This window comes from Brevundimonas sp. UBA2416 (assembly GCF_002343105.1).
In the GTDB taxonomy this organism is placed as follows: Bacteria; Pseudomonadota; Alphaproteobacteria; order Caulobacterales; family Caulobacteraceae; genus Brevundimonas.
The window spans coordinates 98,617-150,414 of the sequence record NZ_DDRM01000046.1 but is presented as its reverse complement, the minus strand read 5'-3'; the positions used below and the strand labels follow the sequence as shown (position 1 = coordinate 150,414).

45 protein-coding genes are annotated in these 51,798 nt (G+C 69.4%); 18 read left to right on the top strand and 27 right to left on the bottom strand.

The window, feature by feature from the left end:
- Positions 1 to 148 precede the first annotated feature (148 nt).
- Positions 149 to 2,431, top strand: a complete 2,283-nt coding sequence (locus B3E43_RS15755) for an NADP-dependent malic enzyme (protein WP_292031200.1) — start codon at positions 149 to 151, stop codon at positions 2,429 to 2,431.
- 4 nt (positions 2,432 to 2,435) lie between these two features.
- Here the strand turns inward: B3E43_RS15755 and B3E43_RS15750 are convergent, their stop codons facing one another.
- The 10 genes from B3E43_RS15750 to B3E43_RS15705 all read right to left on the bottom strand — a co-directional run bounded on the left by B3E43_RS15750 (position 2,436) and on the right by B3E43_RS15705 (position 13,975).
- Positions 2,436 to 3,794 carry an AmpG family muropeptide MFS transporter gene (locus B3E43_RS15750; RefSeq protein ID WP_292031199.1) on the bottom strand — a complete coding sequence of 453 codons (1,359 nt, stop codon included), beginning with the start codon at positions 3,792 to 3,794 and terminating at the stop codon, positions 2,436 to 2,438.
- Positions 3,795 to 3,825: 31 nt separating this feature from the next.
- The gene (locus B3E43_RS15745; protein ID WP_292031197.1) at positions 3,826 to 5,346 is read right to left on the bottom strand and encodes a response regulator; all 1,521 of its coding nucleotides are present in this window, start codon (positions 5,344 to 5,346) and stop codon (positions 3,826 to 3,828) included.
- A gap of 78 nt (positions 5,347 to 5,424) precedes the next feature.
- Positions 5,425 to 7,014, bottom strand: coding sequence for a YifB family Mg chelatase-like AAA ATPase (locus B3E43_RS15740; protein WP_292031195.1), 1,590 nt, complete (start codon positions 7,012 to 7,014; stop codon positions 5,425 to 5,427).
- Positions 7,015 to 7,075: 61 nt separating this feature from the next.
- Positions 7,076 to 8,020 (bottom strand): glutathione synthase, encoded by a 945-nt coding sequence (gene gshB, locus B3E43_RS15735; RefSeq protein ID WP_292031193.1) that lies wholly within the window; start codon positions 8,018 to 8,020, stop codon positions 7,076 to 7,078.
- Between the two features lie 61 nt (positions 8,021 to 8,081).
- The gene (locus B3E43_RS15730; protein WP_292031191.1) at positions 8,082 to 8,900 is read right to left on the bottom strand and encodes a SirB1 family protein; all 819 of its coding nucleotides are present in this window, start codon (positions 8,898 to 8,900) and stop codon (positions 8,082 to 8,084) included.
- Positions 8,897 to 9,328, bottom strand: coding sequence for a YraN family protein (locus B3E43_RS15725; protein WP_292031188.1), 432 nt, complete (start codon positions 9,326 to 9,328; stop codon positions 8,897 to 8,899). Before B3E43_RS15725 ends, B3E43_RS15730 begins: the two co-directional genes overlap by 4 nt.
- A gap of 5 nt (positions 9,329 to 9,333) precedes the next feature.
- Positions 9,334 to 10,206 carry a 16S rRNA (cytidine(1402)-2'-O)-methyltransferase gene (gene rsmI / locus B3E43_RS15720; RefSeq protein ID WP_292031186.1) on the bottom strand — a complete coding sequence of 291 codons (873 nt, stop codon included), beginning with the start codon at positions 10,204 to 10,206 and terminating at the stop codon, positions 9,334 to 9,336.
- 350 nt (positions 10,207 to 10,556) lie between these two features.
- On the bottom strand, positions 10,557 to 11,039 hold the full coding sequence (locus B3E43_RS15715) for a GNAT family N-acetyltransferase (protein WP_292031183.1): 483 nt from the start codon (positions 11,037 to 11,039) through the stop codon (positions 10,557 to 10,559).
- A gap of 132 nt (positions 11,040 to 11,171) precedes the next feature.
- Entirely contained in the window at positions 11,172 to 11,555 is a 384-nt protein-coding gene (locus tag B3E43_RS15710) for a response regulator transcription factor (RefSeq protein ID WP_292031181.1), read from the bottom strand.
- A 20-nt stretch (positions 11,556 to 11,575) separates the two neighbouring features.
- The gene (locus B3E43_RS15705; protein ID WP_292031179.1) at positions 11,576 to 13,975 is read right to left on the bottom strand and encodes a PAS domain-containing protein; all 2,400 of its coding nucleotides are present in this window, start codon (positions 13,973 to 13,975) and stop codon (positions 11,576 to 11,578) included.
- Positions 13,976 to 14,260: 285 nt separating this feature from the next.
- Here B3E43_RS15705 and B3E43_RS15700 point away from each other — a divergent pair, with 285 nt between their 5' ends.
- From B3E43_RS15700 to B3E43_RS15690, 3 genes are all read left to right on the top strand, one after another.
- Complete coding sequence (locus B3E43_RS15700) at positions 14,261 to 15,613, top strand: glycosyltransferase (RefSeq protein ID WP_292031178.1); 1,353 nt, start codon at positions 14,261 to 14,263, stop codon at positions 15,611 to 15,613.
- Positions 15,610 to 16,524 carry a hypothetical protein gene (locus B3E43_RS15695; protein WP_292031177.1) on the top strand — a complete coding sequence of 305 codons (915 nt, stop codon included), beginning with the start codon at positions 15,610 to 15,612 and terminating at the stop codon, positions 16,522 to 16,524. The genes B3E43_RS15700 and B3E43_RS15695 overlap by 4 nt, the downstream gene beginning before the upstream one ends.
- A gap of 116 nt (positions 16,525 to 16,640) precedes the next feature.
- Positions 16,641 to 17,798 carry an alpha-hydroxy acid oxidase gene (locus B3E43_RS15690; RefSeq protein WP_292031175.1) on the top strand — a complete coding sequence of 386 codons (1,158 nt, stop codon included), beginning with the start codon at positions 16,641 to 16,643 and terminating at the stop codon, positions 17,796 to 17,798.
- A 3-nt stretch (positions 17,799 to 17,801) separates the two neighbouring features.
- On the opposite strand, the gene hemW is transcribed toward B3E43_RS15690, so the two are convergent.
- Entirely contained in the window at positions 17,802 to 18,962 is a 1,161-nt protein-coding gene (gene hemW, locus B3E43_RS15685) for a radical SAM family heme chaperone HemW (protein ID WP_292031173.1), read from the bottom strand.
- Positions 18,963 to 19,092: 130 nt separating this feature from the next.
- Entirely contained in the window at positions 19,093 to 19,695 is a 603-nt protein-coding gene (rdgB, locus tag B3E43_RS15680; RefSeq protein WP_292031171.1) for an RdgB/HAM1 family non-canonical purine NTP pyrophosphatase, read from the bottom strand.
- Between the two features lie 623 nt (positions 19,696 to 20,318).
- Between rdgB and B3E43_RS15675 the strand changes: the two genes are divergently transcribed.
- From B3E43_RS15675 to B3E43_RS15665, 3 genes are read left to right on the top strand one after another with little or no spacing between them, the layout of a single operon-like run.
- Positions 20,319 to 20,825, top strand: a complete 507-nt coding sequence (locus B3E43_RS15675; protein ID WP_292031169.1) for a DUF2975 domain-containing protein — start codon at positions 20,319 to 20,321, stop codon at positions 20,823 to 20,825.
- Between the two features lie 24 nt (positions 20,826 to 20,849).
- Positions 20,850 to 21,110: a helix-turn-helix domain-containing protein gene (locus B3E43_RS15670; protein WP_292031167.1), complete on the top strand. Its 261-nt coding sequence runs from the start codon at positions 20,850 to 20,852 to the stop codon at positions 21,108 to 21,110.
- Positions 21,107 to 21,652, top strand: a complete 546-nt coding sequence (locus tag B3E43_RS15665; protein WP_292031165.1) for a Smr/MutS family protein — start codon at positions 21,107 to 21,109, stop codon at positions 21,650 to 21,652. The genes B3E43_RS15670 and B3E43_RS15665 overlap by 4 nt, the downstream gene beginning before the upstream one ends.
- 62 nt (positions 21,653 to 21,714) lie before the next feature.
- On the opposite strand, the gene B3E43_RS15660 is transcribed toward B3E43_RS15665, so the two are convergent.
- The gene (locus B3E43_RS15660; RefSeq protein WP_292031163.1) at positions 21,715 to 22,731 is read right to left on the bottom strand and encodes an adenosine kinase; all 1,017 of its coding nucleotides are present in this window, start codon (positions 22,729 to 22,731) and stop codon (positions 21,715 to 21,717) included.
- A gap of 116 nt (positions 22,732 to 22,847) precedes the next feature.
- Between B3E43_RS15660 and B3E43_RS15655 the strand changes: the two genes are divergently transcribed.
- The gene (locus B3E43_RS15655) at positions 22,848 to 23,723 is read left to right on the top strand and encodes an ATP-grasp domain-containing protein (protein WP_292031162.1); all 876 of its coding nucleotides are present in this window, start codon (positions 22,848 to 22,850) and stop codon (positions 23,721 to 23,723) included.
- On the opposite strand, the gene B3E43_RS15650 is transcribed toward B3E43_RS15655, so the two are convergent.
- The 3 genes from B3E43_RS15650 to B3E43_RS15640 form a co-directional block, all read right to left on the bottom strand.
- Positions 23,720 to 24,112: a hypothetical protein gene (locus B3E43_RS15650; protein ID WP_292031160.1), complete on the bottom strand. Its 393-nt coding sequence runs from the start codon at positions 24,110 to 24,112 to the stop codon at positions 23,720 to 23,722. The two genes, B3E43_RS15655 and B3E43_RS15650, sit on opposite strands and share 4 nt — an antisense overlap.
- Positions 24,113 to 24,209: 97 nt before the next feature.
- Positions 24,210 to 24,947 carry an endonuclease III gene (nth, locus tag B3E43_RS15645; RefSeq protein ID WP_414631367.1) on the bottom strand — a complete coding sequence of 246 codons (738 nt, stop codon included), beginning with the start codon at positions 24,945 to 24,947 and terminating at the stop codon, positions 24,210 to 24,212.
- A gap of 40 nt (positions 24,948 to 24,987) precedes the next feature.
- Positions 24,988 to 25,137 carry a hypothetical protein gene (locus B3E43_RS15640; RefSeq protein WP_292031157.1) on the bottom strand — a complete coding sequence of 50 codons (150 nt, stop codon included), beginning with the start codon at positions 25,135 to 25,137 and terminating at the stop codon, positions 24,988 to 24,990.
- A gap of 136 nt (positions 25,138 to 25,273) precedes the next feature.
- Here B3E43_RS15640 and B3E43_RS15635 point away from each other — a divergent pair, with 136 nt between their 5' ends.
- Together B3E43_RS15635 and B3E43_RS15630 are read left to right on the top strand one after the other, a co-directional pair.
- Positions 25,274 to 26,029 (top strand): creatininase family protein, encoded by a 756-nt coding sequence (locus tag B3E43_RS15635; protein ID WP_292031155.1) that lies wholly within the window; start codon positions 25,274 to 25,276, stop codon positions 26,027 to 26,029.
- 20 nt (positions 26,030 to 26,049) lie between these two features.
- On the top strand, positions 26,050 to 26,559 hold the full coding sequence (locus tag B3E43_RS15630) for a phasin family protein (protein WP_292031153.1): 510 nt from the start codon (positions 26,050 to 26,052) through the stop codon (positions 26,557 to 26,559).
- Here the strand turns inward: B3E43_RS15630 and B3E43_RS15625 are convergent.
- The 6 genes from B3E43_RS15625 to B3E43_RS15600 all read right to left on the bottom strand — a co-directional run bounded on the left by B3E43_RS15625 (position 26,552) and on the right by B3E43_RS15600 (position 36,641).
- Positions 26,552 to 27,997, bottom strand: a complete 1,446-nt coding sequence (locus B3E43_RS15625; RefSeq protein WP_292031151.1) for an AMP nucleosidase — start codon at positions 27,995 to 27,997, stop codon at positions 26,552 to 26,554. The genes B3E43_RS15630 and B3E43_RS15625 overlap by 8 nt on opposite strands.
- Positions 27,998 to 28,042: 45 nt before the next feature.
- A complete protein-coding gene (locus B3E43_RS15620; protein WP_292031149.1) occupies positions 28,043 to 29,152 on the bottom strand; it encodes a hypothetical protein in 1,110 nt (369 codons plus the stop codon).
- Positions 29,153 to 29,218: 66 nt separating this feature from the next.
- The gene (locus tag B3E43_RS15615) at positions 29,219 to 30,076 is read right to left on the bottom strand and encodes an alpha/beta hydrolase (RefSeq protein ID WP_292031147.1); all 858 of its coding nucleotides are present in this window, start codon (positions 30,074 to 30,076) and stop codon (positions 29,219 to 29,221) included.
- Positions 30,077 to 30,152: 76 nt separating this feature from the next.
- Positions 30,153 to 32,195 carry an AsmA family protein gene (locus B3E43_RS15610; protein WP_292031145.1) on the bottom strand — a complete coding sequence of 681 codons (2,043 nt, stop codon included), beginning with the start codon at positions 32,193 to 32,195 and terminating at the stop codon, positions 30,153 to 30,155.
- Positions 32,196 to 32,315: 120 nt separating this feature from the next.
- Positions 32,316 to 34,439 (bottom strand): alpha/beta hydrolase family protein, encoded by a 2,124-nt coding sequence (locus B3E43_RS15605; protein WP_292031143.1) that lies wholly within the window; start codon positions 34,437 to 34,439, stop codon positions 32,316 to 32,318.
- Positions 34,440 to 34,508: 69 nt separating this feature from the next.
- Positions 34,509 to 36,641 carry an alpha/beta hydrolase family protein gene (locus tag B3E43_RS15600; RefSeq protein ID WP_292031140.1) on the bottom strand — a complete coding sequence of 711 codons (2,133 nt, stop codon included), beginning with the start codon at positions 36,639 to 36,641 and terminating at the stop codon, positions 34,509 to 34,511.
- 107 nt (positions 36,642 to 36,748) lie between these two features.
- Between B3E43_RS15600 and B3E43_RS15595 the strand changes: the two genes are divergently transcribed.
- From B3E43_RS15595 to B3E43_RS15560, 8 genes are all read left to right on the top strand, one after another.
- Positions 36,749 to 37,612: a GNAT family N-acetyltransferase gene (locus B3E43_RS15595; RefSeq protein WP_292031138.1), complete on the top strand. Its 864-nt coding sequence runs from the start codon at positions 36,749 to 36,751 to the stop codon at positions 37,610 to 37,612.
- On the top strand, positions 37,609 to 38,079 hold the full coding sequence (gene tsaE / locus B3E43_RS15590; RefSeq protein WP_292031136.1) for a tRNA (adenosine(37)-N6)-threonylcarbamoyltransferase complex ATPase subunit type 1 TsaE: 471 nt from the start codon (positions 37,609 to 37,611) through the stop codon (positions 38,077 to 38,079). The genes B3E43_RS15595 and tsaE overlap by 4 nt, the downstream gene beginning before the upstream one ends.
- Positions 38,072 to 39,172, top strand: coding sequence for an N-acetylmuramate/N-acetylglucosamine kinase AmgK (gene amgK / locus B3E43_RS15585; protein WP_292031134.1), 1,101 nt, complete (start codon positions 38,072 to 38,074; stop codon positions 39,170 to 39,172). Before tsaE ends, amgK begins: the two co-directional genes overlap by 8 nt.
- Before the next feature lie 17 nt (positions 39,173 to 39,189).
- Complete coding sequence (gene murU, locus B3E43_RS15580) at positions 39,190 to 39,894, top strand: N-acetylmuramate alpha-1-phosphate uridylyltransferase MurU (RefSeq protein ID WP_292031204.1); 705 nt, start codon at positions 39,190 to 39,192, stop codon at positions 39,892 to 39,894.
- A 52-nt stretch (positions 39,895 to 39,946) separates the two neighbouring features.
- Positions 39,947 to 43,036: a double-strand break repair protein AddB gene (gene addB, locus B3E43_RS15575; RefSeq protein ID WP_292031132.1), complete on the top strand. Its 3,090-nt coding sequence runs from the start codon at positions 39,947 to 39,949 to the stop codon at positions 43,034 to 43,036.
- The gene (gene addA, locus B3E43_RS15570; RefSeq protein ID WP_292031130.1) at positions 43,033 to 46,539 is read left to right on the top strand and encodes a double-strand break repair helicase AddA; all 3,507 of its coding nucleotides are present in this window, start codon (positions 43,033 to 43,035) and stop codon (positions 46,537 to 46,539) included. Before addB ends, addA begins: the two co-directional genes overlap by 4 nt.
- Before the next feature lie 99 nt (positions 46,540 to 46,638).
- Positions 46,639 to 46,977 (top strand): thioredoxin, encoded by a 339-nt coding sequence (gene trxA, locus B3E43_RS15565; protein ID WP_292031129.1) that lies wholly within the window; start codon positions 46,639 to 46,641, stop codon positions 46,975 to 46,977.
- 89 nt (positions 46,978 to 47,066) lie between these two features.
- Positions 47,067 to 47,372 (top strand): hypothetical protein, encoded by a 306-nt coding sequence (locus B3E43_RS15560; RefSeq protein ID WP_292031127.1) that lies wholly within the window; start codon positions 47,067 to 47,069, stop codon positions 47,370 to 47,372.
- Here the strand turns inward: B3E43_RS15560 and B3E43_RS15555 are convergent.
- The 5 genes from B3E43_RS15555 to trpB all read right to left on the bottom strand — a co-directional run.
- Entirely contained in the window at positions 47,369 to 48,643 is a 1,275-nt protein-coding gene (locus B3E43_RS15555; protein WP_292031125.1) for a bifunctional folylpolyglutamate synthase/dihydrofolate synthase, read from the bottom strand. The genes B3E43_RS15560 and B3E43_RS15555 overlap by 4 nt on opposite strands.
- 10 nt (positions 48,644 to 48,653) lie before the next feature.
- Entirely contained in the window at positions 48,654 to 49,550 is an 897-nt protein-coding gene (locus B3E43_RS15550) for an acetyl-CoA carboxylase carboxyltransferase subunit beta (RefSeq protein ID WP_292031123.1), read from the bottom strand.
- A 9-nt stretch (positions 49,551 to 49,559) separates the two neighbouring features.
- The gene (gene trpA, locus B3E43_RS15545) at positions 49,560 to 50,390 is read right to left on the bottom strand and encodes a tryptophan synthase subunit alpha (RefSeq protein ID WP_292031122.1); all 831 of its coding nucleotides are present in this window, start codon (positions 50,388 to 50,390) and stop codon (positions 49,560 to 49,562) included.
- Positions 50,387 to 50,824 carry a hypothetical protein gene (locus tag B3E43_RS15540; RefSeq protein ID WP_292031120.1) on the bottom strand — a complete coding sequence of 146 codons (438 nt, stop codon included), beginning with the start codon at positions 50,822 to 50,824 and terminating at the stop codon, positions 50,387 to 50,389. The genes trpA and B3E43_RS15540 overlap by 4 nt, the downstream gene beginning before the upstream one ends.
- 2 nt (positions 50,825 to 50,826) lie before the next feature.
- Positions 50,827 to 51,798: tryptophan synthase subunit beta (gene trpB / locus B3E43_RS15535; protein ID WP_292031118.1), on the bottom strand; the 972-nt coding region annotated here is incomplete at its 5' end.

Sequence of the window (51,798 nt, the reverse complement as noted above, 5' to 3'; positions counted from 1 at the left end):
GCTGCCAGCGGAAGGTCGGCGCGGCCCGCACGGCTGCACAGGTGCAGGCCAACCACTCATCACTGATCACCCACCAACCGCCCGCCACCGGGCGCCCCCGCACCGCCTCAACGGTTGTCCCCGCCCCTCCCCCGGCTTAGGAACAGGCATGGCCGATCTCACCGACAAACAGACCTTCTCCGACGAAGACGCGCTGGAGTTTCACCGCAGTCCGACGCCGGGCAAGATCTCCATGGCGCCGACCAAGCCCATGGCGACCCAGCGCGACCTGTCGCTGGCCTATTCGCCCGGCGTCGCCATCCCGGTGCTGGCCATCGCCGCCGACGCGGACAAGGCCTACGACTATACGTCCAAGGGCAATCTGGTCGCCGTGATCTCGAACGGCACGGCCATCCTCGGCCTCGGCAACCTCGGCCATATGGCCTCCAAGCCGGTGATGGAGGGCAAGTCGGTCCTGTTCAAACGGTTCGCCGATGTCGACAGCTTCGACGTCGAGGTGAAGACCACCGATCCGGACGAGTTCATCACCGTCGTCAAGAACATCGGCGACACCTGGGGCGGCATCAATCTGGAGGACATCAAGTCCCCGGAATGTTTCGTCATCGAGAGCGAACTTCAGGACCTGCTCGACATCCCGGTCTTCCATGACGACCAGCACGGCACGGCCATCATCTCGACCGCCGGCCTGATCAACGCCGCCCACATCGCCGGCAAGAAGCTGGAGGACCTCAAGGTCGTCCTCGCCGGCGCCGGAGCCGCCGGCCTGTCCTCGATCGGCCTGATGAAGGCCGTTGGCGTGCGCGCCGAAAACACCGTCATCGTCGACCGCGAAGGCGTCGTCTACAAGGGCCGTCCCAGCGGGATGGACCAGTGGAAGGCCGCCCACGCCACCGACACCCCGCACCGCACCCTGGCCGAAGCCATGGTCGGCGCTGATGTGGTCCTGGGCCTGTCGGCCAAGGGCGCGATCACCAGGGAGATGGTGGCCTCCATGGCCCCCAATCCGATCATCTTCGCCATGGCCAATCCGGATCCGGAAATCACCCCGGAAGACGTACTGTCGGTGCGGTCCGACGCGATCATGGCCACCGGACGGTCGGACTACGTCAACCAGGTCAACAACGTCCTCGCCTTCCCCTATCTGTTCCGGGGCGCCCTCGACGTGCGCGCCCGGCAGATCAATCACGAAATGAAGATCGCCTGCGCCCACGCCCTGGCCGCCCTCGCCCGCGAGGACGTGCCCGACGAGGTCGCCGCCGCCTATCGCGGCCGCAAGCTGAAATTCGGCCGCGACTACATCATCCCGACGCCGTTCGACCCGCGCCTGATCTGGTACATCCCGCCCTTCATCGCCAGGGCGGCGATGGACACCGGCGTGGCGCGCAAGCCGATCGAGGACATGGACGCCTACCGGACCGAGCTGCGCTCGCGCCTCGATCCGTCGGCCGCCCTGATGCAGAACATCTCCGCCGCCGTGCGCGCCGCCCCGAACAAGCGGGTGGTGTTCGCCGAGGGCGAGGAGACCGCGGTCATCCGCGCCGCCTGGGGCTTCAAACAGGCCGAGCTGGGCACGCCCGTGCTGCTGGGCCGTGAGGATCTGATCCGCCAGAACGCCGCCGAGGCCGGGCTGATCTTCGACGACATGGGCATCGAGATCGTCAATGCCCGCGTCAGCGAGCACAACGCCGACTACACCGACTGGCTCTACGCCCGGCTTCAGCGCCGCGGCTATCTGCGCCGCGACGTGCAGCGGATGATCAATCAGGACCGCAACTATTTCGGCGCCGCCATGGTCGCCCGCGGCCAGGCCGATTGCATGGTCACCGGCGTGACCCGCAATTTCAACATGGTGCTGAAGGAGGTCCGGCGCGTCCTCGACGTGAAGAACCGCATGATCGGCATGTCGATCCTGCTGGCCAGGGGGCGCACCCTGTTCGTCGCCGACACCTCGATCCACGAACTGCCCAACGCCGAGGAACTGGCCGAGATCGCCATCCAGGCGGCGGAGACGGTGCGCAAGCTGGGCAAGACCCCGCGCGTCGCCTTCCTGTCCTATTCCACCTTCGGCAACCCTCCGGGCGACCGGGGCGAGAAGGTGCGCGAAGCCATTCGCATCCTCGACGCCCGCGGCGTCGACTTTGAGTACGAGGGCGAGATGCCGCCCGAGCTGGCGCTCGATCCCGAAGCCCGGGCGGCCTATCCCTTCATGCGCCTGTCAAGCCACGCCAATGTGCTGGTGATGCCGGCCATCCACTCCGCCTCCATCTCCACCCGGCTGGTGCAACAGCTCGGCGGCGCCACGGTGATCGGCCCGCTGCTGGTCGGCCTCGAGAAGTCCGTCCAGATCGTCAGCCTCGGCGCCTCCGTGTCAGAGATCATCACCGCCGCGACCTTCGCCGCCTATGATGAGGGGGCGGCGGCGGAGGGTTAGGCGATCAGGTCGCCCCCAACTCCGCCTTCAGCCTGCGGTTCCGGCGGTCCAGCAGCCAGCACAGGAATACGGCGGGTATCCCGACCGCCGCCGTTCCGGCGAAGAAGAGGGCGTAGGCGACCATAAGCTCGTTGCCCTGCTGTAAGCCGTCGACGACCACGCCCGAGAAGCCCTTCAGGAATTTGCCGAGAATGGCGTAGAACGAGCTGAGCAGGGCATACTGGGTGGCGGTGTAGCCGATGCCGGTGAGGCTGGACATGTAGGCGACGAGCGCGGCGCCGGCCAAACCCTCGCTGAAGTTCTCAACGAACAGCACCCCTGCGAACATCGGGGTCGAGAGGCCGACCATCGCCATCAGGGTGTAGCCCAGGTTCGACATCGGACCGATCAGGGCGCCCAGCAACAGAGTCCGGCCAAAGCCGAACCGGAGGGCGAAAATGCCGCCGGCGGCGATTCCGGTGAGCGAACCCGCCAGACCGGCGCTCAGCCGCATGGCGCCGATGGCCTCCTTGGTCAGACCCAGATCGAGATAGAACGGCCCGACCATCGGCCCCATGACGAAGTCCGGCAGCCGGTAAAGGCTGATCGCCGCCAGCATGAGCAGGGCGGCGGTCTTGTGGGTCTTCACGAAGTTGATGAACGGGCCGACGACGGCGTCATACATGCCGCGCGCTGTCCACGGCGCCGCACCGCCTGTGGCTTTCGCGATGTCCGAACGATCCAGCGGCTCCTTCGCGAACAGGGTGGCGATGATCGCGATCGACATGGCCGCGCCCCAGATGCCGTAGGCGCCATTCCAGCCGAACCAGCTCGCGAAGAAGAGGATCAACGCATTGCCGGCGAGCATCGCGAACCGGTAGCCGAGTTGGTAGGCCGAGGTCAGCAAGCTCAGGTCCTCGTCGTCCTCGGCGGTCTCGATCCGCCAGGCGTCGACGACGATGTCCTGGGTCGCGGAAGCGAAGGCCGTGACAAGGGCGGCGGAGCCGAGGGCGGTCAGCCCGCCCTCCGGGCCAATGATCGCCATCGAGATCAGCGCCCCGCCGACCAGCAACTGGGACAACAGCATCCAGCCGCGCCGCCGCCCGAACCGACCGAGTATGGGCACGTCAAACCGGTCGACAACGGGCGCCCAGATGAATTTGAAGGAATAGGCGAGGCCCACCCACGAAATGAAGCCGATGGCCGACAGGGTGACATCGCCCTCCGCCAGCCAGAGGCTGAGCGTCGCGCCCGTCAGCAGGAAGGGCAGGCCCGAGCCGAAGCCCAGCAGCAGTGTGATCAGGACACGGCCCCGGCCCAGCGCCTTGAACACGTCCTTCGTGGTCGCCTTGCGTGGCGCGGCTTCCACAGGCTTGTCGGTCATCGGCGCGTCTCTCCCGGACGCCCCCGCGTCCCTATCCGGCGGCGACCTTGGCGCGGTCCGTGCGGTTCGTCCAGCGGGCGAGCGAGGCGCGCAGGGATTCCAGCTCCAGCGGCTTGACCAGATGGTCGTTCATCCCCGCCTCGAGACAGGCCTTGCGGTCCTCGGCGAAGGCGTTGGCGGTCAGGGCGACGATGGGCGTCCGGTCGCCGCGGGCGCGAATGGCGCGGGCCGCGCTGGGTCCGTCCATGCCCGGCATCCGCATGTCCATGAAGACCAGATCGTAACGGGCCCGCTTCATCGCATCGACCGCCTCATGACCGCTGGCGGCGGTCTCGACGGCGCAGCCCTCGCGGCGCAGCAGGGTGGCGGCCAGCAGGGCCCCGACCGGATTGTCCTCGACCAGCAGGACCCGCGTGCCTGAGAACCGCGTCGGGGCGACGCGGTCGTCCTCGGGCGGTGGCGGGGGCGGCAGTCCGGGCTGGTGGGCATGACCCGAACCAGACGCCGCCAGCACCCGCTCGGCCAGCGAGCCGCGCCGAAGGGGCTTGATCAGATAGCCGTGGAAGCCGGCGCCGCGATAGCGGGCGATCAGGTCGCGCTCCGCAGGCTTGAGCAGAACGATGGCGCGGCCGTCGGCGGGCCGTCGAACAAGACCCTGACCATTCTCGCGCGAGGCGTGATCGATCAACACGATCCCGGCGTCCGCCTGCACCATCCCGCCCGAGGCCTCGATCTGGTCCATGGCGGCGGCGCGGATGAAGGGATCGGGGCTGACCACGGCGACAGCGTGGCCGGCGAGAGGCACGCCCCGCGCCGCATCGGGCGCCGCATCGAAGGTCGTCTCGAAAAGGAACCGCGCCCCTGGGCCATCGGGCCGGTCGGCCACCGACACCGAGCCCTGCATGGCGGCGGCCAGTCTGGAGACAACCGCCAGCCCAAGACCCGCTCCGCCGAAACGGCTGGCGTCCGAGGCGTCGACGTGGCCGAACTCCTCAAAGATCCGCGTACGCGCCTCGGCCGGGACGCCGGGACCCGTGTCATCGATGATGAAGGCGAGCCGGGGCGCCTTGTCGGAGCCGCCGGTGCGCTCGACGGCGATGCGCACGCCGCCGGTCTCGGTGAATTTGACGGCGTTGCCCGCGAGGTTGAACAGCACCTGTCGCAGGCGGCCTTCGTCGCCCATGACGTCCACGGCGCCGGGCGCCACGGACCAGGCGATCTCGAGGCCCTTTTCATGGGCCCGCGGGCTCAGCAGTTCGGCGACGCCGCGGACCAGTGCCTCGAGGTCGACAGGGGCGTGGTCGAATTCCAGCTTTCCGGCTTCCAGCCTCGCGTAGTCCAGCAGGTCGTTGACGAGACCCAGCAGATGCTCCGCCGACGAGCGCGCCGCCTCGGCATAGGCGCGCTGGGCGCCGTCCAGCCGCGTGCGCGACAACAGACCCAGCATGCCGATGACACCGTTGAGCGGCGTGCGCATCTCGTGGCTCATCAGGCGCAGGAACTGCTGTTCCGGAGCCTCCGTCGCCACACCTGCCTTCGCCCGCCGCGCCATGCCGATCTCCTCGACCGGCATCCTGCGGGGTAATCCCTTAAGACCGGCTCAATCGGCCAGGTTAAGCCGGGACAGGACTCAGAAGGCGCGTGTCCCCGCGCGATCTCCGGTCTGACGTTCGAAATCCCCCTGGGCGCCCACAGTCGTCCGGCGATAGACGAGGGCTTCGGCGATGTGGCGGCGCAGGACGCCGTCGCAACCGTCCAGATCGGCGATGGTGCGGGCCAGCCGCAGGGTCCGGGTCCAGCCCCGGGCGGTCAGGCCGCCGGCCTGTCCCGCGCGCATCAGCAGGGCCCGCCCCGCCTCGTCCGGCGTGGCGAACCGATCCAGGGTCTCGCCTGAGGCGCGGGCGTTGACCGCCTGGTCGCGAGCCGTGTCCGGGTCGATGCCCGCGGCGCGCAGCCGGTCCTCCTGCATGGCGCGTGCGGCCAGAACCCGGGCGGAGGCCTCGGCCGTGCCCTCGGCGGGCGGCGGCAGGGCCATGTCGGCGGCCGTGACCGGCGGCGTCTCGACGGTCAGGTCGATGCGGTCGAACATCGGGCCCGAGATGCGGTTCTGGTAGTCGCGCTGGCAGCGCGGAGCCTTGCCGCACGCCCCCTTGCCGCCGCCGCCGAGGCCGCACCGGCACGGGTTCATGGCGGCGATCAGCTGGAACCGGGCCGGATAGCGGACATGGGCGTTGGCCCGCGCCACCACGATCTCCCCCGTCTCCAGCGGCGCCCGCAGGGAATCGAGGGCTTGCGCACTGTATTCGGGGAGTTCGTCCAGAAAGAGCACGCCGTTATGCGCGAGCGAGGCCTCGCCCGGCTTGGCGCGCAGACCCCCGCCGGTCAGGGCGGCCATCGAGGCCGAATGGTGGGGGCTGCGGAACGGCCGGTCACGGGTCAGAGCGCCGCGCTCGATCAGGCCGGCCACCGACCAGACCATTGAGGTCTCCAGCAACTCCTTCGGCGTCAACGGCGGCAGCAGGCCCGGCAGGCGCGCCGCCATCATCGATTTGCCTGAGCCGGGCGGGCCGACGAACAGCAGGTTGTGTCCGCCGGCGGCTGCGATCTCCAGCGCCCGTTTGGCGCTCTCCTGACCCTTGACCTCTCGCAGGTCCGGGATGCGGTCGCCGGATCGCATCGCCCCCGGCTCCGGCCGCCGCAGCACCTGGGTTCCCTTGAAGTGGTTGACCAGCCCGATCAGGGAGCGCGGGGCCAGCACGGCCACGTCGCCGGCCCAGGCGGCCTCGGGCCCGTTGGCCTCGGGGCAGATCAGGCCCAGACCCATGGCGTCGGCCGCCACCGCCGCGGGCAGGGTTCCGCCGACGGGGGCGATCCGGCCGTCCAGCCCCAGCTCACCCACGGCCGCCCAGCCGGACAGCATGTCCGGCGGGATGACGCCCATCGACGCCAGCAGGGCGAGGGCGACAGGGAGATCGAAGTGACTGCCCTCCTTGGGCAGGTCCGCCGGCGCCAAATTGACGATGATCCGCTTGGGCGGGAGCGACAGGCCTATGCCGGCGAACGCGCCGCGGACCCGCTCCCGGCTCTCGGCCACCGCCTTGTCGGCCAGGCCGACGATGGTGAAGGACGACTGGTCCCCCGAAGGCAGTTGGTGGACCTGCACGTCCACCCGCCGGGCGTCCACCCCCTCGAAGGCCACCGTCACCACGCTGGCGAGCATCGTTTCCTCCCGCTATACGAGAAGAACGAACCATGAACCGGTCAGCTTGGCAAGAGGGGCGTCAGCCCGCCCGCTTCCGCTCGATCACGTCCCACATCAGGGCCGAGGCATCGACGCCCGTGAAGCGTTTGAGCTGTTGGGCCCCGGTCGGCGAGGTGACGTTGATCTCAGTGAGGTAGTCGCCGATTACATCGATGCCAACGAAGATCAGGCCGCGCGCCCTCAGCTCCGGGCCGATGGCGGCGCAGATGTCGCGGTCGCGCTCCGTCAGTTCGACCGGGGCGGCGGTGCCGCCGACGCGCAGGTTGGAGCGGACCTGGTCCTTGGCCGGGATGCGGTTGATGGCCCCCACCGGCTCGCCGTCGATCAGGATGATCCGCTTGTCGCCCTTCGAGACCGCCGGGATGAATTTCTGGATCACCAGTGGATCACGACTGCCGGTCATGTGGATCTCGACCAGGGCCTCGAGATTGGGATCGCCGGCCTTCAGCTTGACCACGCCCGAGCCGGCCGCGCCGTGCAGGGGCTTCAGCACCACATCGCCGTGGCGTTCATGGAAATCGACCAGGGCGACCGGGTCGGAACTGATCAGGGTGGGCGGAGTCAGGCCGGGGAATTTCGTCACCAGCAGCTTTTCGGGCGCGGACCGGACCTCGGCGGGATCATTCACCACCAGCGTCTTCGGATGCACGGTCTCGAGCAGATAGGTCGAGGTGACATAGGCCATGTCGAAGGGCGGGTCCTGACGCATCAGGATGACGTCGACATCCTCACCGAGGTCCAGTTTTACCTCGTCGCCGAGGGTGACGTGGTCGCCCTGGGTCTGGCGGAGGGTCACCGGCCGGGCGCGGCAGAAGAGCCGGCCGTCCTCCAGCGCCAGGGTGCGGACGTCATAGACCCATTGGGTGTGCCCCCGTTCCTGGGCCGTGGTCATCATCAGCCAGGTGGTGTCGGACTCGATGTTGACCGCCTCGACGGGGTCCATCTGGATCGCGACTCTGAGCATGCCCTGTCCTTCCAAGCGTTCGGACCTTGGCTAATGGGCAGCGGGGGGCGGCGGCGCAAGTCTAGTTCAGCTGGAGCCGCACCCGGTCCACCGACATCTGGCGGGTGACCTCCATAGGATCGTCGACTGTGCGGGCCCGGGCCAGGGCTTCGAGCGCGCCGGCGAGGGAGCCCTGTTTCTCGCGCGCGGCGGCGACGTCCAGCCAGGGGCGGTGGTCGTCGGGGTCCAGCAGGGCGCGGCGCAGGGCCGAGCGCTCGGCCCCTTCATAGTCCGCCGCGCGGATGGCCCGACTGAACAGGACGTTCTGGAGCCGGATCAGGGCCTGGCGGTCGCTCACCGGGGCCATCAGCACGTCCAGCCGGTCGGCGACGTGGGGCGTCAGCCCGGCCCGCAAGGCCCGCCGCGTCAGTTCCGACGGCAGGACCAGCCGGCCCTGGCTGAAGGGGTCGAGGGCGACCGGGCCTTCGGGGGTCTCGACCCGCAGCAGGAAATGGCCCGGGAAGTCGACGCCCTGGGCCTTCACGCCCGCCTGACGAGCCGCGTCGAGATAGAAGATCGACAGTGCGCCGGACAGGCCCCGGCGGGTTTCGGCCACGTCGATCACATCCGTATTGGCCGGGCTGTCGTGGTTGAGCAGGTCGCCGTTGAGACGCAGGTCCGAGGCCAGGGTCTCGGTCAGGGCCTCGTCGGGGCTTTCCTTGCCTGCAACCCGTTCCGCCAGCCGTTCGGTGGCGTGGGCAGCGAGGGTCCGGACCGGCTGGGGGTCGCGAAACGGCTGGTCGTGGATGGCGCAGGCGATGGCGGCTTCCAGCAGAGGAAACGCCTCGTCCCCGGCCTGTCCGGCTTCCGTCAGAACCTCGATCGCTTCATCGCGGGTCATGCGGCGCCCCTCCCGAAGGCGACAACCCCGCGACGATGGCGCGGAAACCGGCCGGGAGCCAGCGCCACCATATCGATTCGCAACACATGCCCGGCCAGGCTGGGTCTTTGGCGCAACACCGACCGACCGGCGGAGAGGAGGCGATCGTACTGGTCCGGGCCGAGGGCGGTGAGCGCCGCCTCCAGCGTGGCGCGGCGCTTGACCTCGACCACGGCCAGCACCTTGCCGCGGCGGGCGAGGATGTCGATCTCGCCGGCGCGGGTCTTCAGGCGGAAGCCTAGGACCTGATAGCCCGTGGCCATCAGCAGCGCCGCGGCCAGCCATTCCGAGCGGTGGCCGAGCCGGTGCGAGACCGCCCCGAGGGCGACGCGCCAACTGCGCTTGGCCCGCGCGACCTTGGGGGCCCTGACCTTCGTCGGGGGCCGCATCCGGCTCACCGGCCCTGCATCTCCAGCGCCCGCTTGTAGAGCGGCTTGCGCGGCAGGTTCAGGGCCTTCGACACCTCGGCCGCCGCCTCGCCGGGCGGCAGCCGGGTCATGGCTTCGGCGAGGGCCGCGTCGGCGTCGGCCTCCGAGGCGACCTCCATTTCGCCCGGGGCGACGACGATGACGATCTCGCCCTTGGGTCCCTGACAGCGGGGGTCGACGGCCAGGTCGGCGAGCGAACCGCGGACGCACTCCTCGTACATCTTGGTCAGCTCGCGGGCGACGGCGGCGGGGCGGGGTCCCAGCACGGCGGCCATGTCGGCCAGGCTGTCGGCGAGGCGGGGGCCGCTCTCAAAGAAGACCAGGGTCTGGCGGGCGGTGCGGACCTCTTCCAGCGCCGCGCGGCGAGCGCCGGATTTTGCGGGCAGGAAGCCGGCGAACAGCACCCGGTCGGCGGGCAGGCCGGCGATGCAGAGGGCGGCCAGCAGGCTGGACGGGCCGGGGATGGGATGGACCGGCAGGCCCGCCGCGATCACCGCCCGGGCGACGACATAGCCCGGGTCATTGACCATCGGCGTGCCGGCGTCGGAGACGAGGGCGACGACCTCGCCCGCGCGCAGCCGCTCGATCGCGCCCTCGGCGGCCCGCGCCGAGGCATGGTCGTCGCACCGCTCCAGCCTCGCCTTCAGCCCGTAGGCCGAAAGCAGTTTGGCGGTGACGCGGGTGTCCTCGGCCAATACCAGATCGGCGGCGGCGAGCACATCGAGCGCGCGCAGCGTCATGTCCCGCAGGTTCCCGATCGGCGTCGCCACCAGATAAAGGCCGGACGCGACAGGGCGCGGCGGCGGGGCGGTCGGGGGGAAGACGGACGGATCAGGCATCGGCGGGACCGTGCCAGCGGGGGCGGTCCGGCTCAAGGGCGGGCCGCTGGAGCGGGCGACGGGCAACCCCCGAAAAAATGCCGAAAAGCGATACTCTCGACCCTCGGCGGCGGACGCTGCCGGGAGGAAATTGCGCGGGTTGGGGAGCCGTTCGGGCGAGCCGGACCCGTTGGATGGCGATGTCAAAGACCGTAGCGGCGGGTTTTCAGTCCCGAGCCGCCCATTTTATCACGGCGGGGGACGGCGCCGGGAAAACGCGCGTCGCGCTGGCGACGGTTGCGGGGCGGGAAGGCACGGTCGGGGGTGCGAAAGGGATGGAAGATCGGGGGCGGGAGTGGCGGGTTCCGGCGTCAGAGCGGCTTCTTGTAGCCGAGGTGGCTCGCGACGAAGCCGAGCTGGTCGTAGAAACGGTGCGCCTCCGAGCGGCCGCGGTCCGTCGTGAGTTGGACCAGACAGCAGCCGCGCGCGCGGCATTCCGCGATGGCCCAGTCAAAGGCGCGGCGGCCCAGTCCGGCGCCGCGGCGGTCGGCGGCGATGCGGACCGCCTCTATCTGGCCGCGCAGGCCGCCCTTTCGGGAGAGGCCCTGGATGAAGGTGATCTGCAGGGTTCCGATGACCCGCTCATTGTCGGTAACCACCGCGAGGAGCTGGTTGGGGTCTGACTCGATGGCCGCGAACGCCGCGCCATAGGCGAGAAGGAGCGGCGGGCCGAGGTCTTCCCGCTCCGCGCCCAGAGGGTCATCGGCAAGCAGGGCGATGATGGCCGGGAGGTCCGAAGATCGGGCCCGGCGAAAGTCGATCATGTCCATGGGGCCGACATAGGGGATCGCCATCAAGCGGGAAACGCCCTTGGTCCCCCGCGGGCAGGCCGGACTTGCTGGATGGCGATGTCAAAAGCCGTGGCGACGCGACTGAGCCTGAACAGCGCATGTGTCCCGACGGCGAACGGCGCCGGGCTGGCGGGCCTAGATGAAGGCGACATCATCCAGTGGACGCGTCGTCGATCGAAGAAGGCGCTCCACCCTCAGGAACAACTGATTGTCCTTGAAAGGCTTGGCCAGAAAGTCCTTGGCGCCGAGCGCGACCGCTTCCTGCACGTCGCTGGCCTGGTAGCGGGCCGTGAGGATCATCACGGGCAGGGTCATGATCCGGCCCGTGGATTTAAGGTGCCGAAGGACGCCGAACCCGTCCAGGCCCGGCATGTTCACATCGAGGATCATGGCGTGCGGATGGAAGTCTGAAACCCGTTTGAGCGCTTCGTGGCCGTCGCGCGCAGCGACGACCTGATATCCCGCCAGCTCAAGACGCGTGACGAGCAGGTCAATGATCAACGGGTCGTCGTCGACCACCAGGATTCGCGACCTGGCCACTAAGCCGCTCCAGCCGCATCAAGCGAAGCGGGCGGCTGTCCGTGGAGACTGAGAACGATCGCCTGGATCAGTTCCGACAGGACTATGGGCTTGGCGACCAGCCCGTCAAAATCCGTCCGACCTTCGAACTCGCCCGGGGAGTCGGCCGAGAAACCAAGGATGGGAATCGACTGGTTGGGTCCTGGCCGGCTCCGTATTGATCGGGCGGCCTCGTCGCCGCCCATGCCCGGCATGCGCAGATCCATCAGGATGACGTCGAAAGGCTGATGACTTGCCAGGGAGATGGCTTCCTGCCCGCTGGCCGCCTCGGACACCTCCACGCCCAGCCTGCCGGTGAGGGCGGACACGATCTCGCGGTTGGCGGGGTTGTCGTCCACAACCAGGAGCCTGAGGCCATCCAGGTCGAGAGCCTGGACGCAATCCTGGGGGGTCGCCGTCGAGACCCCTTGCGTCGGCGGAGCCAGAACGGTGAACGAAAAGGTCGATCCCAGACCGGGCTGTGACGTGACCGATATCCCGCCGCCCATCGCCTCGGAAAGCCCCTTGCAGATCGCCAGACCGAGGCCGGTGCCGCCGTGTTTGCGGGTCGAGGAGGCATCCACCTGGGAGAAGCGCTGGAACAACCGGGCGCATTGCTGCTCATCCATGCCGGCGCCGGTGTCGCGCACCGAAACGGAGAGGGCGGCCCGGTCGACGTCATGGCGAATCGTCATGGCGACCGAGCCGGCATCCGTAAACTTGATGGCATTGCCGACCAGGTTCAGCAGAATCTGACGCAGTTTGTGCGGATCAAGCTCGACGTGCGCGGGAAGGTCGCCGATCTGGCTGAAGTCAAGCGACAGGCCCTTCTCCGCAGCGAGCGGCGCGAACATGAGCAAGGCTTCGTGACAAACCTCGAGCGGGTCGCAGGCTTCGGCCCTCAACTCGTACTGACCGGCCTCAAGCTTGGAGAAGTCGAGGACGTCATTGACGATGGACAGGAGCGCCTGGCCGGCCCTTCCGATGCGGTCGACATGGACGCGAGCGTCGTCCGGGATGTCGTCGCGGCCAGTCAGCAGGGAGGAGAAGCCGAGGATGGCGGTCAGCGGCGTCCTGATTTCATGGCTCATATTGGCGAGGAAGTCGGACTTCGCCTTTGTGGCGCGCTCGGCTTCTTCGCGCGCCTTCATCAGGGTCTGTTCCAGATCCTTCGCCGCCGTGACGTCGCGAACGAGGTCCTGAATCTCGACGGGGCGTCCCGCCTCATCCCGGATTACGGTGGGATGGGCCTCAAACCAGCGGATCGCGCCATCCTTGCCGATCGCGCGATAGGGGATTCTCGGCGCCGGCGTCCCGGCCGGGGCGGCCAGATATCTGGCGAAAGCCGCCCATGTGCGGGAGACGTCGTCCGGATGGATCAGATCATTGACCGACCGGCCCACAAACTCCTCGGGCCGGTAGCCCAGCGCCGCAAACAATGAGGGCGACAGGTAGGTGAAGACCCCGTCGACGCCGTAGGTCGCGACGATATCGGACACATTGGACGCCATCAGGCGGAAGCGCTCTTCGCTGTCCTTCAGACGCTGGTCGGCGAGATCGCGGTCCGTAATGTCCTGGAAGACACCGAAAAGGGCGACGGGTTTCCCGTCTTCGCCGGCAAGGCATCGTCCGGTGGACTGGGTCAGCCGAAGGCCGCCGTCCGGTCGCAGCAGCCGGAGCCGGCACTCGAATCCCTCGCCCGTGGCGCGGGCCCTCTCGACATGACCCACAATCACAGGCCGGTCGTCAGGGTGATAGGCGGCCAGGGCGTCGTCGAGCCCTGGATCAAAGGTCGCCCGGTCCAGGCCATGAATGCGATAGACTTCGTCGGACCAGGTGAGCTGCCCCGTCAGGAAATCGAGCCGCCAGTGACCAAGCCCGAGCAGGCTCTCGCCGAGCCGAAGCAGTTCGGTCCGTTCCTCCTGGGCCCGCATGAGGTTCAGCTGGGTCACCGCGCTGGCGGCCTGTTCGGCCAACATCCGCAGCAGGCGCATCAGGTCCGCGGAGGGGGCGCTGCGCACCACCGTGTCGAGGACGCAGAGCGAGCCGATGCGGTGGCCTGTCTCATCCATGATGGACGCGCCCGCGTAGAAGCGGCAAGCGGCCGGCCCCCGCACGAACTCATTCCCCGCGGTCCGGGAGTCGGCGGTCAGGTCGGGAATGACGAGCGTGCCGTCGGACCCCATGTCGAGCGAGACTTCGCCGCACTCGGAACCCGCGCGTTCGGTGATCAGTCCATCGCGTAGCGACCGAAGTACGCGCGTTCCACCGATGTCCACCGCCACGGCGGCGATGGGCGCGTCGAGCATCGCCGCTGCCATCACGATGAGCCGGTCAATCGGGTCGTTGTCGAGGATGGCGCGCGGGCTGGCGTTCGGCATACAGCCTAGCTAGGCCCAACTCGAGAATGTTTGGTTACCGTCCGGCCCCGCACATCGCCGGCCCCTGATCGAGCGACAGCGGGCTCAATGCCGGGGTCGATTCAAACTCTCGGACAACCTCAGCCCGGATCGAATCTCGCCGTAAAGCATTGGTAATCACTATAGACGGGGCTGTTTCAGCCGAACCGTGTATTTTGGTTCCGGCGTATCAGTAAGTTACAGCGTTCTTCAAGTCTTGTTTCCGCCAACCCTTGGCATGAGCACGACCTTGCTCGCCACTCAAGCGTGGCTATTACGCCCGCGTTGCATGAACGCCGGTTTCTATACATACCTGTCCATGCCAAATTCACGCTGGCCCTGTGTTTCGCCATCGCATGGGCGGCGCTGAGCATTGTTCTGTCGCTGCGCTGGCTCGCGGACCTCGCCGACATCGTGTCCTGGCCGATGGCCCTGATCATCATCGGCTTCATCGCCTATGTGCCCGGCTTCATGAACGCCTTCATGATTGGCACGATCATTCTGGATCGAAGGCCGCCGCACGCGCCGCCGGCGGTCTATCCGCCGGTGACCATACTGGTGGCCTGCTTCAACGAAGCGCTCAACATCGGGGACACGCTGAACAGTCTGGCCCGTCAGGACTATCCCGGACGGTTCGAGATCATCGTGCTGAATGACGGTTCGGACGACGACACCGCCCTTGTCGCGGCGCGGGCGGTCGGGCGGCACAAGGCCCGTTCGCGTGGCGCGTTCCGGCTGATGAATTTCGAGGTCAACGCCGGCAAGTCGACGGTGCTGAACCGGGGGCTGGCGTTCGCGACGCACGATCTGGTCGCCACCGTGGACGGCGACTGCTGGCTGCGGCCCGACGCGCTGCGCCGGATCGTCGAGCGGCTGCTGGCCGATCCGCCGGGCACCGAGGCGGTCGCCGGCGCCGTGCTGGTCCGCAACTCGCGCCGCAACATCCTGACCCGCGCCCAGGAGTGGGACTATTTCCACGGCATCGCCGCCGTCAAACGCATGCAGAGCATGTACCACGGCACCCTGGTCGCCCAGGGCGCCTTCTCGCTCTACACCCGGCGGGGCCTTGACGCGGTCGGGGGCTGGCCGCCCTGCGTCGGCGAGGACATCGTCGTCACCTGGGCCCTGCTGAAGGCGGGCTATCGCGTCGGCTATGCCGAGGACGCGCTCGTGTTCACCAATGTGCCGCACGAATTCAAACAGTTCGCCCGGCAGCGCCGCCGCTGGTCGCGCGGCCTGATCGAGGCGTTCAAGGCGCATTGGCCGCTGCTGTTCAAATGGCGGCTCTCCACCCTGTTCATCTGGTGGAACCTGTTCTTCCTGCCGCTGGACCTCGTCTACACCTTCGCCTTCATACCGGGGCTCATTCTGGCGCTGTTCGGCCTCTACTGGATCGCCGGGCCGTTGACGCTGCTGGTCCTGCCGCTGGCGGCCGTCTGGAACGGGTTCATCTATCGGGTGCAGCGGAAGATGTTCCGCGCCCAGGGGATGCGGGTCCGGGCCAATGCCGACGGCTTCCTCTTCTATGTCTTCGCCTACAGCCTGCTGATGCAACCGGTCTGCGTCGGCGGCTATTTCGCTGAATTGGCCGGCCTGAGAAAGAACTGGGGTACGAAATGAACCGCATCATCGCGATGATGCTGGCGGCGATCGCGCTTGCTCTCGCCCCTGCCGCCGCCGCCCAGGAAATCCCCTACTGGCAGGCCGTCGGCGCCGACCTGTTGGTCTCCACCGACGCGGACGGGGCGGAAACGGTGAAGGCCGGCGTGAGTGCCGACTGGCTCTATCGGGACCCCACCGACTATCAGGGCGTCCGGCTGGAGGCGGCGCGCTTCTCGCCGGCGACCGGTCCGGCCCTCGAGGAGCAGCGGCTCTACTACCGGTTCGCGCGACCCGGCGAGGACTGGTCGTGGAACGGCATGGTCGGGACCAATGGCGAGACCGTCCTCGGCTCGCTGAGCGTTCACAATGACGACCGCATCCGGCAGGAGTATTTCATCGAGCGGGACCGCCTCGAGACGGCGCAGGGGCTGGATCAGGACCTCTATTCCACCTTCGCCGGGGCGGCCTTCGACCTGCCGGTCGATGAGCGCAACACCCTGACGGCGCTGGTCGGGGTTCAGGATTTCGACGGCGAGAACATCCGCACCCACCTGCGGGCCCGCGCCATCCATGTGGTCAGGCCGGAGTGGGGCCTGAGCGTCCAGCTGCGGACCCGGTATTTCCACAACAGCGTCCCGGCCGAGGCCGACTATTTCTCACCCGAATGGTACGTCGAGGTTCTGCCGGTGGTGCAGATTCAGCGGTTCCACGGCGGCTGGCGCTATCAGGCGGCGGTGGGTCTGGGCGCCCAGCGTGAAGCCGGTTCCGACTGGCGGTCGGCGCGGCATTTCGAGGCCTCGGTCACCAGCCCGCCGATCAGCCGCGACTGGCATGTGAAGGCGACCGTCCTGCACAGCAGCGCCCCGGTCGCCTCGGGCCAGGGCTATGACTACAGCCAGGCGACGCTGTCGCTGACGCGGGCGTTCTAGGCGCACACCGACCCTCGACCCGGCAGAGGCTTTGGCTGTACCTATCGGGGCGTGAGCACCCGCCGACCCCTCGCATCCGACCTCCCCTCTTCGCCTGACGGCGGGAGCCCCGGCGCATGACGGCGGCGCGGCTGGCGAGGGCGCACGAGATTTCGGATCTGCGGACCATGGCCCGCCGCCGCCTTCCGCGGCCGATCTTCGACTATATGGACGGCGGGGCGGGCGCGGAGCTGTCGCTGGGGCGAAACGCCTCGGCCTTCGACGACTATGAGATCGTGCCCGACGTCCTCACCGATGTTTCGGCGATCCGGACCGGGACGACCCTGTTCGGCCAGGCGGCGGCCTGGCCGCTGCTGCTGTCGCCGACAGGGCTGACGCGGATGTTCCATGCGCAGGCCGAGCCGGCCGTGGCGCGGGCGGCGGCGCGGCACGGGCTGCCGTACAGCCTGTCGACCATGGGCACGACGCGGATCGAGGACCTGGCCTCTCCGGCCCCGCTGGTCTTCCAGATCTATATCTTCCGCGACCGGGGGCTGACGCGGGAGTTTGTCGCGCGATGCAAGGCGGCGGGCTGGCACGGCCTGATCCTGACCGTGGACACGCCGGTTGCGGGCAACCGGTTGAGGGACCGACGCAGCGGCCTTTCCCTGCCGCCGAAACTCACCCTGCGTTCGATGATGGAATTCGCCCTGCATCCGGGCTGGTCGCTGCCGGCGCTGACCGGATCGAAATTCGACTTCGCCAACGTCAGCCATCGCGTGGACGCCCTGGCGTCGGGATCCATGTCCCTGTTCGACTATATCGGCGGGCAGTTCGACCGGTCCCTGACCTGGCGGGACGTTGAATGGCTGGCCGCCGAATGGGGCGGGCCGCTGTCGATCAAGGGGCTGATGACGCCGGAGGACGCCAGGCGCGCCGTCGGTTCGGGCGCCAGCGGGGTGATGATCTCCAACCACGGCGGGCGGCAGCTGGACGGAGCCCCGGCGCCGGTCGACCAGATCGCCGCGGTGCGCGAGGCGCTCGGCGACGGGCCGGAGATCATCTGCGACGGCGGGGTGCGGTGCGGCTCGGACGTGGTCAAGGCGCTGGCGCTGGGGGCGACGGCCTGTTCGGTCGGCCGGCCGTATCTGTACGGTCTGGCGGCGGGCGGCGAGCGCGGCGTGGACCGGGCCCTGACCCTTCTGCACGAGGAGTTCGAGCGGACCCTGGCCCTGGCCGGCGTGCCGGATATCGCCGGCCTGTCGGCGCGGCATGTGCGGCGTCGCAGCCGCTGAGCGTCAGACCAGCAGGGCCTTCAGCACCCCGTCCAGTACAGGCCGGCCGGCCGCCGTGGCCCTGAGGCGGCCTGTTTCGGTTTCGAGGAAGCCATCTCCGATCAACCCGGCCAGCGGTTCGGCCTCAGCCGTCCGGCCCAGCACCGCCAGATCGATGAGCGCCACGCCCTCGACCGTGCGAAGGCCCAGCAACACCTTCTCCTCGGCCGCGTCCCGATCCGACTGCGCCGCCCGCTCGCTCCAGGGCGACCCCGCCGCGACTCCGGCGACATAGGCCCCGATACCCCTGTGCGCGACGGTCGCCGTCCGTGCGCCGGCCAGCGTCAGCCGCCCATGCGCCCCCGGCCCGACGCCCAGATAGTCGCCGCCGCGCCAGACGTGGAGATTGTGGGCCGACCGGGCTGCCTCGCCCCGCGCGTGGTTGGAGACCTCATAGGCGTCGAAGCCGGCGGCCTCGAGAACGGTCTGGGTGGCCTCATAGAGGGCGGCGGACAAGTCCTCATCCGGCGGGGCCCAGGCGCCGCGGGCGACGGCGCGGCCGAAGGCGGTCGTGGGCTCTATGGTCAGCTGATACGGTGAGACGTGTTCGAAGCCCATGTCGATGGCCCCGGTCAGTTCGGCGCGCCAGCCGGCGATGGTCTGGTCCGGCCTCGCGTAGATCAGGTCGATGGACAGGCGGGGAAAGGCGCGGGCGGCGACGGCGACGGCGCGGCGGGCCTCGTCCGCCGAATGGTTGCGGCCCAGGAAGGCCAGGGCCGCGTCGTCCAGCGCCTGCACCCCCATGGACAGGCGGTTGACCCCGGCCTCGCCCAGGGCCGCGAACCGGGCCGCCTCGGCGTCGGTGGGATTGGCCTCGAGCGTGATCTCGATCGGGCCTCGCGGCGGGAACAGGATCCGGGCGCGGTCGATGACGGCGGCCACGGCGTGGGGCGCCATCAGGGAGGGGGTGCCGCCGCCGAAGAAGATCGAGGCCAGCCGGCGCGGACCGGTCAGTTCGGCCTGCGCCTCCATGTCGGCAAGGATGGCGGCGACGAGACCGGCCTGTTCCTCGACCCGGCCCCGGTCCCGCACGACATTGAAGTCGCAATAGGGGCAGATGCGGGCGCAGTAGGGCCAGTGGACGTAGAGGGCGAGGTCGGTGGCGGGGTCTGGGACGGAGGGCATGGGGGCCGTCGGTGATTGGTGGTTAGTGGTTCGTGGCTGGCCAGCAGCTGTGCGACAGCGCGGGCGGCGCCGCCCTTCCGCTGGCAGAGATGCGGCAATCACTACCCACTAACCACTAATCACTCGCCACTCACTCCATCAAAGCCGCCTTCAGCTTCGCAAACGCTGCGGCCCGATGGCTGATGGAATCCTTCAGCGCCGGGTCAAGCTCGCCGAAGGTCTGGTCGCGGCCGTCAGGGATGAAGATGGGATCGTAGCCGAAGCCGCGGTCTCCGCGCGGGGGGAAGGTCAGCTGGCCGTCGACCCGCCCCTCGACCACCACGGCCGGTCCGTCGGGCCAGGCCACGGCGAGGGCCGAGGTGAACCAGGCGCGGCGGTCGGATGAGCCGGTCTCCTCCAGCCGCTCCTCGACGCGGCGCATGGCGAAGGCGAAATCCTTGTCGGGTCCGGCCCAGCGCGCGGAGAATATGCCCGGCGCCCCGTCCAGCGCCGCAACCGACAGGCCGGAGTCATCGGCGAGGGCGACCTCGCCCGAACGGTCGGCCGCATGGCGCGCTTTCAGCAGGGCGTTGCCGACAAATGTGCTCTCGGTCTCGTCCGGTTCGGGCAGATTCAGGCTGGCGGCGGTGACCACCGCGTAATGTCCGCCCAGAAGCGCATCGATCTCGACGGCCTTGCCGGGATTATGGGTCGCGACGACCAGCCGCATCCCCTTGATAAGCTTCAGTTTCATCCCGATCACGCGCTCCGAAACAATCCATTGCCAAAGTTTAATATCGTTAAACGATATGTAACGTGCCTTTTCTCAGAGCACGGCCTATCTATGTCTTCAAGGACGGACGCCGCGACGTTCCCCGATCGGGCCAATACCGGCAAGATCGATGCAGCGGAACAACATAACGAGGGTGAAAACATCCTCACTCAGGTCCAACGGAGAACGACTATGAACACCATGAGCGCTACCAACTTCATCGAGAAGGTCGGCCACGGCATCCTCAACGCCTTCCTGCTCGCCGCCCTGCCGACCGCCCTGGTCGCCACCCTGGTCCAGAGCTTCTGATTTCGTTCTGGCCACGCTTGGCCAGAACGGCGATCAGCCTGACAGTCCGGCCTCAAATAGCCCGAAGGGCGGCAGGCCACACGGAAAAGTCTCACAGGAGCTTTGACGATCGGCATGACAATCGCGATGAATAAGACCGCGTGTGGGTTCGCCGGACCCCGCGCGGCATCCTCGCCCCGCCGACCGGCCCCCTGATCCAGAAAGGTCGACCAATGCGCTTCCCGAAGTCGTCTTCGATCGGGATCCGCGTGCCTTTCGTCCGGACCCCGGCCCTTCCGGCCCTCGGTCCCGGATCCATGTCCAGCCTTCTCGGCGTCGCCCTCGGGGCCGCCTTCTGGATCCTGGCGCTGCTCACGCTCGGCGCCATCCTCATCTTTCTGTTCATCGCCTTCGTTCCGATGGGTCCGCTTGACCTGATCGCGACCTCGGAAGACGGCGGCACCAGCGTGCCCGTTCCGCGCGCCTATTTCCTGTTCGGGGTCGGCGCCTTCGCGGGCTATTTCGCCGGTTTCGCCCTGATCCTTCGCCACCTGCGCCGCATCGTCCACTCGCTGCGCATCGGCGACCCTTTCCAGCCCGCCAACGTCAGCCGGCTGAAACAGATCGGCCTGACCTTGGCCACGGTGACCGGGGGCGCCTGGATCGGCCAGACCCTGGTCTCGCGGCTGGTGCGCGGCGCCCTGGAGCCGCCCAGCCTGTTCGACCTGGTCACCCCCGCCTTTTCCGTGCTGGTCGTCTTCGTCCTGGCCGAAGTCTTCCGCGAAGGCGCCCGGCTGCGGCGCGAATCTGAACTGACGATCTGAGCGTGTTGAGTTAGAGCATCCCCCATGGCCATCCGCGTACAGCTTGACCGCATTCTCCTCGAACGGCGCATGTCGTTGACCGAACTGGCCGACCGCGTCGGCGTGACCCTGGCCAATCTGTCGATCCTCAAGACCGGCAAGGCGCGGGCGATCCGCTTCACCACCCTGGACGCGCTGTGCCGTGAACTGAACTGCCAGCCGGGCGACCTGCTGGTTCAGACGCCGGGGCCGCAGGACGTCGGCTCGGACGAGGATCCGGACGGGAACGCCCCCGGCACGACATGAGCCGCCGCGACGACCTGAGCCCCGACGACCGCCGCATCTGGGCCCGCGTCGCCGGATCGGTCACCCCCCGCAGGCCGAAGAAGGCGGCCCTGGTCACCCCGGGCGCCGCCGTGGTCGATCCCCCCGCCGCGCCCCTGCCCCGGGGGCCGGCGAAGCCACGCGCGGTCCCGACCCCGTATTCCCCCGTCGTTTCTGCGCCCGCCCGTCCCCGGGGCCATCCCGAGGAATTGGAACCGCGCCGCCAGCGGCGGCTGTCGCGCGAGCGGGATCCGATCGAGGCCAGGATCGACCTGCACGGCTATGGCCGCTTCCAGGCCCAGGACGCCCTCACGGCCTTCCTGATCGGAGCCCAGGCGCGCGGCTATCGCTCGGTGCTGGTCGTAACGGGACAGGGCCGGCGCGGCGGCACGGGCGTCATCCGCGCCTCGGTGCACGAATGGCTGCAGGGCCCGGCCCTGCGCGGGGTCGTGTCGGGGTTCGCCTCGGCTGCCCGCCATCATGGCGGGGACGGTGCGCTGTATGTGACGATCCGGAGGAACTGAGTGGTTAGTGGCTAGTGGTTGGTGGCTCCTGGCACCCACCACTAGCCACTAGCCACTAACCACTACTCCAGCGTCAGCCCCGCATCCTTCGCCAGCTTCTCCAGCGACGTCATCGGCCGCGGACCCCAGTGGGCGATGACTTCGGCGGCCGCCAACGACCCCAGCTTGCCGGCATCTTCCAGCGACAGGCCGCGGGCGAGGCCGAGCAGGAAGCCGGCGGCGTACTGGTCGCCGGCGCCGGTGGTGTCGACCACCTTGTCGACGGGGACGACGGCGATGGCGACGCGTTGATCGCCCGAGACGACCACCGAACCGGATTCTCCGCGGGTGATGGCGGCGACGTCAACCATTGACGCAAGCCGCGATGCGCCGGCGTCGAAGTCGTCCGTTTCGAACAGGGCGGCCAGTTCGCCCTCATTGGCCAGGACGATGTCGGCCGAGGCCTCGATGAAGGCCAGCAGTTCGGCGCGCCAGCGGGCGACGACGAAGGTGTCGGACAGGGTGATGGCGACCTTGCGGCCGGCGGCGTGGGCAGCGGCGGCGGCGGCCTCGAAGGCGACGCGGGCCGGGGCCGGATCGAACAGATAGCCTTCCAGATAGACGATGGCCGAGGCGCCGATCAGGTCCGCGTCGATGTCGGCGGCCTCAAGCTGGTTGGCGGCGCCGAGGAAGGTGCACATGGTGCGCTGGCCATCGGGCGTGACATTGATCATGCAGACGCCGGTGGCGAGGCCCATGGCGGCCCCGTCGTGCAGCGGCGGGGTCTCGAAATGGACGCCGACGGCGTGGATGTCATGGGTGAAGACGCCGCCCAGCATGTCGTCGGCCACCTTGCCGATATAGGCCGCACGGCCGCCGAAGCTGCCGACGCCGGCAACCGTATTGCCCGCCGACCCGCCCGAGGCCTCAACGCCCGCGGCCATGGCGGCGTAGAGGGCGGCGCTCTGTTGCGCATCGACCAGCTGCATCGAGCCGGCGGTCAGGCCCTGGGCCGTCAGGAAGGCGGGATCGCAGGGGGCGAGGACGTCGACGATGGCGTTGCCGACGGCGCAGACGTCGTAGGTGGGGGCTTGGGTCATGAGCGGGGGCCATAGCGGGCGCGCGGCGGAATGGCCAGTCGGGGGCCGGTTTTCCCTTATGGACGGACAAGCAGAGCCATGTTGCGGACCGGGCGGCTTTCTGGTCTGAGCCGCTCATGACCGAGATCGCCGTCCTGACCCCCGACGCCGCCGATTCCTCCTATGCCGGCCAGTGGCCCGGGGTGCTGGAGCGACTGGCCGAGGCCCTCGCGACGGCCGGGCTGACGGCGGTTCCGACGGCCTGGACGGACCACATCGAAGACGCTTCGGGCCTGACGCGGTTTCCGCTGGTCCTGCCGCTGATTGCGTGGGGCTATCACCGGGATCACGCCCTCTGGATGCAGGCCTGCGCGACCTGGGAAGCGGCGGGGGTGAAGATGTTGAACCCGCCGTCCGTGCTGGGCTGGAATTCGGACAAATCCTATCTGGGGCGGCTGGCGGAGCAGGGCGTGGCCATGCCCGACACGGTCTGGATCGACGGGCCGACACAGGCGGACGCCGACGCCGCCTTCGACCGGTTCGGGGCCGACCAGATCGTGGTCAAGCCGCGCGTCTCGGGCGGGGCCTACAAGACGCTGCGGCTGGCGCGGGGCGAGCCCATGGTCGGGGCGCCTGAGGGGCCGGCGATGATCCAGCCCTATCTGCCGAGCATCGAGAACGAGGGCGAAACCTCCCTGCTCTTCTTCGGCGGCCGGCTCAGCCACGTCGTCAACAAGCGGCCGGTTCCGGGCGAGTTCCGGGTCCAGGTCCAGTACGGCGGCGGCTATGTCGCCCTGCCGGAGCCGCCGGCGGGCGCGCTGGCGCTGGCGGAACAGACGCTGGCGGCGATCGGCGAGGACCTGCTCTACGCCCGCATCGACATGGCCCCGGACGCCGACGGCGGCTGGCTGTTGATGGAGGCCGAGCTGATCGAGCCGGACTTCTACCTGGGATCGGCGCCGGAGGGCGGGAGACGGTTTGCGGAGGCGGTGAGAGCGCGCCTCCCTGTCTAGTCGGCGGTGCCCGCGCCGGGCCCGATGTAGCGCATCCCGACTGCCGAGGTATCGGCCGAAAAACGCACCTGTACTCGCGCGACAGCATCGGACGACAGGTTGGTGATCCGCGCCGTCGTCTCGCGCGGGAAGACCGCGTTGAAACCCTCGCCCGGCGCCACGCGCGCAATCAGGGTCTCGCCCGAAGCGGTTACAGCCGCCACATCAACCGCAACCGGACCGGTATTGGTTCCGATCACTCGCAAGGGACGGCGCTGATCACCGCCCAGCAGAAAGCTCTGCGACGGCGGAATGCTGGTGTTGCTGGTCGAGTAAAACAACTGGGCCGGCGCAGCATAGGCGGCCGGGACCGCGGCGGCAGCCAGCGACAGACAAAGGGCGGCGGACAAGGCGACACGCATGATCAGGGCTCCTTGATTGGAGGTTGTTGTTCTGATTTACGCCGCAGCATCCCCCCCGGATGCGCCGTTTGGCGGCGACATGTGGTCAGCCTGCCCCCAACAACAGGCCGGACGGACACAGGTCGCTGATCACACACCCTCCGCATTTCGGCTTCCGCGCCGTACAGGTGTAGCGGCCGTGCAGGATCAGCCAGTGGTGGGCCTTGGGCAGCCAGTGCTCGGGCACGACGCGGAACAGCTGTGCCTCGACCTTGTCCGGCGTGGCGGCATTGGCGAGGCCGAGGCGGTGGGAGACGCGGAACACATGGGTGTCGACGGCGATGGCGGCCTCGATGCCCAGTTCGTTGAGCACCACGCTGGCGGTCTTGCGGCCGACGCCGGGCAGCGCCTGGAGGTCGGCGCGGTTCAGCGGCACCTCGCCGCCATGCTGTTCCAGCACGATCCGGCTCAGGGCGATGACGTTCTTCGCCTTGCCGCGATACAGGCCGATGGAGGCGATATAGGGGACCAGCCCCGCCTCCCCCAGTTCCAGCATCTTCGCGGGCGTGTCGGCGACGGCGAACAGTTTGTCCGTGGCCTTGTTGACCGAAACGTCGGTGGCCTGGGCCGAGAGGGCGACGGCGACCACCAGCGTATAGGGGCTTGAGAAGCTGAGCTCGGTCTTCGGCTCCGGCATGATCCGCGCCAGCCGCTCGAAGATCGCCTCGACCCGGTCATCGTCGGGCGGCCAGCCCAGCACGGGGACCATCGCCCCGGTCATGACGGCGGGGCGTTTGGGCGCGGCTTTCGGGCGGGCCCCGGGACGGACCTTGGTCGGCTTCATCCCGACCGGTTAGCAGACGCAGGTCCTTACCGGGAGGGCGTCAGGCCTCCCAGGACGTAGGAATGAACAGGGCCGCGGCGCCGATGATCATGCCCAGCAGACCGACGGCGAACGGCAGGCCGAACAGGATGGTGCAGCTCAGGATCATCAGACTGGCGGGCTGGGCGAAACGGGCGGCGAGGCGCTTCATGGTGTTCTCCGGTCAGCTTGGCCGTATGTGGAGACCCGCGCGGGGCTACGGTCAAGTACCGCTGGTATCTCCCCGTGACTGTTGGCCTGGGGCGCCAATCGGCCTAGACCGCGCAGATCGTCCCGGAGTCCCCGTCATGCTGATCCATCTGTCGTCCTGGCCCGAGATCGACGCCGCACTGAAAACCACGAAGACGGTGGTCGTGCCGATCGGCTCGAACGAGCAGCATGGCCCGACCGGCCTGCTGGGCACAGACTGGATGTGCCCCGAGATCATCGCCCACGCCGCCGAGAAGCAGGACGCAAGCCTCGTCGTCGCCCCGACCTTCAACATCGGCATGGCCCAGCACCACCTGGCCTTCGCCGGCACCATCAGCCTGCGCCCCTCGACCTTCATGGCCGCGATCACCGACTGGGTGTCGTCGCTGAGCCGGCACGGCTTCGAGCGGATCTATTTCCTCAACGGGCACGGCGGCAATGTCGCCACCATCGAGGCGACCTTTGCGGAAATCTACGCCGAGTGGAGTTTCGTCGAGGAGCAGCCGCCCTTCGTGCTGAAGCTGAAGAACTGGTGGGACCTGCCGGGGGTCAACAGCCTGTGCAACCGCATCTTCCCGACGGGCCACGGCATGCACGCCACCCCGTCCGAGATCGCCGTGACCCAGGCGGCCTATCCGGACCACATCAAGACGGCCGACTACAGCCCGCAGATCGCGCCGACAGGGCCGATCCGCGACGCCCTGGACTATCGCGCCCGCTTCCCGGACGGCCGGATCGGCTCGGACCCGGCCCAGGCCAGCCCGGAGCACGGACGGACCATCATCGAGGCCGCGGTTCCCGCCCTGCTCAAGGATGTCGCCGACTTCTCCAACGAGGTCTTGCCCGAGGTCTGAAACCGGCCCAAGGCTGCGGCATGACCGAGTTCGAAAAAGCCATCAAGACCGGCCGCCGCCTGACCCGCGACGGCGCGCGGGCGACCAGTACGGCCCTGTCCGGCGGCGAGATGATGAAGGCCGCGGGCGACGTCATCAACGCCCGGCTGGAGATCATGGCCGCCGGCATGGCCGATCCGCGCAAGATCGACCTGACGGAACTGTCGTTGATGAGCTCGGAGAAGGTCGAGGCGCTGTCGGCCTCCGCATCGGCCATGGCGAAGACCTTCGGGGATATCGGCGGGCGTCTGGGCTCGGGCGTCATGACCGAGGCGGAGCACGCCTCGAAGGCCGCGACCTCGATCGCTGCGGCCGCGACCCCCGCGGCGGCGATGCAGGCGCAGTACAGTTACGCCGTCGGCTGGTGGAGCCGGGCGGCGGCGCAGATGCTGACCCTGAACAGCGCCATGCTGAAGGGTCAGGCCGACGCCATGCGCCCGATCCACCGCACCGCCGTGGACAATGCGAAGCGGCTGAAAAAACCTACCTGAACGGCGGCTCGTCGAAGGCCCGCAGCTTGCGGGAGTGCAGGCGGGAGCCCTCGGCGCGCAGCAGGTCGATGGCGTGGATGCCGATCTGCAGATGCTCGGAGATCGACCCCTCATAGAAGCGGTTGGCCTGGCCCGGCAGTTTGATCTCGCCGTGCAGGGGCTTGTCCGAGACGCACAGCAGGGTGCCGTAAGGGACCCGGAAGCGGTAGCCCTGGGCCGCGATGGTGGCGGATTCCATGTCGATGGCCACGGCCCGGCTCTGGTTGAAGCGCAGGGCCGACTTCGAATAGCGCAGCTCCCAGTTCCGGTCGTCGGTGGTGACCACCGTTCCGGTGCGCAGGCGCCGTTTGACCTCCTCGCCCGGCGCGCCGGAGACGATCTTGGCCGCGTCATAGAGGGCGCGCTGGACCTCGGCGATGCTCGGGATGGGGATGTCCGGCGGCAGGACCGCGTCGAGCACATGGTCGTCGCGCAGATAGGCGTGGGCCAGGACGTAGTCGCCGATGCTCTGGCTGGGCCGCAGGCCGCCGCAGTGGCCGATCATCATCCAGGCGTGGGGACGGGTGACGGCCAGGTGGTCGCAGATGGTCTTGGCGTTGGACGGTCCGACGCCGATGTTGACCAGGGTGATGCCGTTCCAGCCCGGCGCCGTCAGGTGATAGGCCGGCATCTGGTGCTTCTTCCAGGCCGCGTCCATGGCCGCCGTCTCGGGGCTGGGCGTGTCGCGGGTGATCACAATGCCGCCGGCGCAGACCAGTTTTTCATAGGGGCTGTCCGGATCCTGCAACTGGGCGCAGGCCCAGCGCACGAACTCATCGACGTAGCGATTGTAGTTGGTGAACAGGATGTAGCTCTGGACGTCCTCGACCGGGGTGCCCGTGTAGTGGCGGAGTCGGGCCAGGGAGAAGTCGGTGCGCAGGCCGTCGAACTGGGCCAGCGGGAAGTCCTTGCCCAGATCGAACATGCCGTCGGAGATCTCGTCGCCGATATGGGCCAGGTCGGTGGTCGGGAAATAGCGGGCGACGGCGGCCGTCTGGCTGCGGTCCAGGGCCACGTCCGAGCCGTCCATCACATAGGGGAACGGAATCTCCTGCTGCGACGGTCCGACGTCGAAGGTCGCGCCATAGTCGGCCTGCAGCAGGCTGAGTTGCTCCGTCAGATAGGGGCGGAACAGGTCGGGGCGGGTGATGGTCGTTGAATAGACGCCGGTCCGCGACAAACGGGCGTAGGCGCGGGTTTCAAGGTTCTGGGGCCGGTCGCCGAACCAGCTGACCCGGAGTTCCGGATAGGCGAAGAGGCCCCTGGCCCGCGCATCGGGATCGGCGCGCTCGCCGGTCCGCAGGAAAGTCCCCACCGCGCTGCGCAGGTTCGAGACCGATTGATTGTAGAGGGTTTCGAGGCGGTCCAGGGCCGCCTGTGCTGTCATCGTTTCTGTCATGGCCTCGTCTAGCGGAAGAACGTGACCTTGGCGAGACGGTGGCGCTTACTCGCCCCCCGCCTCCGCGCGCGTGATCAGGGCCAACAGGCGCGGACTGTCGGCATGCCTGCGTTTCAGCACCGCAGCCTCGGCGTCGAGCGCGTCACAACTGAGCTCGGCGACGGCCGCGGCGATCTGTGCCCGGCGTTCCGCGTCATAGCCCTCCTCGCCCCCGAAATGGTCGCAGCCGAGTCGACGGCTCGCATAGTCGAAGACCGCCGTCGGCGTGCGGGCAGCGCCCTCCAGGACGGCGTCGCGGACCGTGATGTTGGAGAGCAGCAGACGGTCGCCCTCGATCTCGAACGACAGAATGGCCGTGCCGGCGGTGCCGCAGCAGTTGCCGTCGCCGTCCTGCCACAGCGGGGTGACCGCCATCATATTGGGCCAGTCGAAACGGACACCCTGCCAGACCTCAAGCCCCTCGGGCAGCCGCTCGGCGAGATCATCCCACCAGCTCCAGGTGTCGATCTGGGTCAGGCGACGGCTGTCGGGAAAGTCCCAGCGGAACAGAACGTCCGCATTCCCGCCCCCCGAGCCCGCATGGATGCCGGGCACGGCGATATAGGCGGCGCCGTCGAACTCCGGCCCGGTGAGCAGGACGGGGGCGTCGAAGCGCGCTGCGTCGAAACTCCAGGCGATCGGCGCTGTCGGCCCCATCCGCGCCGCGCCGGCGTCGCCGAAGAAGACGATGCCGCCGGAGATGCCGTCCTCGTCGGTGAACCCCTCCTGCAGCTGCCACTGCAGGCCGCCGTCCCGGAGCGCGAGATAGCCGCCCATGGGAGAGCTGCAGCCCTTCAGGCCGGTCGCCACGCACTCACGGCCCAGCAGCGGCGGCGTCGTGAAGACCATGGCGCCGAGGCGCTCGTCCCGCGCGGCCTGGATCGTCAGATCCTCGATCCGCGACTGGATGTCGTCCGCCGGATCCATGCCCTCGGGCAGTTCATCGTGGCTGGCGCGCCAGTCGGCCTGATCCCGCGCCAGGGACAGCGGCAGGGGCGTGGCCTCGCGCGCGCGGCGCAGGGCCTGCTCCAGGGTCGGCGTCTGGCTGACCACCGGGCCGGCCCCCGCCAGCGTCAGCGTCAGCGTCGCCAATGCGAGAACGGCCAGAGTGCGCATGCGTGATCTCCCCATGCCGCCACCCTGCCGTCGCGCGCGGGCGCGGCCTACTGACGCCTTCTGACGTCAGGCGAGTTCGCGCTGCAGGAAGGCCGTGGCGTCGTCCAGCACCGGCGCCTTCTTGCGGAACAGGGGCGAGAAGGTGGAGATCAGGTCGGCGTGATTGAGGCCCGGATAGAGTTTGAACTCGCAGCGGCCGCCGACCGCCCGCATCCGCTCGCACAGGATGGTGGTGTCCTCGGCGTGGACAATGACGTCCTCGGTTCCATGGCCCAGCCACAGCGGCGGCGCGTCGGCGCGGGCGAAGGTCACCGGCTGGGTCAGGGTCGGGTCAGCGACGCGCCCGAAGGCGTTGACCGAGGCCGGAACATCAAACGGCAGGAAGTCATAGGGGCCCGCCAGACCGACCGCCGCCCTGATCAGACCGGGCGCGCCGGCGGCGGCCATATAGCGTCGGTCGAGGGTGATCATCAGGGCCAGATGGGCCCCCGCCGACTGGCCGATCACGCCCAGCCGCGCCGGGTCGCCGCCGTACCGGCCGGCGATCTCGCCCACCCTGGCCGTCGCAAGGGCCGCGTCCTCGATGAAGGCGGGGAAATGCACCTGCGGGACCAGCCGGTAGTCCGGCAGGGCGACGACGAAGCCGCGCGCCGCCAGCGCCTGCGCCGCCCAGGCGTAGTGGGTCTTGTCCCCGCTGTCCCAGCCGCCGCCGTAGAACAGCACCAGCACCGGCCACGGCCGCTCCCGCTGCTCCATGGGGGCGAAGACGTCGAAGGTCTGGCGCGGGTCGTCGCCATAGGCGATGTCGCGGGCGGCGCGGCGCACGCCGCCGTCTCGCGGCCCGAAGGTGTTGAGCAGGGCCAGGGGCGAACAGGCCGCGGCAAGCAGTCCGAGCGCGGGGGCGAAAAGGCCTCTTCGGGTCATGCGGTCCTTGTGGGCGACAGGGCGACAGGCCCCAAGATACGCATGGAACCCGCTTTCGGCTCAACCTGTCGCGCTCCTATCGCGCCGACGAGATCAGGGCCCCGCAGTTGGCGTCCTCGGCCAGGCCCGGATCCACGAAGGGCAGCAGGGCGACCAGCGGGTTGATCAGGGCGCCCAGGGCCGCGCCGATGCCCACCTGACCGGCGACCGCCCCGCCCTCGATGCCGACCCTCGGGGTGGTCAGCGGCCCGACGACGGTGATCGGCGACCAGAGCCGGATCAGGCGCGGCTGTTTGGTCTCGCCATCGATGCGCAAATTCATGGTCTCGGCGCCGAGATCGATTGTCCCGGTTCCCTTGGCCAGAACGGGCGTCGTGTCGATCACGAAGGTCCGCGCCGTCGCGATGCCGCGACGGACCGTGAAATCGGCGACGGCGCAGCGGATCTCCGATGAGCCCTGGTCGCCGGACAGCAGCCGACCGAGACCGGCGGTGACATTGATCCCGAGCAGTTCGGCGAAGGCCGACCGCATCCGTCCCTGCGGCACGACCAGGCTGATCGTGCCGTTGGAGCTGGCGGCGAAATCATGCACCGACGCCCCCGGACCCTCCAGCCTGGCGCGGCCCAAGGCGGCGCCGGTGACCGTCGGGGCGCCGTCGCGGGCGGGGATGATGGACTCCAGCGGATAGCCTCTCAGCCGGAAGTCGGCCGAGGTATAGGGCACATCCCGGTTGGCGTTGATCCGCGCGGTTCCGTTCAGCGAGCCGCGATTGAAGTCGAAGGACACGGGATCAAGCCTGAGGATGCCGTCCTTCAGATCGGCGCCGAGATCGACCTGACGGATGTCGAGCTCGTTGCGTTTCACCCGGGCGGCCCGGTAGCGCAGGGTCCCGTCCATGACCCGCAAACGTTCGACGTTCAGCGGCGCGGTGGGCAGCAGTTTCGCGCCGGCGCCCGAGGTGGTCACCGTATCGCCGCCGGCCGTGACCCGCGGCGTACCGCCCAGCACCGCGGAAAGGTCGTCAATGTCGAGCAGGCGCGAGCGCAGGTCCGCGTCGACCCGGCGGCGGTCGCCGACCTTGTCGACCTTCAGATCGCCGGACAGGTCCGACGTGCCGACCCGGCCCGAGAAATCGCTGAAGGTGAAGACTTCATCGTCCCGCGTCAGCATTCCACTCAGCCGGTAAGGCGGCGTGTTGGGGGTGGTGATGCCGGTTAGAAGATACAGGTCGGCCAGATCGCGGCCCTGAAGGTTGAGTGTGGCCGTGAACTGACCCAGATCGAACGGCCGGGTGATCGATCCGTCGGCGATCAGGGTCGAACCGACGCCCGACAGCTCGGCCTTGAAGGCATAGGGCCGGTCGCGCCGGATGTTGATGAAGGGCCCGCCGCGAACCTCCAGTCGCAGAGGCGTGCCGTTCATCGTGCCCCGTCCGTCCAGATGGAAGCCGGCCCGGGCGTCCGTGCCCTCCCGCGCCGAGATCGTCGCCCGCAGGGTCATGTCGCGCTTCTGCTCATCGAGACTCAGCGTTCCGTCGCGGATGACCAGGTGATTGATCAGCGGGATTCTCATGCTGTCGTCGGCGGGCGCGTCCGGATCGAGCACCCAGCTGAGACGGCCGTCGTCGGTGGCGATCAGCACGACTTCGGGTTTGGTGATGAGCACGCTCGGCATCTCGATCCGGCCGGTCAGCAGGGCGCCGAGCCGGATGGAGGCCTGGAGGTCTGCGACCCTGAGGGTGTCCTGTTCCAGCGCCCAGTCCGGACCGCCGATGCGCAACCCCCGCAACTGCGCCGAGGGGGTCATGCTGAACAGGTTGACGTCGAGGTCGCCGTTCAACTCTATCTCGCGGTCATATCTGGCCGAGGCCCACTCGCCGATCGGGCCGCGCAGCCAGTTCCACTGGAACAGGGCGAGAAAGACCACGAACAGGACGAGGAGCAGGACGGTCGCCCCGGCGGCGATGGCCTCAGGCCGGCCCGGACGACGCAGCCCGCCATAGACCGGATCATGGGCGACGACCCAGTCCCGCCGCTCGCGCGCCCATGCGCCGGCGGGAACCAGAGCCCGGTCCCGAACGACCAGCCAGTTCGGATTGTCTTTCAAGGGGTTGGGCAAGAACGGACTCCGTCGAACCCCTGACAACGCGCGAACGTGGCAGTTGGCGCCATCGGCCGCAACGCGAAGGGCGCGCCCGTCGCCGGACGCGCCCTCTTTCGGTCGCCGTTGGGTCCAGCGCTACTCGGCCGGCTTGAGATATTTGTCGAGCCAGCCGAACACCTCGGTGTGCCACTGGCGACTGTTGGCGGGTCGGAGCACCCAGTGGTTCTCATTGGGGAAGACTACCAGCCGGCTCTCGATGCCTCGCCGCTGCAGGGCGGTGAAGGTCGACAGGGCCTGGGTGGTCGGGACGCGGAAGTCCAGATCACCCTGGATCACCAGCATCGGATCGCGCCAGTTGCGCACATGGTTGGCCGGGTTGAATTCCTGGTAGCCGCGCGGGTTATCGTAAGGTGTGCCGCCATTCTCCCATTCGGTGAACCACAGCTCTTCGGTGGCATAGCCCATGCCGAAGGTGTCGAAGATGCCGTCGTGGTTGACCAGGCATTTGAACTCGCCGGCCCAGTTGCCGGCGATCCAGTTGACCATATAGCCGCCGTAGGAGGCGCCTAGCGCACAGGCGTTGTCGCCATCGAGGAAGGGATAGCGCTCCTGGGCGAAGGCCCAGCCCTTCTGCAGGTCTTCCAGCGGGCGGTCGCCCCAGTGCCGGCTGATCGAGTCGGTGAAGGCCTGGCCGTAGCCGGTCGAGCCGTGGAAATCGATCATCACCACCGCATAGCCGGCCCCGGCGTAGGTCGAGGCGTTCCAGCGGTACGACCAGCTGTTGCCGAACGAACCCTGCGGCCCGCCGTGGATCAGGAAGGCGACCGGATACTGCCGGCCTTCGACATAGCCCGCCGGCTTGATGACATAGCCGTGCACCGTCTCGCCGTTCCAGCCGGGGAAGCTGAACTGCTCCGGCTCGCCGAACACCTCATTGTCCAGCGACGGGTTCACGTCGGTGATCCGGCGCGGCATTTCGCGACCCCGGAAGGTCTTCACGAACAGCTCACTGGGTCGGGTCAGGGTGTCCTGGGCGAAGACGAAGCCCGAGGGCGTCTGCTGGAAGGCCGAGACGTGGCCCTCGCCGGTGATCGGCACGACCGAGCCGCTGGTCACGTCGACGGCGAAGATCCGGGTCTGACCGACGTCGCCGGCGGTGGTGTAGAGGGTCCGGCCGTCACGCGACCACTGCAGGGTGTCGGCCGAACGATCCCAGTTCGCCGCGATCTGGCGAACCTGTCCGGTGGCCATGTCGCGCAGGAAGATTCCGTATTTGTCGGCCTCGAAGCCGGGCCGGGCCATGGCGCGATAGGCCATCGTCCGTCCGTCCGGCGAGAAGACCGGGCCGGTGTCCCAAGCGTCATTGTCGTCGGTCAGGTTCTCGAAGGTCCCGTCGCCGCTCAGGCCGTTGGTGCGCCAGAGGTCGAAATTGGTGCTCCAGGGCTCCGACTGGCCCGCCACCCGCGCCGAGAAGACCACCGACTGACCGTCGGGGGCGAAGGTGAACTCGCTCTCGTCGCCGAAGGGTTTGGACGGGGTGTCGCCGTCGAAGCCGCGTGTGACCATGATCGGTTCGCCTGAGCCGTCGGCATTGACCACAAACAGGTGGTTCTGGGTCCCGTCCCGCCAGGTGTCCCAGTGGCGCACGAACATCCGGTCATAGACCTGGCCGGTGGCGGGATCGTCGGCGATCGCCTTCGTCCGGTCGACGGTGCAGGCCAGGTCGGCGCAGTCGGGGAAGACCGCCAGCGAGACCGCGACTTTCGAGGCGTCCGGGCTGAGCCGGTAAGCGTTGACGTCGAGCGGCAGGTTCGTCACCTGCACCGGCCCGGTCCCGTCGGCCGCGGCGCGCCAGACCTGGCTCGAGCCCGACCGGCCCGAGAGGAAATACAGCTTGCCGTCCGAACCCCAGCGGGCGGTGTTGGCGCCGCCCTCATTGATAGCCAGCCGCACCGGCTCACCCGGTTCGTTGAGATCCATCATGAACAGGGCGCCCGAGCGACGGTTGGCGGCGACGTCGGTGGCGGTCACCGAATAGACCACCCAGCGGCCGTCCGGGGACACCTGCGGATCGCCGAGCCGGTTCAGGGCGATCATGTCCTGCCAGGTGAAGTTGTTGAGCGCCTCGTTCGCGACAACGGGGGCCGCGGCGGCCGGGGCTTCGGCGACCATCGCCGGCGGCGTATCGGCCAGAGCCGGAACGGCGGCCAGCAGCACGAAGGCGGCGCAGGCGCCGGTGAGCAGGGAACGGTGACGCATGGCGGTTTCCTATCGACGAAGACGCGGATCAGGGCCCTGGGGTAGCACCGCCCGCCTGGCGGCGAAAGTTCAGGGCCGCGCGGCGGCCGCAGCCTCGTTCGCGGCCCGCTCGGCAGCCGCCGAAGCCTCATTGGTGAAGGAGAAGGTCCAGTCCAGAATCTCCTGCTGCCAGTCGACCCAGTTGCGCGGCTTGAGCACCCAGTGGTTCTCGTCCGGCACATGGACGAACCGGCTTTCGATGCCGCGCCTTTGCAGGGCCGAGAAGGTCGCCAGTCCCTGCTCGACCGGGACGCGGAAATCGCGCGAGCCGTGCAGGACCAGCATGGGCTTCGACCAGTCCCCGACCCAGGTGTTGGGGCTGAAGTCGCGGTACAGATCGGCGCGCTCCCACGAAGGCCCCTCGAACTCGGCGATGAAGGTGGCCAGGTCCATGGCGTTCATCAGCTGGCCGACATCGAACACCCCGGCGTGGTTGACCAGACAGCGCCACGGCCCGTTCCATTTGCCGGCGATCAGATTGACCATATAGCCGCCGTAGGAGGCCCCGAGCGCGCAGGCCCGGTCGCTGTCGATGAAGGCGTTGGAGGCCAGGGCGGACTCCCACCCCTTCTGCAGATCCTCCAGCGGCCGGTCGCCCCAGTGGCTGGTGATGGAGTCGGTGAAGGCCTGTCCGAACCCGGGCGAGCCGTGGAAATTGACCATCACCACCGCATAGCCCGCGCCGGTGTAGATCTGCGGGTTCCAGCGATAGCTCCAGCCGTCGGTCCAGGGCGATTTCGGGCCGCCGTGGATCAGATAGACGGCCGGATAGCGCCGCCCCTCGACATAGCCGGCCGGTTTGAACACCCAGCCCTGCACCGCCTCGCCGTTCCAGCCGGCGAAGGTGAAGCTCTCGCCCTCGGGCAGGTCGGTCCCGGCCAGGGCGGCGGCGTTGTGGTTGGTCAGGGCGCGCGGCGCCTCGCCCGAGGCGTCGACGATCTGCGCCGGGCCGCCGAAGCCTTCCTGCGACAGGATCAGCCGGCCTGCGGCCTCATCGAAGGCTGAAACCGTGCCTTCATCGGTCACCGCGCGGACGGCGCCGGTGCGGGCGTCGATCTCGAACAGCTTCTGCTGGCCGTTCTCGGCGGCCGTGGCGTAGAGGGCCCGCCCGTCCGAGCGCCAGCGCAGGGCGCCGGGGCCGCGGTCCCAGTCGGGCGTCAGGGCGCGGGCACCCGAGCCGTCGACATTGCCGATCATGATCACGGCCTGATCGCCGAAGACGTTCTCGCGCCGGCCCGCCAGCCAGGCGAGGCGACGGCCGTCTCGCGAGAAGGCGGGATTGGTGTCCGGGGCCGGGTTGCCGTCCGTCAGATTGACCGCCGGGCCGCCCTCGATCGAGGCGCTGTACAGGTCGAGATCATTGGTGAAGGCCTCTGCCCGGCCCTGCATCTGGGTCGAGAAGACGACGCGGCGGCCGTCAGGCGAGATGACGAACTCCCCGTCGTCACCCAGTGGCCGCGAGGGGGTGTCCCCGTCGACCCCAACCATCAGATCGCGCAGCTCACCCGCCGCCAGTCCTGACGCATTCAGAGACACGGCGAACAGATGATTGCGGCGACCGTCGTGCCAGCTGTCCCACGGACGCAGCGGCAGGCGGTCATAGGCCCGCACGGTCGAGACCGAGGCGACCTGGGCCCTGATCCGGTCGCGGGTGCAGGCGAGGTCGGGACAGTCCACGAACACCGCCATCGCCACGACCAGCGACCGGCCGTCCGGCGTCAGGCGGAAGGCGGTGACGTCCACCGGCAGGGTCGTGACCTGCACCGCCGCCATCCCCTCGCGGTCCATGCGCCAGACCTGGCTGGAGCCGCCGCGCGAGGAGAGGAAATAGATCGACTGGCCGTCGGGCGCCCAGCGCGCGCTGGCCACGCCGCCGTCGGAAGCCGCCAGCCGCCGGGGCGGACCATCCGGGTCGATCACCCAGGCCGAGCTGACGCCGCGATTGCCGGCCCAGTCGGTGGCGCGAACCGAGTAGAGCACCCGCCGGCCGTCAGGCGACAGACGGGGGTCGGAGACCCGCTCCAGCATGGCCAGCTGGTCCGGACTGAGCCCCCCGGCCGCGGTCGGGGCGACCACCGGTCCGGCATCGGCCGGCGGGGTCTGGGCCAGGGCCGCGCTGCTGATCGCCAGCGCCAGGGCCGCCGCGCCGGCCAGAAGTCCCATCCGCATCATCATTCGCCCCGCCCCCTGTGATCGCCCAGACTTAACACGGCGATCGCGCCCGCCAAGCCGCTTGCCGTGCGCGCCGCAAGCGGCGACAACCGGAACGAATGACCGAGATCGTCGCCCCCCCGCCGACCCGCCCGGATCCGCACATCTGCGACGTGCTGATCGCCGAGCGCGCGCCGCGTCTGACACGATCACTGTTCTGGCCGGTCATCAGGCCCATCCTCTACAAACTGCTCAACTATCGGGCGGCAGTGCGCATGGCCGATGCAGTCAGGCCGCTGACCGGGGCCGGGGCGCTGGACTATATGAGCGACCTGATGGACCTGCGGGTCGCGGTGATGAATCCCGAGCGGATTCCGGCCAGCGGGCGCTGCATCGTCGTCGCCAACCATCCGACCGGCATCGCCGACGGGATCGCCGTGTTCGACGCCATCCGCGCCCGCCGGGCCGACGCCGTCTTTTTCGCCAACGCCGATGCGCTGCGCGTCTCGCCCCGGCTGGGCGAGGCCGTCATCCCGGTCGAATGGGTGGTGGCCAAACGGACGCGCGAGAAGACCCGCGCCACCTTGCTGGCGGCCAAGGAGGCCTTCGAGGCCGATCGCTGCGTCGTCATGTTCCCCGCCGGCCGGCTGTCGCGCGTGGCCAAGGATGGCTCCCTGACCGATCCGGAATGGGCCGCAACGGCCGCGTCGCTGGCGCGCAAATACGACGCCCCCGTCGTGCCGATCCATGTCGCCGGGCCGGACTCCACCCTGTTCCACCTGTTCGACCGGGTGTCGCAGGAGCTGCGCGACATCACCCTGTTCCACGAGCTGTTGAACAAGAGACGCACGGCATTCCAGCTCAAGGTCGGCAAGCCGATCCCGCCCTCCCGGCTCGATATTGATGCGGTCAAGGCGACCTACGGGCTGAAGGCCTTCACCGAACGGGTCCTGCCCAGTCAGCCGGACGCTGAATTCGCATGAGTGGGACACGCGACTGGGTGCTGGCCGACGCCGAAGCCACGACCCGGCTGGGAGCGGCCATCGCGCCACGCCTGTCGCCGGGTGAGACCGTGCTGCTGTACGGCCCGCTGGGCATGGGCAAGTCGACCCTGGCGCGTGGCCTGATCCGGGCCAAGACCCGGCCGGATGAGGACGTGCCCTCGCCGACCTTCACCCTGGTCCAGTTCTATGAGAGCACGCCGCCGGTGGCCCATTTCGACCTCTACCGCCTGACCCGCCCCGAGGAGGCGGCGGAGATCGGTCTGGACGAGGCGCTGGACGAGGGCTGCGCCGTGATTGAATGGCCCGAGCGGCTGGGCGACGATCCGGCGGCGTGGCTGGGCCCGGATCGGCTGACCGTCACACTCGCCGAACAGGGCGACGGGCGGCTTGCGACCGTTTCTGGCGTAGGGGCGTGGGAAGGGAAGCTGAAGGATCTGCATGTCTGACCGTGAACGCCAGCGCCTCGACTTCCTCCGGACGGCCGGCCTCGCCGACGCCGTGCGTATCCCGCTGGCCGGCGACGCCTCGACGCGCCGCTATGAGCGGCTGACCACGGCCGATGGCCGGAAGCTGATCCTGATGGACCAGGCGCCGGCCGAGGAGAGCGCGGTCGCGCCCGAGGACGCCGATGCCGACCAGCGCCGGGCCCTGGGCTACAATGCCGAGGCGCGGCTGGCGGGCGGATCGGTCGCGGCCTTCGTCGCCATCGCCGGCTGGCTGCGCGAGCGCGGCCTGTCGACGCCCGCTATCGGCGCGCGGGACACAGCGGCCGGCCTGGCGGTGCTTGAGGATCTGGGGGACGACATCTTCGCGTCCCATGACCGGGACTTGCAGACCATCTACGGCGCGGCGGTCGATGCATTGGCCGGTCTGCACGAGACGCCGCCGCCACGGGTGATCGAGGCCGACGGCGAGCGCTGGCCGCTGCATCGCTATGACGCCCTCGCCTATCAGGCCGGGCTGGACCCCTTCCTGGAGTGGTGGCCGGCCTTCGCCGGACTGTCGACACCGTCCGATGAGGCGCGGGCCGAATGGTCGGAGCTGTGGGCGCCGGTGATCGCCCTGGGCGAGGCCGCGGCGCCGGTCTTCGTGCACCGCGACTATCACGCCGAAAACCTGCTGTGGCTGCCCGACCGGCCGGGACTGGCGCGGGTCGGGATGATCGATTTCCAGGACGCGGTCAGCGGCCATCCGGCCTGGGACCTGCTGCATCTGCTGCAGGACGCCCGCCGGGACGTCGCGCCCGAACTGGAGACGGCGATGCTGGACCGCTATCTGGCGGCGCGCGGCCCGGCGCTGGATCGCGAGACCTTCCTGCACGACTACCGCGCCCTGGCCGCCCTGAACGCGGCCCGCATCCTCGGCCGCGTCTTCGCCCGGCAGGAGGTGCTGTTCCGGCGCGACCGCTACACCGCCTTCATGCCGCGCACCTGGCGGCATCTCGAGCGCGACCTTGAGGTCGGCGGTCTGCACGGCCTGAAGCAATGGTTCGACCGTCACGTTCCGGCCGAGGCGCGGGTCGCGGAGAACCGGTCGTGAGTGCTCCCACGACCGCCATGGTGCTCGCCGCCGGGCTCGGCACCCGAATGCGGCCCCTGACCGACGACCGGCCCAAGGCCCTGGTCGAGGTCGCCGGATCGGCCCTGATCGACCATGTCCTTCGCCGTCTGGGCGAGTCGGGCGTCGAGCGGGCCGTCGTCAATGTCCACTGGTTCGCCGAACGTCTGGAATCGCACCTCGCGGCGCGGGCGGACGGTCCCGAAATCATCATCTCCGACGAACGCGCCGAACTGCTGGAAACGGGTGGTGGACTGAAGAAGGCCTCGGCGCTACTCGGGCCAGACCCGGTGTTCGTGGCCAATATCGACAGCGTCTGGACCGACAATGGCGCTCCGGGCGACAGCGCCCTGAATCAACTCGCGCGGCTGTGGAATCCGTCAATCATGGATGCGGCCCTTCTTCTCGCGAGGCGCGAAGGCGCGATCGGCTTCGAGGGCGGCGGCGATTTCTTCCTCGCCGACGACGGGCGGCTGACCTTCCGGGGCGAAGCCGCCGAGGCGCCCTTCGCCTATATGGGCGTCCACATCTGCCGGCCCGACTATGTCGCCGACGGTCCCGAAGGCCCCTTCTCGCTGAGCGGCTTCTGGCGGCGGTCGGCGGCGGCGGGGCGGCTGTACGGGTGCGTGCTGGACGGCGACTGGATGCATGTCGGCGACCCGCAGGCCCGCGACGCGGCCGAGGCGAAACTGGCGGGCGGATGAGCTCTTCGCGCCTCATGCAGCGAGACGCCGCGCGTCGAGCGGTAGGCGCCCGATGACTGCCCGCTTCGATCCCTTCTCCGCGCCGGGTCCGCGCTGGTACGCGATCGAGGCGCAGCGCCCGTTTCTGGACGACCTCGCCGCCGGGGTTCTGGACTGGCTGGGCGAACATCCGCCCGAGACCCTGTCCGACGCCGTCATCCTGCTGCCCAATCGCCGCGCCGCGCGGGCCTTCACCGCCGCCCTGACGAAACAGGCGGGCGGAAGGCCCATCCTGCTGCCGCAAGTCCGGCCGCTGGGCGATCTGGAGGAGGATGAGCCGCCGTTTGCCCCCGGCGAGCTCGGTCTCGACCTGCCGCCGGCCATCGCCCCCCTGACCCGCCGGTTCGAGATGGCGCGGATGATCGTCGAGGATTTCAGTCCCGACTTGTCGCCGCTGCGGGCGCTGGAGCTGGCCGACGCCCTGGGCGGCTTCCTCGATTCCTGCCAGCTGGAGGAGGTCGAGGACATCGCCCGCGTCGCCACCCTCGTGGAGGGCGATCTGGCCGCACACTGGCAGGACTCGGCGAAATTCCTGGGCCTTGCGGTCGAGGCCTGGCCGAAGCGACTCGAGGCCATGGGGCTGGTCGACCCGGCCTGGCGAAAGGCGCGGCTGCTGCGCCTGCTGGCCGACGCCTGGACCGAACGGCCGCCGACGCAGACGGTGATCGCCGCCGGCTCGACCGGTTCGGCCCCCGCCGCCGCCGATGTGCTGGCGGCCGTGGCCGCGGCGCCGCGCGGGTGCGTGGTTCTGCCCGGCCTGGATTTCGATCTCGACGCCGGGGTCTGGGACCAGCTCGGGGACAATGAACAGCATCCGCAGAACGCCCTGTGGCGGCTGCTCGACCGCCATTCGGTCCCGCGCGGCGGTGTCCGGCCCTGGTTCCGCCCGGCGCAGGATGCGGCGATCGAGGCGCGGGGCCGCGCCCGGCAACGGTTGCTCAACGAGGCGCTGCGTCCGGCTGAAGCCACCGACGACTGGCGCAGCCTGATCCGGGATCTGCGCGCCACCGCCTTCCGGAGCCAGTCCGCCGACCCGATCGCCGAGGGTCTTGAAGGTCTGTCCGTGGTGACGGTGCGCGCCGAGGAGGACGCCGCCGCCGCCCTGGCCCTGATGATGCGCGAGACGCTGGAGACTCCGGGCAAGACCTGCGCACTCGTCACGCCCGATCTGGCACTGAGCCGCCGCGTCGCCGCGCGGCTGGAGCGCTGGGGGATCAGCGCCGACGTTTCCTCCGGCCAGCCGCTGTCGCGGATGACCGCGGGCCGGCTGGTCGACCTGTGCGCCCGTTTCGTCGCCGATCCGCTGGACCCGCACACCCTGCTGGGCCTGCTGAAACACCCGCTGGTCCGTCTGGACCTTGGCGAGACGGCGTTCGATGTCGCCGTCAGGGCGCTGGAGCAGGCCGTTCTGCGAGGCCCGCGCCGCCGCGACTGGACCCGCGCCCGCGCCGCCCTGACCAGGGCCGGTCAACCCCGCGACGACGGCAAGGCGCCGTCGGAGGCGAGCCTCGTCCGGCTGGCCGCCGCCGGCATCCTGCTCGACCGGCTGGAAACCCTGTCCAATGACGTCGGCGCGCCCTTCAGGCCGGAGGCGACCCTCGACGAGGCCGCCCGCGCCCTGACCCGGCTGGTCGAGGCCGTCGCTGGTGAGGAGGCGTGGGCCGGATCCGACGGCGAGGCCGCCGCCGGCCTGCTGTCCGCCCTCATCGAAGGCGGGGCTTCCATGGGAGCGGTCTCGCCGGCCGACCTCGTCGCACTGGTTCGCAACCTGCTGAACGAGCAAACCGTCCGCACCGGCGGCGCCAATCAGCCCCGGCTGCGCATTCTCGGGGCCATCGAGGCCCGGCTGGTCCGGGCCGATCGCATGATCCTGGCCGGGCTGGAGGAAGGCGTCTGGCCCAACGCCGCCCCGACCGATCCCTTCCTGTCCCGACCGATGCGCGCGACCCTTGGTCTGCCGCCGCCCGAGCGCCGGCTCGGTCAGACAGCGCAGGACTTCGTCCAGGCCGCCTGCGCCGAGGAGGTCATACTGGTTCATTCCGAACGCCGGGGCGGACAGCCGGCGGTCAAGTCGCGCTGGCTCTGGCGGCTGGAGATGCTGACGCGCGGCGCGAACGCGCCGGAAACGCCCGTGACGCTGGAACGCCCGTCCCCACTGCTGGATGCCGCCCGGACGCTGGATGTCCCGATAGCGGGACCGCCGCGTTATCAGCGCCGTCCGGCCCCGACGCCGCCGGTGCGCCGCCGCCCGCGCGAGATGCCGGTGACCGGCGTCGAGCGCTGGGTGCGCGACCCCTATGCGGTCTATGCCCAGCGCATTCTGGGGCTGCGCAAGCTGGACCGGCCGGGCGCCTCGGCCGAAGCGATGGCGCGCGGGGACGCCATACACAAGGCGATTGAACGAGCGGTCCTGACCTGGCCTGACGCCCTGCCCGAGGATTGCGCCGACCAGATCGAGGCCTTCCTGCTCGAGGCGCTGGACGCCGCCGGTTTCGAGGATCACGCCATGGCCCGCGAGTCGCCGCTGGCGCGAAACTGCGCCCGATGGCTGGCGAACTGGGAAGGCGAGCGGCGGGCGCGCGGCGCCACCCTGCTGATCGAACAGTCGGGGCGGATGACCTTCGACGCCCCCTTCGGCCCCTTCACCGTGACCGCGCGCGCCGACCGGATCGAACTGGACGCGCAGGGCGCGGCCGTCATCGATTTCAAGACCGGCTCGACGCCCACCGCCAAACAGGTGGCGCAGGGGTTCGCGCCCCAGCTGACCCTGACCGCCGCCATCCTCGCCGACGGCGGTTTCGCGGACGCGCCGCCGACGCCGGCGTCCGAACTGCTCTACATCAAGGTCACCGGACGCAAGACGCCCGGCGAGGCCATCGACGTCGGCAAGGTCAGCCGCAACCAGCCCCTGACCGCCGCCGAACTGGCCGACCGGGAGCTGGCGCGGCTGATCGACGGCGTCGCCGCCTTCGATGACGAGGCCACGCCCTATGTCTCATGGGCGGCGCCGCAGATCATGGGCAATTTCGGCGGCAACTACGACCATCTGGCCCGGGTCTGGGAATGGCACGTTGTCGGCGGCGAGGACGAGGCGCCGGAATGACCCTCTCTCCCCTCGAACAGGCCCGCGCCCACCAGATCACCGCCGCCGATCCCCGGCTTTCGGTGTTCGTCACCGCCAACGCCGGCTCGGGCAAGACCACCACCCTGGTGAACCGCGTGGCGCGCCTGCTGCTGGGCAAGGTGCGGCCCGGCGAGATCCTGTGCGTCACCTACACAAAGGCCGCCGCCGCCGAGATGCAGGCCCGGCTGTTCGACAAGCTGGGGGCCTGGGCGGTGATGGACGACGCCCGCCTGTCGGAGTCCCTCGCCCAGCTGGACGGCCGCGACCCGGCGACCCTGACAGCGGCCGACCTGTCGGACGCCCGCCGCCTGTTCGCCCGCGCGCTGGAGACGCCGGGCGGGCTGAAGATCCAGACCATCCACGCCTTCTGCGAAAAACTGCTGCGGCGTTTCCCCCTCGAGGCCGGCGTGTCGCCCGCCTTCGAGGTGCTGGAGAATGAGGCGGCGGTCGCCCTGTCGAAGGAGGCGCGCGAGGATCTCGCCCGCGCCGCCCTCGCCGATCCGGACGGGACATTGGGCGCCGCCTACGCCCATTTCGCGGTGGAGCTGGACTGGAAGGCCTTCCACGCCCTGCTGGCCATGATCGAGTCGGAGCGCGGCAAGCTGACGGCCTGGATCGACCGGGTTGAAGCCGGCGCCGCGCCCGGCCCCCACGCCCTCGTCGGCGCCGATCCCGATGCATCGCCCGAGGCGATCGAGAGCGACTTCCTCGACTGGATCGACGGCGCGGAATGGGACCGCGTAGCCGAAGCCATGCAGACCGGCTCGACCAATGACCAGAAGCTGGCCGCCGCCATGCGGGCCGCCGCGGCGCCCGGATGGAGCGTGGCCGCCATGGCCGACGTCTTCCTCAAGAAGGACGGCGACCCTCGCACCACCATGGGGACAAAGTCCGCTCCGACGGCGGCCGTCGGCTGGCTGACCGACCTGCAGCTCAAATATCTGGCGGTCCGGGACGTGTTGCGCGCAACGCGGATCGCCGACGACACCGTCAAGGCCCTGACCCTGGCGCGGGCGCATGCCGCCTTCTACGAGGCGGCCAAGGCGGGGCAGGGCGCGCTCGACTTCTCCGATCTGGTGGTCCGGACCGTCGAGCTGTTGACCAAACGGGCGACCTCGGCCTGGGTGCTGTTCAAACTGGACGGGGGCATCGAGCACGTTCTGGTCGATGAGGCCCAGGACACGGCGCCGGACCAGTGGGCCATCTTCAAGGCCCTGACCGAGGAGTTCTTCTCGGGCGCCGGAGCCCCGCGCCCGGTCGATGAGGCGCCGCGCATCCCGCGCACCGTCTTCGCCGTCGGCGACGAGAAGCAGTCGATCTATTCCTTCCAGGGCGCGCGGCCGGAGCGGCTGCGGCAGGAGGCCCAGACCTATGCCGCCCTCGCCCATGGCGCCGGGAGCCGGTTCGAGGAGGTGCCGCTCGACACCTCCTTCCGCTCTACCGAGGAGGTCCTGAAATTCGTCGATAAGGCGTTCGCCGGCCCCGACCACACCCGCGCCCTTGTCGGTCCACGGGGCGACATCCCGGCGCACCAGCCGGCCCGGACCGACGAGCGCGGCGCCGTCGACCTGTGGCCTCTGTTTCATGACCCCATCACGCCCGACCGCGAGGCCTGGAATGCGCCGGTCGACAGGGAGGACTCGCGCAGCGGCCGCAAACAGCTGGCCCAGGCGCTGGCCCGGGACATCCGCCGTCAGGTCGAGGCCGGCGTCGCGGTTCACAATCATCGCCGATCGGAGACTGACCCGGCGATGCGACCGGCCCGCTGGGGCGATTTCCTCATCCTCGTCCGCCGGCGCGACGCCCTGTTCGAAGAGATCATCCGGGCGCTCAAGGCCGAGGCCGTCCCGGTCGCCGGGGCGGACCGGCTGAAGCTGAGCAGCCACATCGTCTTCGATGATCTGATCGCCGTCGCCCGTTTCGCCCTCTATCCGGACGACGACCTCAGCCTGGCCGAGATACTGCGCAGCCCGTTCTGCGACGTTAGCGATTTCGGCGACCCCCACAGCCTGTATCCGCTGGCCGATGCGGAGGTTCGCGGCGGCCGGTCGCTGTGGCGAGAACTGCAACAGCGGGCCGACGAACAACCGCAATGGCGCCGCGCCCGGGACTTCGCCCAGGCGGCGCTGGACGCACGCGACCGCGATCCGTTCGCCTTCTTCTCCGGCCTGCTGAACCGGATTGACGAGACCGGCGTCTCGGGCCGCGCCCGCATTCTGGCCCGACTGGGCCGTGAGGCCGAGGAGGCCATAGACGAGACCCTCGCCCAGGTGCTCGCTGCCGAGGGGCGGGGGGGTATTGATCTGGAGACCTGCGTCGCCCGGCTGGAGGCCGCCGACGTCGAGGTGAAACGCGAAATGGAGGGCGCCCGTAACGAGGTGCGGGTCATGACCGTCCACGGCGCCAAGGGGCTGGAGGCGCCCATTGTGATCCTTCCCGACACCACCTCGCGCGCCAAGCCGCAGGGGCCGACCCTGATGCCCGCCGCCGGCGACGACGGCGAGGAGGGCGAGGGCTGGCTGATGTGCCCGGGCTCGGCGAAGGACGACTGTCCCGCCTCGAAGGCGGCCCGCGAGGCTCGCGCGGCCCGGACGGACGCCGAATCGCTGCGCCTGCTCTATGTCGCCCTGACCCGGGCCCGAGACCGGCTGGTGATCATGGGGCGGGCCGTCAAACGGCCCGAAGAAGGGTTTGAGCTGCAGAGCTGGTGGAGCGTCATCGCCGGGACGTTCGAGCGGCTGGCCGCGGACGATCCGCTGAATGTCCGCGACATCGGCGGCGGCGTCCTGCGGTTCGGTGTCGATCCGGCAGTTCTCGCGGCCGCCGCCGCCACGGCAACCGGGCCTGCGCCGGTCCCGGCCTGGGCCCGGACCTCGCCGGCGCCGGACTCCTCGGCCCGGTTTGCCGCCCCCTCCCGCATGGACGAGACCCTGCGCGTCCCCGCCCCCTCGCCGCTGGCGACCACGGCCGGGCCGGGCGCGCCGCTGGGACGGTTCCGGCGCGGGGATCTGATCCACCGCCTGCTGGAACGGCTGCCGGACATTCCCGTCGCCGAGCGCCCGCACGCAGCGGTCCGGATGTTGTCTCGTGAGCGAGACTTGAACGAAAACCAGCGGTTGGAGATGATAGACGCCGCCTTCCGGGTGCTGGATGACGACCGGTTCGCGCCGGTGTTCGGCGTCGGCTCCCGGCCCGAGGTGGCTCTGACCGGATCGGTCGGGACGACGCCGGTATCAGGGCGGATGGACCGGCTGGTGGTCACGCCCGACCGGGTTCTGGTGATCGACTACAAGACCAATCGTCCCGCGCCCGCGCGGATCGAGGACGCCGACCCGGCCTATGTGCTGCAGTTGGCGATCTATGCCGCCATCCTGCGCGATCTCTATCCCGACCGGGCTGTCGAGGCGGCCCTGGTGTGGACCGACGGACCCCGGCTGATGGCGGTTCCGCAGGCGATGCTGGACGCCGCCCTGTCGATCTGAGCCGATCGTCCGTTGATTTGATCGGCGGCGCGCCCCACATCGGCTGTCGAAGCGCCGGAATCACCCTATGATCACCGGCCGATCCGGAGAAATTTCCTTATGGCCACCGTCAAGGTCACCGACGACAGCTTTGAAACCGACGTGCTCAAGTCGTCCGTCCCCGTTCTGGTCGACTTCTGGGCCGAGTGGTGCGGCCCCTGCAAACAGATCGGGCCCGCACTGGAACAGATCGCCGATGAACTGGCCGGTCAGGTGGTGATCGCCAAGGTCAATATCGACGACAGCCCGATGATCCCCTCGAAGCTCGGCGTGAAGGGCATCCCCACCCTGATGCTGTTCAAGGACGGCCAGATGGCCGCGATGAAGGTCGGCGCCATGCCCAAGGGCAAGATCGTCGAATGGCTGGCCGAGGCCGGCATCGGCCAGACCGCCGCCTGAACCGGTTCGGACCTGCGCGACTGTAACTTGCCCCATCCTGCGATCGGTGTTCTGCTCCTGCCCGTCTCAACGGATGCTGGAGCGTCACCATGCTGACCGTCGCCCTGTTTGCCGCCACCCTGCTGCTTGACGGAGGCCAGGTCGCCGTCATCGCCGGAACGCCTCCGCCCGCCGAGGTTCGACCGACCAGCGCTCCGCCGGGGCCCGAGGGCGACACCCGCCGCGTTTGCCGGCTTGAGCGCGCCACGGGCTCGAACATGCAGCAGCGCGTCTGCCGGGACGTTCCGCGCGCCGGCGTCCAGGATCAGCAGACCCGGGAGTTCATGCGCTCCATGCAGCGGATGCGGCTGCCCGACGAGGGCGCCATGGCGACGCCGGGCGGCCCGAACGGCTAGTCCGGCCAGGTCTCGCGCGCGGCGGCCAGAACCTCGCCCGCAAGGTACAACGACCCGCAGATCGTGACCCGACCGGCGCCCAGCCCCAGGGCGCGCGCCAACGCCTCCTGAACCGAGGCGCAGGGCGTCGCGCCAAGCCCGTGGCCGCGCGCCACCGCCGCCAGGGCCTCCGGCTCCGCCGCCGCGCCGTCGAACGGGACGGTGAAGACCGCCGCGCCTGACTGGCCCAGCGCCTCGAAGAATCCGCCGGCGTCCTTGTTGACCAGCATGCCGACGATCAGGGCCAACGGTCGCGGCGCCTTCGCCTGCCGTTCGGCCAGGGCCACAGCCAGCGCCGCGCCGGCATGGGGATTGTGCCCGCCGTCCAGCCACAGTTCGGCGTCCGCCGCCCGGGCGGCCTCGCCATAGGGCCCGGCCGTCAACCGCTGCATCCGGGCCGGCCAGCGAACGGACCGAAGACCTTCGGCGATGGCCGCCTCGGGCAGGTCCAGTTCAAGCGCGACCGCGACCGCCAGTCCGGCGTTGTCGATCTGGTGCGGGCCGCTCAGAGCGGGCGCCGGCAGGTCAAGGAACCGCTCCTGATCCTGGAACGAAAGTCCGCCGCGGTCTGCCCAGGCGTCGAAATCCACACCCATGACAGTCAGGGGGGCGTGGACGGCCCGGGCCGCCGCCTCGATCGCCGCCATGGCGGGCTCGGCCTGACGGGCGATCAGCCCCCGCGCGCCCGCTTTCAGGATTCCGGCCTTTTCCACCGCGATCCCGTGCAGGCTGTCGCCGAGGAATTCGGCATGGTCGAGGTCCACGGGTGCAATGACGCTGAGCAGCGGCCGCTCGATGACATTGGTGGCGTCCAGAACCCCGCCCAGCCCGACCTCGACAATGGCCAGATCGGCGGACGTCTCGCTCATGGCGACGAAGGCGGCCGCAGTGGTGCTCTCGAACACCGTGGCCTCGGTCCCGACGGCTTCAATGCGGTCGAGGATGCCGTTCAGCGGCCCGTCCTCGATCAGTCGGCCGGCCAGCCGGATGCGCTCATTGAACCGCACCAGATGGGGCGAGGTATAGGTATGGACGGTCAGGCCCGCCGCTTCGGCGATGGCGCGGATGAAGGCGACGGTCGAGCCCTTGCCGTTGGTGCCGGCGACGTGGATCACCGGCGGCAGGCGGTGCTGCGGATCGCCCAGGGCGGCGCAGAGGACGCGCATCCGCTCCAGCGACAGGTCGATGCGCTGCGGATGCCGGGCGCGGAGTCGTTCGGAAATCGGATCCATCGGGCGGAGTCTAGGCCGCCCGGCGCTTCCCGCCCATCAGCATCGACAGGATCTGGCCCAGAACCACCGGCAGGTCGGCGCGGGCGACGACGCGGTCGACCATGCCCTTTTCCTGAAGGTATTCAGCGCGCTGGAAGCCGGGGGGGAGCTTCTCACGGATGGTGGCCTCGATCACGCGCGGGCCCGCGAAGCCGATCAGGGCGCCCGGCTCGGCCAGATGCACGTCGCCAAGCATGGCGTAGCTTGCGGTGACACCGCCCGTGGTCGGGTCGGTCAGCACCACGACGAAGGGCAATTGAACCGCCTTCAGCTCCTGGATGGCGAGAGTGGTGCGCGCCATCTGCATCAGGCTGAGGGCGCCCTCCTGCATCCGCGCCCCGCCCGCGGCGGTGAAACAGACCAGCGGCACGCCGCGTTCGATGGCCGCGCGGGCGGCCGCGATGAAGGCCTCGCCCGCGGCCATGCCCAGCGACCCGCCCATGAAGGTGAAGTCCTGGACGATGACCACCGCCGGCGTGCCGTCCAGCTCGCCGAAGCCGATGGCCATGGTGTCCTTGCGGCCCGCCGCCTTGCGAGCGGCGGCCAGACGGTCCTTGTAGGACTTGCCGTCCGAGAATTTCAGCGGGTCCTCAGGGACCTCCGGCGTTTCGATGGGCTCATAGTCGCCATCGTCAAAGGTGGCGCGCAGACGGGTCGGCGCGTCGATCCGCATATGCCGGCCCGACGGCGTGACCCAAAGGCTGGCCTCAAGGTCCGGGCGGTACAGCATCTCGCCGGAATCGGGGTCCTTGACCCAGAGATTATCGGGCGTGTCGCGCCGGCTGACGATCTTGCGGACGCCGGGCGCGAAACGGCTCAGCCAACCGCCGCGCTTTTCCTGGGGTTTGGGAGGATTCTTGTCAGCCATGGGCGCGCTTTAGACCGTTTCCGCGACCCGCGCACCCCGGACGGCGTCCGCGAGAGCCTTCACCTTGGCCAGAACGCGCGGGGCTGCCGGTTCGTTCGCCTCGAGCGCCGCCGCGACCTCGTCCACCAGCACCGAGCCGGCGACCACTGCGTCGGCGACTCGAGCGATGCTCGCGGCGCGTTCCGGCGTCTTGACCCCGAAACCGACGGCGACCGGCAGGCCCGAGGCCTTGCGCACCCGCTCGACCGCCGGGGCCACCGACAGGGTCTGGGCCTCCTTGACCCCGGTCACGCCCGCGACGGAGACATAGTAGACAAACCCCGAGGTCCGCTCGGCGATGATCTTCAGCCGGGCGTCATCCGAGGTCGGGGTGGCCAGCCGGATCAGCGAGACCTGTGCAGCGTCCAGGGCGTCCGAAAGCGGCCCGGCCTCTTCCGGGGGGCAGTCGACCACGATCAGGCCGTCGACACCGCTTGCCGCCGCATCGCGGGCGAAGGCGTCATAGCCGTAGCTCTCGATCGGATTGAGGTAGCCCATCAGGATCACCGGCGTATCGGCGTCCCCGGCGCGGAAGTCGGCGGCCAGCGCCAGCGTCCCCTTCAGCGTCAACCCGGCCTTGAGCCCGCGCAGCGCCGCGCGCTGGATCGGCGGCCCTTCGGCCATGGGGTCGGAGAAGGGAAAGCCCAGTTCGATCAGGTCCGCCCCGGCGGCCGGCAGGCCCCGCAGGATCTCCAGCGCCTCGTCCCGCGTCGGGTCCCCGGCCATGACATAGGCCACGAATCCGGCCCGCCCCTCGCTCTTCAGAGCGGCGAAGCGGGCGTCGATACGCGCTGTTGTCATTGGGTCGGGGCAGGCGTGGCCGCAGCCGCGGGCGGGGCGGCGCAGACGTCGCCCGGAATGGCGGCGAAGGCCAGCCAGGCCGGCTCGGCCGGACCGGGAACCCGTGCCTCATCGGCAAAGGCCAGCATCTGGAAACCGTCACAACCACCTTCGGGACGGCGTCTGACATAGACGACCCGATTGTCATCTCCGCCGGCGGCCAGCCAGTTCTGCAGACGGAACGCCTCGCTGTAGGTGTCGACCAGGCCGCCGATGGCGCCCTGGGTGGTCATCACGCACAGGGCCTGCTGGGCCAGGCCGACCTTGCCGCCGCAGGTCGGGTCCGCGACCGCCGTCGGCAGTTCCGGGATATCGACCTGCAGGGGCGCCGGGGTCTGTGCCATCACCGGCGTCCCCAGCAGGGCCGTCACGGCGGCCATCATCACGATCTTCATCTCTACAACTCCACGCCCAGATGCTTCGCCACGGCGAAGATGTCCTTGTCGCCCCGTCCGCACATATTGAGCACGACATCGCCCCCCTTGCCCACTTCGTTCGCGATCTCGCCGATCCGGGCGAGCGCATGGCTGGGCTCCAGCGCCGGAATGATGCCTTCCAGCCGCGAACACAGCTGGAAAGCCTCGAGGGCTTCCATGTCAGTGGCGGCGCGATATTCCGCGCGGCCGATGTCCTTCAGCCAGGCATGCTCGGGGCCGATGCCCGGATAGTCGAGGCCGGCGGAGATCGAATGGCCTTCGAGGATCTGGCCATCGTCGTCCTGCAACAGATAGGTGCGGTTGCCGTGCAGTACGCCGGGCCGCCCGCCCTGCAGGCTGGCCGCATGGTCCGGGCCGTCCAGCCCGCGCCCGGCCGCCTCGACCCCGATCAGCCGCACGCCGGCGTCGTCGATGAAGGGATGGAACAGGCCGATGGCGTTCGAACCGCCGCCGATGGCCGCCACCACCGCGTCAGGCAACTTGCCGCGCCGCGCCAGCATGGAGGCCCGGGTCTCGCGCCCGATCACGCTCTGGAAGTCGCGCACCATGGCCGGATACGGATGCGGCCCGGCGGCGGTGCCGATCAGATAGTAGGTGTCCTCGACATTGGTGACCCAGTCACGCATCGCCTCGTTCATGGCGTCCTTGAGGGTCGCCCGGCCCGCCGTCACCGGCACGACCTCGGCCCCCAGAAGCTTCATCCGGAAGACGTTGGGCATCTGCCGCTCGACGTCGGTCGCGCCCATGTAGACGACGCATTGCAGACCGAAGCGGGCGCAGACGGTCGCCGTCGCCACGCCGTGCTGGCCGGCCCCGGTCTCGGCGATGATCCGGGTCTTGCCCATCCGCATGGCCAGCAGGATCTGGCCCATGCAGTTGTTGATCTTGTGCGCGCCGGTATGGTTGAGATCCTCGCGCTTGAGGTAGATCTG

Bases quoted from the DNA above. Each gene is read 5' to 3' on its own strand.
- B3E43_RS15690 (WP_292031175.1), top strand. From the start codon at position 16,641: ATGACGGCGGCGCGGCTGGCGAGGGCGCACGAGATTTCGGATCTGCGG.
- B3E43_RS15665 (WP_292031165.1), top strand. From the start codon at position 21,107: ATGAGCCGCCGCGACGACCTGAGCCCCGACGACCGCCGCATCTGGGCC.
- B3E43_RS15705 (WP_292031179.1), bottom strand. From the start codon at position 13,975: ATGCCGAACGCCAGCCCGCGCGCCATCCTCGACAACGACCCGATTGAC.
- B3E43_RS15615 (WP_292031147.1), bottom strand. From the start codon at position 30,076: ATGACCCGAAGAGGCCTTTTCGCCCCCGCGCTCGGACTGCTTGCCGCG.
- B3E43_RS15625 (WP_292031151.1), bottom strand. From the start codon at position 27,997: ATGACAGAAACGATGACAGCACAGGCGGCCCTGGACCGCCTCGAAACC.
- amgK (WP_292031134.1), top strand. From the start codon at position 38,072: ATGTCTGACCGTGAACGCCAGCGCCTCGACTTCCTCCGGACGGCCGGC.
- B3E43_RS15635 (WP_292031155.1), top strand. From the start codon at position 25,274: ATGCTGATCCATCTGTCGTCCTGGCCCGAGATCGACGCCGCACTGAAA.
- B3E43_RS15640 (WP_292031157.1), bottom strand. From the start codon at position 25,137: ATGAAGCGCCTCGCCGCCCGTTTCGCCCAGCCCGCCAGTCTGATGATC.
- B3E43_RS15750 (WP_292031199.1), bottom strand. From the start codon at position 3,794: ATGACCGACAAGCCTGTGGAAGCCGCGCCACGCAAGGCGACCACGAAG.
- B3E43_RS15595 (WP_292031138.1), top strand. From the start codon at position 36,749: ATGACCGAGATCGTCGCCCCCCCGCCGACCCGCCCGGATCCGCACATC.
- B3E43_RS15630 (WP_292031153.1), top strand. From the start codon at position 26,050: ATGACCGAGTTCGAAAAAGCCATCAAGACCGGCCGCCGCCTGACCCGC.
- B3E43_RS15745 (WP_292031197.1), bottom strand. From the start codon at position 5,346: ATGGCGCGGCGGGCGAAGGCAGGTGTGGCGACGGAGGCTCCGGAACAG.
- B3E43_RS15540 (WP_292031120.1), bottom strand. From the start codon at position 50,824: ATGAAGATCGTGATGATGGCCGCCGTGACGGCCCTGCTGGGGACGCCG.
- tsaE (WP_292031136.1), top strand. From the start codon at position 37,609: ATGAGTGGGACACGCGACTGGGTGCTGGCCGACGCCGAAGCCACGACC.
- gshB (WP_292031193.1), bottom strand. From the start codon at position 8,020: ATGCTCAGAGTCGCGATCCAGATGGACCCCGTCGAGGCGGTCAACATC.
- B3E43_RS15675 (WP_292031169.1), top strand. From the start codon at position 20,319: ATGTCCAGCCTTCTCGGCGTCGCCCTCGGGGCCGCCTTCTGGATCCTG.
- addB (WP_292031132.1), top strand. From the start codon at position 39,947: ATGACTGCCCGCTTCGATCCCTTCTCCGCGCCGGGTCCGCGCTGGTAC.
- murU (WP_292031204.1), top strand. From the start codon at position 39,190: ATGGTGCTCGCCGCCGGGCTCGGCACCCGAATGCGGCCCCTGACCGAC.
- B3E43_RS15670 (WP_292031167.1), top strand. From the start codon at position 20,850: ATGGCCATCCGCGTACAGCTTGACCGCATTCTCCTCGAACGGCGCATG.
- rdgB (WP_292031171.1), bottom strand. From the start codon at position 19,695: ATGAAACTGAAGCTTATCAAGGGGATGCGGCTGGTCGTCGCGACCCAT.
- B3E43_RS15740 (WP_292031195.1), bottom strand. From the start codon at position 7,014: ATGCTCGCCAGCGTGGTGACGGTGGCCTTCGAGGGGGTGGACGCCCGG.
- B3E43_RS15550 (WP_292031123.1), bottom strand. From the start codon at position 49,550: ATGGCTGACAAGAATCCTCCCAAACCCCAGGAAAAGCGCGGCGGTTGG.
- B3E43_RS15605 (WP_292031143.1), bottom strand. From the start codon at position 34,439: ATGCGTCACCGTTCCCTGCTCACCGGCGCCTGCGCCGCCTTCGTGCTG.
- B3E43_RS15660 (WP_292031163.1), bottom strand. From the start codon at position 22,731: ATGACCCAAGCCCCCACCTACGACGTCTGCGCCGTCGGCAACGCCATC.
- nth (WP_414631367.1), bottom strand. From the start codon at position 24,947: ATGAAGCCGACCAAGGTCCGTCCCGGGGCCCGCCCGAAAGCCGCGCCC.
- addA (WP_292031130.1), top strand. From the start codon at position 43,033: ATGACCCTCTCTCCCCTCGAACAGGCCCGCGCCCACCAGATCACCGCC.
- B3E43_RS15715 (WP_292031183.1), bottom strand. From the start codon at position 11,039: ATGGCGATCCCCTATGTCGGCCCCATGGACATGATCGACTTTCGCCGG.
- hemW (WP_292031173.1), bottom strand. From the start codon at position 18,962: ATGCCCTCCGTCCCAGACCCCGCCACCGACCTCGCCCTCTACGTCCAC.
- B3E43_RS15695 (WP_292031177.1), top strand. From the start codon at position 15,610: ATGAACCGCATCATCGCGATGATGCTGGCGGCGATCGCGCTTGCTCTC.
- B3E43_RS15555 (WP_292031125.1), bottom strand. From the start codon at position 48,643: ATGGATCCGATTTCCGAACGACTCCGCGCCCGGCATCCGCAGCGCATC.
- B3E43_RS15725 (WP_292031188.1), bottom strand. From the start codon at position 9,328: ATGCGGCCCCCGACGAAGGTCAGGGCCCCCAAGGTCGCGCGGGCCAAG.
- trxA (WP_292031129.1), top strand. From the start codon at position 46,639: ATGGCCACCGTCAAGGTCACCGACGACAGCTTTGAAACCGACGTGCTC.
- B3E43_RS15755 (WP_292031200.1), top strand. From the start codon at position 149: ATGGCCGATCTCACCGACAAACAGACCTTCTCCGACGAAGACGCGCTG.
- rsmI (WP_292031186.1), bottom strand. From the start codon at position 10,206: ATGCCTGATCCGTCCGTCTTCCCCCCGACCGCCCCGCCGCCGCGCCCT.
- B3E43_RS15730 (WP_292031191.1), bottom strand. From the start codon at position 8,900: ATGACCCGCGATGAAGCGATCGAGGTTCTGACGGAAGCCGGACAGGCC.
- B3E43_RS15560 (WP_292031127.1), top strand. From the start codon at position 47,067: ATGCTGACCGTCGCCCTGTTTGCCGCCACCCTGCTGCTTGACGGAGGC.
- B3E43_RS15620 (WP_292031149.1), bottom strand. From the start codon at position 29,152: ATGCGCACTCTGGCCGTTCTCGCATTGGCGACGCTGACGCTGACGCTG.
- B3E43_RS15600 (WP_292031140.1), bottom strand. From the start codon at position 36,641: ATGGGACTTCTGGCCGGCGCGGCGGCCCTGGCGCTGGCGATCAGCAGC.
- trpA (WP_292031122.1), bottom strand. From the start codon at position 50,390: ATGACAACAGCGCGTATCGACGCCCGCTTCGCCGCTCTGAAGAGCGAG.
- B3E43_RS15655 (WP_292031162.1), top strand. From the start codon at position 22,848: ATGACCGAGATCGCCGTCCTGACCCCCGACGCCGCCGATTCCTCCTAT.